We start from the raw sequence: 54,672 nt of genomic DNA on the forward strand, positions 1-54,672 counted from the left end.
CCGCCCGGGGGCCGTACTCCCGCCAGGCGAGGAAGGCCAGGACGGCGACCAGGACCAGCGCGGCGAGCGCGTAGCGGCGCGTCCGCGGGCGTCCGGTCCGCGTCGGCGAGGCGCCGGGCGAGGGAGGCCGCGGTGGGGTTGCGGAACACGTCCCGCAGGGTGAGGTCCCGGCCCAGCTCGGCGCGGATCCGGTTGAGCAGCCTGATGGCGAGGAGGGAGTGGCCGCCGGACTTGAAGAAGTTGTCGTTCCGGCCGAGGTCCCGCCCGCCGAGGACGTCGCGGAAGAGGGCGAGCAGCTCCTCCTCCCGGCCGTCCGGGGCCGCCGCGCCCGGCGCCTCCCCCTCGGACGGGAGGGCGGCGGGGTGTGCGCCGGGGGCGGGCAGCCGGTCCACGGCGACGACCCGGACGGGGGCCAGGTACTCGGGCAGCCGCTCGGCGGCCCACTCCCGCAGTGCGGCCTCCCCGGGACCGCCGGGCAGGCGGGTGACGTACGCGTGGAGCCGGTCGTCGCGGACGGCGACGGTCGCCCCGGTCACGCCGGGGTGGCCGGTGAGGACGTCCTCGACGCGGCCGGGCTCCACCGGGTAGCCGCCCGCGGTGAGGACGGCGACGGGCCGCAGGGTGCCGTCGGCGGCGGGGAAGGCCCGCCGGCCGGTGGGCCGCGCGCCGCCGCCGGGGGCCGGTCCGTACACCTCTCCGGGGACCCGTACGGGTGCGGGGCGCCCCTTCTCGTCCCGTACGGTCTCCGGTCCCGTGGGGGCGGCCGGGCCGTACTGCGGTGCGGACAGCGGGAGTCCGGGGTCGGCGGCGAACGCGTCCAGGGTCTCGGCGAGGCGCCGGGCCAGGAGGCGGGCGGTGTCCTCGTCGTAGAGGGCGGTGGCGTATTCGAGGGCGCCGCGCAGTCCGGCGGGGGCGCCGTCCGCGTCGGTGAGTTCGGTGAGCGCGAAGGTCAGGTCCGACTTGGCGCCGACGGCGCGGAACGCGACCGGCTCGCCGTCCAGGACGTTCGGGGTGCGGGCGGCGGCCGCGGTGGTCGCGGCGTGGACCTGGAGCATCACCTGCACGAGCGGGGCGTGGGCGGCGGAGCGGTGCGGGCTGAGGTGCTCCACGAGCCGGTCGAAGGGGAGGTCCTGGTTGCCGTAGGCGGCGAGCCCCGTCTCGCGGACGCGGTGCACCAGGTCGGTGAAGGCGGGGTCGCCGGAGGTGTCGGTGCGCAGCACCAGCGTGTTGACGAAGAAGCCGACGAGGGGGTGCAGGGCGTCGTCCGCGCGGCCGGCGACGGTGGTGCCGATCGCGATGTCCGTACCGGCACCGTGCCGGGTGAGGAGGGCGGCGAGGGCGGCCTGCACGACCATGAAGAGGGTGGCGCCGCTGCTCCGGGCGCGGCGCAGCAGGGCCCGGTGGGTGGCGGCGCTCACGTCGAAGGCGGTGAGGGCGCCGGCCCCGTCGCTCTCCGCCGGGCGCGGCCGGTCGGTGGGCAGCGCGAGCAGCGGCGGCAGCCCGTCGAGCGCGGTGCGCCAGTGGGCCAGCTGCTCCTCCGACAGGCCGTGCTCGCCGTCGAGGAGGTCGTGCTGCCAGAGGGTGTAGTCGGTGTACTGGACGGGCAGCGGCTCCCAGTCGGGCGCGCGGCCCTCCGTGCGGGCCCGGTAGGCGGTGTCGAGGTCGGCGAGGAGGCACGGGGTGGACCAGCCGTCGCCCGCGATGTGGTGCAGGAGCAGCACGAGGACCTGGCCGCCGTCGGCGCCGGTGACGAGCCGGGCCCGGAAGGGGATCTCGGCGGCCAGGTCGAAGACGTGCCCGGCGGCCTCGTCGACGGCCGCCCGCAGCGCCTCGGGGCCGTCGGCCCGGACCTGTTCGAGGACGGGCACGGCGTCGTCGAGAACCTGCTGGTGGGGCTCGCCGTCGGCGGAGCGGTAGACGGTGCGCAGCACCTCGTGGCGGGCGGCGACGTCCGCGAGGGCGGTGGCGAACACGGCCGGGTCGAGGGGGCGGTGGAGCCGGGTCACCACGGGGATGTTGTAGGTGGCGGACGGGCCTTCGAGCCGGTTCAGGAACCACAGGCGGCGCTGGGCGTAAGAGAGCGGGATCCGCTCGGGCCGCCGCTCCTGCGGCACCGGCCGCAGGGCCGGACGGTCGGGGCCCGCGCCCTGGTCGCCGAGCCGCCGCAGGAGCTGCCGGGGCGTCGGGGCGAGGAACACGTCACGGATCGCGGCCCGGAGCCCGAGGGCCGCGCGGATCCGGTTGGCGAGCTTGCCCGCGAGCAGCGAGTGCCCGCCGAGCTTGAAGAAGTTCTCCTCCGGCAACACCTCCTCCCGCCCCAGGATCTCCGCGAACAGCCCCCGCAGGATCTCCTCGCGCGGGTCCGTGACGGCACGGGCCCCGTCCCGCACCCCCTTTCCGGCGGCGGCACCGGCACCGGCACGGCTCCGCTCGGCGGCGGCGAGGGCTTCGTGGCGCCGGTCAAGCTCCCGGCGCTCCTCGTCGGTGACCAGGCGGACGGTGTCGAGGGGCGTGTCGGCGGGCCGCTCGGCGAGGGCCGTGAGGGCGCGCCGGAACAGGTCGAGCAGGAGGAGCACGGTCTCCCGGTCGTAGAGGTCGGTCGCGTACTGGAGTCCGAGCAGCACGCCGCCCGGTTCGCCGTCGGGGCCGAGCGTCTCGGCGCAGTGGAAGCCCAGGTCGAACTTGGCGGCGGCCAGGTCGGCGCCGTCCAGGGTGCCGGGGATGCCGCCGAGCGCGCGGGCCGTGTCCTGCGCCTCCCCGGCGGTCTGCGCGCTGACCACGACCTGGAAGAAGGGGTGCCGACCGAGGGACCGCTCGGGGTTCAGGTCCTCCACGAGCAGGTCGAACGGCAGATCGTCGTGCGCGAACGCCGCCAGGTCGGCCTCCCGCACCCGGTCCACCAGCTCACCGAGGGTCGGGTCCCCCGACAGGTCGGTCCGCAGCGCCAGCGTGTTCACGAAGAACCCGACCAGATCGTGCAGCGCCTCCTCCGGCCGCCCCGCGACCGGCGTCCCCACCACCAGATCGGACCCGGCACCCGCCGCCCGCAGGGCCAGGGACAGGGCGGAGCGCACCACCATGAAGAACGTCGCCCGCTGCGCACGGGCGAGACCGCCGAGCGCCTTGTGCACGCCGGCGCCGACCTCCGTGGTCACCACTTCGCCCCGCCGCTGTCCCGGCTCGGTCGACCGGGGCCGGTCGGCGGGCAGCCGCGTCTCCACCGGAGCACCGTCGAGCGCCGTACGCCAGAAGGCCAACTGGCCTCCCAACACCTCGTGTTCGGCACCGAGGAGGTCGTGCTGCCAGAGGGTGTAGTCGGTGTACTGGACGGGCAGCGGCTCCCAGTCGGGCGCGCGGCCCTCCGTACGGGCCCGATAGGCGAGGTCCAGATCCGCGAGCAGGCAGTCCACCGACCACCCGTCCGTGGCGATGTGGTGGACCAGCAGCACCAGGACCGCCGTCCCGTCCTCCACCCCGAACAGCCGCACGCGGAGAGGCAGTTCACTCGTCACGTCGATCGACGTCCGGGCGAACTCCGTCGCCCGCGCCTTCGCCTCGCCGACGGGGGTGCGCTCCTCGACCTCCACCCGTACGTCGGGGGTGTCGACGACCCGCTGGTACGGCTCGCCGTCCCGCGCCGGATACACCGTCCGCAGCACCTCGTGCCGCTCCACCACGTCCCGTACGGCCGCCTCGAGCACCACCGGATCGGGCATCGCCCCGAGCCGGAGCACCACGGGCGCGTTGTACGCCGACGACGGGCCTTCGAGCCGGTTCAGGAACCACAGCCGGCGCTGGGCGTAGGAGAGCGGGATCCGCTCGGGCCGCCGCTCCTGCGGCACCGGCCGCAGGGCCGGACGGTCGGGGCCCGCGCCCTGCTCGCCGAGCCGCCGCAGGAGCTGCCGGGGCGTCGGGGCGAGGAACACGTCACGGATCGCGGCCCGGAGCCCGAGGGCGCCGCGCACGCGGTTGGTGAGCTTGCCGGCCAGCAGGGAGTGCCCGCCGAGCTTGAAGAAGTTCTCCCCGGGCAGCACCTCCTCCCGCCCCAGGATCTCCGCGAACAGGCCCCGCAGGATCTCCTCGCGCGGGTCCGTGGCGGTGCGCGCCCGGTCGCCGTCGCGCGGCTCCTTCCCGGCACCGGCGCGCCGCCGCCGGGCCTCGGCGAGCGCCCGGTGGCGGCGGTCGAGCCCCCGGCCCTCCTCGTCGGCGAGCAGGCGGACGGCGTCGAGGGGCGTGCTGTCCGGCCGCCCGGCGAGGGCGCTCAGCGCGCGCCGGAACAGGTCGAGCAGGAGGAGCGCGGTTTCCTCGTCGTAGAGGTCGGTCGCGTACTGGAGTCCGAGCCTCAGCCCGTCCGGTCCGCCGTCCGGACCGAACCGCTCCAGGCAGTCGAAGCTCAGGTCGAACTTGGCGGTGGCCAGGTCGGCGCCGTCGAGGACGGCCGGGATGCCGCCCAGGTGGTACGGGTCGTCCTGCGCGGTCCGCGCACTGACCATGACCTGGAAGAAGGGGTGCCGACCGAGGGACCGCTCGGGGTTCAGGTCCTCCACGAGCAGGTCGAACGGCAGGTCCTCGTGCGCGAACGCCGCCAGGTCCGCGTCCCGCACCCGGTCCACCAGCTCACCGAGGGTCGGATTCCCGGACAGGTCGGTCCGCAGCGCCAGCGTGTTCACGAAGAACCCGACCAGATCGTGCAGCGCCTCCTCCGGCCGCCCGGCCACCGGCGTCCCCACCACCAGATCGGACCCGGCACCCGCCGCCCGCAGGGCCAGGGACAGGGCGGAGCGCACCACCATGAAGAACGTCGCCCGCCGGGCCCGGGCGACACCGGTCAGGCCCTTGTGGGTCCCGGCGTCCAGGTCCAGGGTCACCACCGCGCCCCGCTGCCGCCCGGGTTCGGCCGGCCGGGGCCGGTCGGCGGGCAGCCGCGTCTCCACCGGAACGCCGTCGAGCGCCCGCCGCCAGAAGGCCAGTTGCTCGTGGGCGGTGCTGTCGGGGTCGCCGGGGTCGCCGAGCATGTCCCGCTGCCAGAGGGTGTAGTCCGCGTACTGGACGGGCAGCGGCTCCCAGTCGGGAGCCCGGCCCTCCGTACGGGCCCGGTAGGCGCGGTCCAGATCCGCGAGCAGGCAGCCCACCGACCACCCGTCCGTGGCGATGTGGTGGACCAGCAGCACCAGGACCGCCGTCCCGTCCTCCACCCCGAACAGCCTTGCCTTCAAGGGAAGTTCGGCGCTCACGTCGACGGGGATCCGGGCGAACCCCGTCGCCCGCGCCTCCGCCTCTCCGCCGGTCAGGCCCCGTTCGACCTCCACCCGCACGTCGGGCGCGTCGACGATCCGCTGGTACGGCTCGCCGTCCCGCGCCGGATACACCGTCCGCAGCACCTCGTGCCGCTCCACCACGTCCCGTACGGCCGCCTCGAGCACCACCGGATCGGGCATCGCCCCGAGCCGGAGCACCACGGGCGCGTTGTACGCCGACGACGGACCTTCGAGCCGGCTCAGGAACCACAGCCGGCGCTGGGCGTAGGACAGGGGGATCACGATTGCTGCTCCTCGGGAGTGGCGGAGGCGGGTGGGTGAGCCGGTGGCGGGGCCCGGGACGTGGGCGGGGCCGGGGACGGGGACCGCGGTCAGGCATCCTTCGCGGCCGTCAGCCCCTCGATGTGGGCGGCGAGGTCGCGCAGCCGGGGGTTGGCGTAGACGGCCTTGACCGGCAGGGCCACGGAGAGTTCGGCCCGGACCCGGGAGACCAGCTTGATGGCGAGCAGGGAGTGGCCGCCGAGCTTGAAGAAGTTGTCGTCGGGGCCGATCGACGCGGCGCCCAGGACCTGGGTCCACACGCGGGCGATCAGCTCCTCCGCCGTGCCGCTCAGCCCCTCGGCGGAACCGGTGGATCCGGCGGATCCGGTGGTCCCGGCCTGGTCCTTCGGCGCTTCGACGCGGGTGGGGAGCGCGGCCCGGTCGAGCTTGCCGCTGGGCGTGGTGGCGAACCGGTCCACGGCGACGTACGCGGCCGGGACCATGTACGCGGGCAGGGCGGCGGTGAGCGCGGTGCGGAGCGCGCCGGCGTCCCCGCCCCGGTGGTAGGCGATGAGGCCGGGGGTGCCGCCCGCGTCCTCGCCGAGGATCACGGCGGCCTCGGCGACGCCGTCCACCCGGGTGAGGGCGGCCTCGATCTCCGGGAGTTCGACGCGGTGTCCGCGCAGCTTGATCTGGCCGTCGGCGCGGCCGAGGTAGACGAGCCGGCCGTCGGGGAGCCGCCGGCAGCGGTCGCCGGTGCGGTACATGCGCCCGCCGGGGGCGCCGGACGGGTCGGCGACGAAGCGCTCCGCCGTCAGGCCGGGGCGGTTCCGGTAGCCGCGGGCGACGCGCGGACCGGCCAGGTACAGCTCGCCGGTCTCGCCGTCCCCCACCGGGGCGAGGTCCGCGTCGAGGAGCCGGGCCCGGAGGCCGGGCAGGGCGGTGCCGATGTGCGGCTCGCCCGGCCGGTCGATCCACCCGGCGGTGGCGTCGACGGTGCACTCGGTGGGCCCGTACACGTTGAGGGCGCGCAGGAGGCCCGAGGCGTGGGCGGCGGCCAGGCGGTCCCAGAGCGCCGGGCCGATGGCCTCGCCGCCGACGAGCAGGGTCAGCGGGCGCGGGCCGCCGTCCGGGGTGAGCAGGTCGAGGAGCGGGTCCGCGTGCGACGGGGTGATGTCCAGGTCGGTGAGGGCCTGCCCGTCGACGAGGGCGGCGAGGAGCGCCGGGTCGCGGCGGGTCTCCTCGTCGATCATGACGAGGGTGTCGCCCCGGCAGAGCCGTACCCACTGCTGTACGGACGCGTCGAACGACGGGGAGGCGTTCCAGCCGACCCGGCGGCCCTCGCCGGTGGCGGCGCCCGCGCCTTCGAGCTCCCGCAGCAGCAGGGAGACGGCGCCGCGGTCGATCTCCACGCCCTTGGGGCGGCCGGTGGAGCCGGAGGTGTAGATGACGTAGGCGAGGGTGCCGGCGGTGACCGGGACGGGCGCGTACGGGACGGGGGCGGCGTCGTGGGCGGCCGTGTCCGTCAGCTCGGCGAGGGTCACGGCGCGGGTGCCGGGGGCGGGGGAACCGGCCGGTCCGTCCGTCACCACCAGGTCGGCGCCGGAGTCCTCGACCAGGTAGCGGCGGCGCTCGACGGGCAGGGCGGGGTCGACCGGCAGGTAGGCGGCGCCGGCGGTGAGGGTGCCGATGATCGCGGTGACGAGGCCGGCGCCGCGCGGCAGGCAGAGCGCGACGACGCTCTCCGGGCCGGTGCCGAGGGCGGCGAGCCGGGCGGCGAACGCGGCGGCCCCGGCGCGCAGTTCGTCGAAGGTGAGGGTGCGGTCGCCCGCGACGACGGCGGTGCGGCCGCCGGGGGCGGTGGCGAGCCGGGCGAGCAGGTCGGCCGCGCCGGTGCCGGCGGCGGCGCACGTGCCGCAGGGGCAGGGGCCCGCGGTGCGGTGCTCCCCCGGGAGGGGGGCGGAGAGGGCGGCGGGACGCTCGGGGAGGACGGCGGTCATGGCGGGGCTCACCTTCCGTACGGGGCGGTGGAGGGGGCGGTGGTCGGGGAGCAGGCGGACAGCGGCACCGGCTCGCCCATGGCGACGAGGATCTTGCGGTCCCCGGTGTACGACTCCCGGCCGTGGGCGCAGAGGATGTTGTCGACGAGCATCAGGTCGCCGGACTGCCAGGTCTCCCGCACGGTGACGGCCTGGTAGGCGTCGTTGACGGCGTCCACCTCGGCGTCGGTGAGGGTGGTGCCGTCGCCCAGGAGGGTCTGGAAGGGCAGGCCGTCCTCGCCGAACGTGTCGGTGAGGACCTCGCGGACGTCCTCGTCGAGGCTGCGGGCGTTCCAGAACGCGAAGTGGTTGAACCAGACGCGCTCGCCGGTCACCGGGTGGGTGATGATCGCGGAGCGGCGCTGGCGGGTGCGCAGGGTGTCCTCGTCGAGCCACTCGTAGCCGATGGCGTGGGCGTCGCAGTACTCCTCGGCGCCCGCCGGCTCGTCCGACGAGAACGCCTTGCGCCAGGGCATGCCCGCGAGGTCGGAGTAGTTGCGGACGAGGAGCCAGCCGGCCTCGGCGAACCGGTCGACGAGGTCCTGCGGGAGGGCGGCGAGGGCCTTCCGCATGTCGCCGACGGTGGTCGCGCCGCCCGTCTCGGGGGCGGTGACGCAGCCGAAGAGCAGCACGCCGGGGAAGTCGAGGGTGTAGCTGTTCTCGTTGTGCAGGCGGATCGGCTGGGCGGCGGGCAGGTCGGTGGAGGAGAAGACGCCCTCGCCGAAGTCGGTGCGCGGGGTGGCCTTCTCCTTGTAGCCGGCGCGCTCGGCGATCAGCGCGTCCCGGGCCTCGGCGAAGGTGGCCGCGTCCGTGACGGGCAGGCCGCGCAGCAGGACCGCGCCGGAGCGGTGCAGTTCGGCCTGGATGTCGGCGCGCCGGTCGGACAGCCACGCGGTGGCCTCCGCCATGGTGCCGAAGGCGGGCACGTGGAGGACGGCCGGCTTGCCCGGCTCCCGGACTACGGTGATGCCGGTCGCGGCCGGGCTGGGGGCGAACGTGGTCATGGCGGGTTCCTCGTCTTCCGTGGGAAGGGGGTTCGGGTGGTGCGGACGGGCGGCGCGGGTCAGGCGGCCGTGGTCGCGGAGGAGTGCGGGACGACGTAGGTCAGGCGGCCGTGGTCGCGGAGGCGTGCAGGGCGCCGAGGACCGGGTTCAGCCGGGCGAAGAAGCCGGGCAGGTCCTGCTGGAAGTAGAAGTGGTCGCCGGGCAGCACCTCGGGCTCGACCGGGTGACCGGCCACGAGGGACCAGCCGTCGAGCATGTCGGCCGGGACGATCGGGTCGGCGTCGCCGCCGAACACCGCGACCGGGCAGTCGAGCCGCACGCTCGGGGCGGTGCACCGGTAGACGTCGTCGATGGCGAAGTCGGCGCGGATGGACGGCAGGACGATCTCGCGGAGCTCCGGGTCGTCGAGGATGCCGTCGTCGGTGCCGCCGCGCTCCTTGATGGCGGCGACGAGCTGGTCGTCGTCGAGCCGCTCGGGGTGCACCGGGCACTGGTTGGGCAGGACGGGCGCCCGGCAGGCGGAGGCGATCAGACCGTACGGGGTGCGGCCGCCGGCCTGGAGGGCCCGGGTCACCTCGAAGGCGACCAGGCTGCCCATGCTGTGGCCGAGGACCACCAGGGGGCCGGTGTCGGAGGGGAGGGCGTCGACCACGGGGAGCGCCAGGTCGTCGACGGACTCGGGCAGGTCCTCGCTGTAGCGGGCGCCCCGGCCCGGGTACTGGCCGATCAGCAGCCGGACGTCGGCCGGCAGGTGCTCGCGCCACGCGCTGTACGCGTGGGCGTTGCCTCCCGCGTGCGGCAGGACGAGGAGCGACAGGCGGTGCGGGGCGTCTCCGGGGAGGTCCCAGACGACGTCTTCGGGGGCGGGGGCGGAGGCGGGGTCCGGGAAGGAGGTCATGAGCTGATCCGTTCTGTCTCGGTACGGCGGCGGAGGGCGGGTCGGGCCTTCTTCGCCGGGGCGGTGTCGGCCCTGAGCGCTTCGACGTGCGCGGCGAGCCGGGCGGGGGTCGGGTGCTGGAAGACGTCGCGGACGGTGAGCCGCACGTCCAGGGCACCGGCGATGTGGTTGGTGAGGCGGGCCCCCAGGAGGGAGTGGCCGCCGTGGTGGAAGAAGTCGTCGTCGACGGTGAGGGCGGCGGGCGCGTCGAGCACGCGGACGAAGAGGGCGAGCAGGGTCTCTTCGAGCGGGGTGCGCGGGGCACGGCCGGAGGCGGCGACGACGGCCGGCTCGGGAAGAGCCCGCTTGTCGATCTTGCCGTTGGGCGTGAGCGGCAGCCGCTCCAGGAAGGTGAGATGGGTCGGGACGAGGTGCTCGGGAAGCCGTTCGGCGACGTGCTGCCGGATCTCCTCGGGATGGATGTCGGGGTGGGTGCCGGGATGGATGTCGGGGCTGCCGTCGGGACGGGTGTCGCCGTCGGTGACGACGTAGGCGGCGAGCCGGTCGCGGTGGACGGTGACGACGGCCTGGGTGACCCGGGGATGCGTCAGAAGCGCGGCCTCGGTCTCACCCGGCTCGACCCGGAAACCGCGGATCTTGATCTGGTCGTCCACCCGACCCTCGTAGACGAGACGACCCTCACGGTCGAAACGGGCCAGGTCACCGGTCCGGTAGAGACGGCCGGGCCCGAACGGATTCGACACGAAACGGGTGGCCGTCAGGTCAGGACGGCCCAGGTACCCGTGGGCCAGGCCCTCGCCGGCGAGGTAGAGCTCGCCGGTGACACCGGGCGGGCACAGGTTCAGATGGGCGTCGAGGACGTAACTCCCCTTGTTGACGAGCGGAGTTCCGATCGGGACGAGGGAGTGCGGTTCGTCGCCGTGCGCGATGGGGTGGGTGGTCGTGAAGCCCATCGACTCGGCCGGCCCGTAACCGTTGACGATCTCGATGCCGGGCCTGAGCCGCTGGAGCTTGTGCACGTGGACCGGGGAGGCGGCCTCGCCGCCGGTGAAGGCGACCGCGACCGTGTCGAACGCCTCGGGGTGCTCGTCCACCAGGAAGTTGAACAGACTCGCCGACAGCTGGAGCATCGTCACCCCGTGCCGGCGGGACAGCTCACCGATCAGGACGGGCTCGGGCCGCTGCCCCGGCTGCAACACCGAAGTCCCGCCGTGCAGCAGCGCACCCCAGAACTCCAGACTGAACGCGTCCCACGACACCGGTGAGCACTGCAGGAACACCTCGTCCGGACCGAACCGTCCGTACGACTGACCGCTCACCGTCGACACCAGATTCCGGTGCGACGACAAGATCCCCTTCGGCCGGCCCGTCGAACCCGACGTGAACATCAGGCAGGCGGAGTCGTCGGGGCCGACCGGCAGACCGAGGTTGTCGGCTCCGAGGGGCAGGAACTCGGCCGGGGCCTCCGTGTGGGTCGTCCAGGGCCCGTCGACACGGGTGGCCAGGGACGGGCAGGTGAGGAGGTGCCGGATGCCGGCGTCGGTGGCGGCCGAGCGCAGCCGCTCGTCGGGGAAGTCCGGATCCAGGAGCGTGTAACCGGCCCCCGTCTTGACCACGGCGATCACCGCGGCCGCGAAGTCCGCACCCCGCTCAAGCAGCACACCCGCCATGTCACCGCGCTTCAGCCCGCACGCCTTGAGGTGACGGGCCCACCCATTGGCCAGCGCGTTCAGCTCCGCGTAGGACACCTCCCGCTCGCCGTCGACCAGGGCGGTACGACCCGGATGCCGGGCCGCCTGCTCCTCGAACCGCTCGACCAGCGACGCGTCACCCACCTCGGCCGCCGTCCCGGCCCACGGACCGGTCAGCAGCTCACGCTCCGCACCGGACAGCACGTCAAGACCCGAGAGCCGGACACCCGGCTCGCCCAGCACCTGGGCCAGAACCCGGCCCAGAACCGACGTCATGCGCCGTACCGTCACCTCGTCGAACAGCTCCCCGGCGAAGAGGACCGCGCCGTGCAGGCGCCGGCTGTCGTCGGAGCGGAGCAGGAACTCCAGGTCGAACTTGACCGATCCGTTCGCGACTCCCGAGACCTCGGAGGTCCGGACACCGGCCAGGTCCAGCCGCGGGGCGGTGCCCGCCTCAAGTCCCAGGCAGATCTGGAAGAGCGGGTGGCGCGAGAGCGTACGGGTGGGATTGACCGCCTCCAGGACCAGATCGAACGGCGTCTCCTGATGCGCGAACGCATCCAGATCGGCGGCCCGAACCCGCCCCAGCAGCTCCCGGAACGTCGGATCACCCGCACTGTCGGTCCGCAGGACCAGCGTGTTCACGAAGAACCCGACCAGATCCTCCAACGCCCGGCCCGCACGCCCCGCCACCGGCGAACCGATCGCCAAGTCCGAACCCGCACCCAGCCGGGTCAGCGCAGCGACCAGAGCCGCGTGCACCACCATGAACGGCGTGCACCCCTCGCTCCGGGCGAAAGCCGTCACCCGCTCGAACACGTCCGCGCCGAGGTCGACCTCGATCTGACCGCCCAGGTGAGAGGCCTTCGCCGGCCTGGGCCGGTCCAGGCTCAGCCCGTGTTCCTCCGGCAGCCCGTCCAGGGCGCCGCGCCAGAAACCGAGCTCCCGGCTCAGCAGGCTCTCCGGGTCGTCGGCCGACCCGAGCACTCGCCGCTGCCAGGCCGCGTAGTCGGCGTACTGGACGGTCAGCGGCTCCAGTACACGCCCTTCCGCTCCCCCGACCCGGGCTTCATAGGCCCGGCTCAAGTCCGTGAAGAACACGCCGCTCGACACGCCGTCCGTCGCGATGTGGTGCACCACAAGGAGCAACACCGCCGACCCGCCACCCAGGTCGAACACCACCGCCCGCACCGGAATCTCCGCGGCCAGGTCGAACACCCGACCCGCCTCCGCAGCCAACTCCACGTCGAGACGGCCGACCTGGGTACGCCGTTCCCGCACGCTCACGCGTGCCCGCTCCGGCGGCAGGATCCGCTGACGCGGCTCACCGTCCACCGTCTCGAAGACCGTCCGCAGCGGAGCATGACGCCCCACCACGTCCCCCAGCGCCGCTTCCAACGCCACCAGGTCCAGCCCACCGCCCTCCAGCCGCACCACCATCGGCACGTTGTAGGCGGCGCTGTCCCCGTCGAGCTGCGCGAGGAGCCACAGCCGCCGCTGCGCGAACGACGCCGGAGGCAGTACGCCTTCCTCACCGGCGCCCTCGCCCGCGACCAGCGGTGGAAGAACCGCTCGTACGCCTCCCTCACTCGCGACCAGCTCCGCGAGGCCCGCCACCGTCGGACGCTCGAACACGTCCCGGATCGTCAGCCGCACGCCCAGCGCGTCCGCGATGTGGTTCGTCAGCCGCGCCGCGAGCAGCGAATGACCGCCGAGGTGGAAGAAGTCGTCGTCGACGGTGAGGTCGTCGGCCGTGTCGAGGACGCGGACGAAGAGGGCGAGCAGGGTCTCTTCGAGCGGGGTGCGCGGGGCACGGCCGGAGGCGGTGACAGCGGCCGGCTCGGGAAGAGCCCGCTTGTCGATCTTGCCGTTGGGCGTGAGCGGCAGCCGCTCCAGGACGATGACGTGTGCGGGTACGAGGTACTCGGGGAGCCGGTCCGCCACGTGCCGCCGGATCTCCTCCGGGTGGGTGTCGCCGTCGGTGACGACGTAGGCGGCGAGCCGGTCGCGGTGGACGGTGACGACGGCCTGGGTGACCCGGGGATGCGTCAGGAGCGCGGCCTCGGTCTCACCGGGCTCCACCCGGAAGCCCCGGATCTTGATCTGGTCGTCCACCCGGCCCTCGTAGACGAGACGACCCTCACGGTCGAAACGGGCCAGATCACCGGTCCGGTAGAGCCGACCGGGCCCGAACGGATTCGGCACGAAGCGAGTGGCCGTCAGATCCGGCCGACCGAGGTACCCGTGGGCCAGGCCCTCACCCGCGAGATAGAGCTCCCCGGTGACACCCGGCGGGCACAGGTTCAGATGAACATCGAGGACGTAACTCCCCTTGTTGACGAGCGGAGTTCCGATCGGGATCAACGCGTGGGGCCGCTCGCCCGGCTCGACGGAATGGGTCGTGGTGAAGCCCATCGACTCGGCCGGCCCGTAACCGTTGACGATCTCGATGCCGGGCCTGAGCCGCTGGAGCTTGTGCACGTGGACCGGGGAGGCGGCCTCGCCGCCGGTGAAGGCGACCGCGACCGTGTCGAACGCCTCGGGGTGCTCGTCCACCAGGAAGTTGAACAGACTCGCCGACAGCTGGAGCATCGTCACCCCGTGCCGGCGGGAGAGCTCACTGATCAGGACGGGCTCGGGCCGCTGCCCCGGCTGCAACACCGAAGTCCCGCCGTGCAGCAGCGCACCCCAGAACTCCAGACTGAACGCGTCCCACGACACCGGTGAGCACTGCAGGAACACCTCGTCCGGACCGAACCGTCCGTACGACTGACCGCTCACCGTCGACACCAGATTCCGGTGCGACGACAAGATCCCCTTCGGCCGGCCCGTCGAACCCGACGTGAACATCAGGCACGCCACGTCGTCCCCGGTCAGCTCGATGCCGAGGTTCTCCCCGCTCAGGTCTTCCAGTTCCCCGGCCGCGCAGGAGACGGTCTGCCACGGCCCCTCCAGGCGTCCCGCGAGACGGGCGTCGGTGACCAGGACACCGACGCCGGCGTCGGTGGCGGCCGAGCGAAGGCGCTCGTCGGGGAAGTCCGGGTCCAGGAGCGTGTAACCGGCCCCCGTCTTGACCACGGCGATCACCGCGGCCGCGAAGTCCGCGCCCCGCTCAAGCAGCACACCCGCCATGTCACCGCGCCCCAGGCCCCGCGCACTCAAGTGGCGGGCCCGGCGGTTGGCGGCGGCGTTCAGCTCGGCGTACGTGATCGTCCGCTCGCCGTCGACCAGGGCGGTACGACCCGGATGCCGGGCCGCCTGCTCCTCGAACCGCTCGACCAGCGACGCGTCACCCACCTCGACCGCCGTCCCGGCCCACGACCCGGTCAGCAGCTCGCGCTCCGCACCGGACAGCACGTCGAGCCCCGAGAGCCGGACACCCGGCTCGCCCAGCACCTGGACCAGGACTTCGCCGAGGACCGTCACCATGCGCCGTACCGTCACCTCGTCGAACAGCTCGGCGGCGAAGAGCACGGTGGCCCGGAGCGACTTCTCGTCGTCGGTGCGGAGGAAGAACTCCAGGTCGAACTTGGCGGATCCGTTGGAGACCGTTTCGACCGGGCCGGTCCGCACGCCCCGCAGCGCGAACGCCGGGCCCCCGTCGGTCTCGAGGCTCAGGCAGACCTGGAAGAGGGGGTGGCGCGAGAGCGTACGGGTGGGATTGAGCGCCTCCAGGACCAGGTCGAACGGTGTCTCCTGGTGGGCGAACGCGTCCAGATCAACGCTACGCACCCGGTCCAGCAGCTCCCGGAACGTCGGATCACCCGCACTGTCGGTCCGCAGGACGAGCGTGTTCACGAAGAACCCGACCAGATCCTCCAGAGCCTTGTCCCCGCGCCCGGCCACCGGCGAACCGATCGCCAAGTCCGAACCCGCACCCAGCCGGGACAGGGCCGCGACCAGAGCCGCGTGCACCACCATGAACGGCGTGCACCCCTCCGCCCGGGCGAAAGCGGTCACCCGCTCGAACACGTCCGTACCGAGGTCGACCTCGACCTGCCCACCCCGATGCGACGCCCGCGCCGGCCTCGGCCGGTCCAGGCTCAGGCCGTGCTCCTCCGGCAGCCCGTCCAGCGCGCCGCGCCAGAAACCGAGCTCCCGCCCCAGCACGCTCCCCGAGTCGTCCGCCTCGCCCAACACCCGCTGCTGCCACGCCGCGTAGTCGGCGTACTGGACGGTCAGCGGCTCCAGCACACGAGGGCCCTCCGCTCCCCCGACCCGGGCCTCGTACGCCCGCTCCAGGTCCGTGAAGAACACGCCGCTCGACACGCCGTCCGTCGCTATGTGGTGCACCACAAGGAGGAGGACGGCCGACCCGTCGCCCAGGTCGAACACCACCGCCCGCACCGGAATCTCCGCGGCCAGGTCGAACACCCGACCTGTCTCGGCAGCCAACTCACTATCGAGCAGGCCCGCTTCGGTCCGGCGCGACTGCACGCTCACGCGTGCCCGCTCCGGCGGGAGGATCCGCTGACGCGGCTCACCGTCCACCGTCTCGAAGACCGTCCGCAGCGGAGCATGACGCCCCACCACGTCCCCCAGCGCCGCTTCCAACGCCACCAGGTCCAGCCCACCACCCTCCAGCCGCACCACCATCGGCACGTTGTAGGCGGCGCTGTCCCCGTCGAGCTGCGCGAGGAGCCAGAGGCGCCGTTGCGCGTACGAGGCCGGAGGCGGTCCGTCCCACTCCCCCGCGACCAGCGGCGGAAGGACCGTCCGTACGTCCTCCTCGCCCGCGAGCAGCCCCGTGAGCAGCTCCGCGAGGCCCGCCACCGTCGGACGTTCGAACACGTCCCGGATCGTCAGCCGCACGCCCAGCGCGTCCGCGATGTGGTTCGTCAGCCGCGCCGCGAGCAGCGAATGGCCGCCGAGGGCGAAGAAGCCGTCGTCGATGCCGATCGGGTCCGTCGTCTCCAGCGTGGTGGCGAAGAGGGCGACGAGGGTCTCCTCCGTCCGGGTGCGCGGGGCGCGCCGGGTGGTGAGGAGGGCCGTCGGTGCCGGCAGGGCCCGCTTGTCGATCTTGCCGTTGGGGGTGACGGGCAGTCGGTCGAGGAGGGTCAGGTGGGTGGGGACGAGGTGGTCGGGGAGGCGGTCCGCCACGTGCCGCCGGATCTCCTCGGGGTGGAGGTCCGGGTGGGTGGCGCCGTCGGTGACGACGTACGCGGCGAGGCGCTTCTCGTGGACGGTGACGACGGCCCGGGTGACCCCGGGGTGGGTCAGGAGCGCGGCCTCGGTCTCTCCCGGTTCGATGCGGAAGCCCCGGATCTTGATCTGGTCGTCCGCCCGGCCCTCGTAGACGAGGCGGCCCTCGCCGTCGAAGCGGGCCAGGTCGCCGGTCCGGTAGAGGCGGCCGGGGCCGAACGGGTTCGGCACGAAGCGGGTGGCGGTCAGGTCCGGTCGTCCCAGGTAGCCGTGGGCCAGGCCCTCGCCAGCGACGTACAGCTCTCCGGTGGTTCCGGGCGGGCACAGGTTCAGACGGGGGTCGAGGACGTAACTCGCCTTGTCGGCGAGGGGGGTTCCGATCGGGATGACGGTGTGGGGGCGTTCGCCCGGTGCGACGGTGTGGGTGGTGGCGAAGATCATCACCTCGGCGGGGCCGTACCCGTTGAGGACGGTGATGCCGGGCCTGAGGCGCTGGAGCTTGTGGACGTGGGCCGGGGAGGCGGCCTCGCCGACGGTGAAGGCGGTGGTGACGGTGTCGAAGGCCTCCGGGTGCTCGTCGGTGAGGTAGTTGAAGAGGGTGGCGGACAGCAGGAGCGTGGTGACGCCGTGCCGGCGGGCCAGTTCGGTGACGAGGGCCGGTTCGGGTTTCTGTCCCGGCTGGAGGACGACGGTGCCGCCGTGGAGGAGGCCGCCCCAGAGCTCCAGGCTGAACGCGTCCCAGGAGACCGGCGAGCACTGGAGGTAGACCTGGTCCGGGCCGGCGGGGAGGTAGGGCTGGCCGATCAGGGTGGACACCAGGTTGCGGTGCGAGGACAGGATGGCCTTGGGCCGGCCGGTCGATCCCGAGGTGAACATCAGGCAGGCCGGGTCGTCGGGGGCGACGGGGAGGCCGGGGTTGCCGGGTCCGTAGGAGAGGAGTTCGCCGGGGGCCTCGGTGTGGGTCGCCCAGGGGCCGTCGAGGCGTCCGGCGAGGGACGGGCGGGTGAGGAGGTGGCGGATGCCGGCGTCGTCGGCCGCCGCGCGGAGGCGCTCGTCGGGGAAGTCGGGGTCGAGCAGGACGTGGGCGGCGCCGGTCTTCAGTACGGCGAGGAGGGCGGTGGTGAAGCGGATGCCGCGTTCCAGGAGGACGCCCGCCAGGTCGCCGCGTCCCAGGCCGCGTGCGTTCAGGTGGCGGGCCCAGCGGTTGGCGGCGGCGTTGAGCTCGGCGTACGTGATCGTCCGCTCGCCGTCGATCAGCGCGGTCGCGTCGGGGTGGCGGGCCGCCTGCTCCTCGAAGCGTTCCACGAGGGTCGTGGGGGCGGTGCCCGTCACCGGTCCGGCCCACGGGCCGGTGAGCAGGGCGCGCTCGGCCTCCGAGAGGACGTCGAGGTCGGCGATCCGGCGTTCGGCCGGACGGTCGGCGGCGAGGACGGTGGTGAGGAAGACGGCAAAGCGGTCCTGGTGGGCGGCGGCGGCCGCCGTGTCGACGCCGTCGACCGGGGTGTCGAAGTCGATCCGCAGTCCGTGCTCGGCGCCGAGGTCGAGGACGGCGACGGCCAGATCGTCCACCGGGCCGTTGCTGACGTTGTGGTTGAGGGTCGGCCGGCCGCACACGGTGAGCTCCGCGTGGAAGCCCATGATGTTGAGGACGGGCGCGGCGAGGCGGCGGGAGCCGTCGACGGCCCCGGCCTCCCGGCACAGCTCCTCGTACCGGGTGAGCTGGTGGCGCAGTCCGTGCTTGACCTCGGCGGCAGCCGAGCGGACCAGGGCGCCGAGGGGTTCCTCGGGCCGCACCCGGAGCCGGAGCGGCACCACGTTGGACGTCATGCCGGGGGTGCTGCGGGCCTGCCGGGTCGTGCGGCCCGTCACGGGCAGGGCGACGACCAGCTCCTCGCGCCCGGTGACGCGGTGCAGGTAGACCGAGAAGAGGGCCACGAGCAGCACGGACCAGGAGACCCGCTCGCCGCGGGCGACCGACCGCAGCCGGTCGGCGTCCGCCGCGGACACCCGCACGCTGCGGCGCGCGAAGGGCAGGCCGCCGTGTGCGGGGGTGGCCCTGCCGGTGCCCCGGACGAGTCCGGCGGGCGCGTCCGGGGCGCCGGCGAGGTGCTCCCGCCAGGCGGCCAGGTCGGCGGCGGCCCGGTCGGAGCCCCGGTACTCGGCGTCCTCGGCGAGCAGATCGGCGAGGCTCCCGAACGGGGAGGGCCCCCAGGGTTCGCCCGCGACCGCCCGCTCGTAGAGCTCGATCAGGCGGGCGAGGGCCATCGACACGCCCACTCCGTCGACGACCAGGTGGTGGAACCCGTAGAAGTAGAAGTACCGCTCCTCCCCCAGCTTGATCAGCGCGCAGCGGACCGGCGGGCGGCGGGCCAGGTCGAAGGGGGTGCCGATCAGGCCGTCGATCAGCCGCCAGGCCTCGGCCTCGGGGTCGTCGGCCGCGCTCACGTCGGTGAACGGGAGGTCGCGGGTGCCGGCGTCGGCGGCGTCGATGAGCTGCCACACCTGCTCGCCGTCGTCCTCGAAGCCTCGGATGCGGAGGAAGTCGGCCTCCTCCACGAGCCGGCGCCAGGCCGCCGCCATCAGCTCCGGGTCGACCGGGCCGAGGATCTCTCGGCACTCGGCGACGTTGTACTTCACGCCGGTCGGGTCGAGGGCGTGCGCCGTCCAGATGTCACGCTGGGCCACCGAGAGCGGCAACCGGACGGCGGCCGGAGCGGGTGCGACGGGCGTGTCGAACGGCATGGAGGGCTCCTGGGGAGGAAGGCGCGGCGGCTGGGGAGGAAGGCGCGGCGGCTGGGGGCGGGGCAGTGGCCATACAACCCGTGGGCGCGGGCCGGGAGCGGCAGTTGCTCCGGCGGTCCACGAGCGGTTCGGCAGCGCGGCGGCAGTCAGGCGGCAGCGGTTCCGGCAGGAGCGGGGGCACCGGCCGTCGGTGCGCACGCGGTCGCCGAGGCGACGGCCCGTACGACGCACAGCACGCGGAACGCGGAGCGGCCGCCATCCGTGCTGGACCGGATCACGCCGCCGACCAGCAGGTCGCGGACCATGCGCCCGCAGTGCGGCAGGGGCAGGCCGGTCAGCCGGACGACGTCCTCCAGGAGGAATTCGTCCCGGTCGGCGGCGCACAGTTCGGTGATCAGGCTCCGGTGGCCGGCGGGCAGCCCGGCCAGGGTCCGGCCGACGCTCTCCCTGAGGTGGGAGCCGGAGCGGCCGTCGGCCAGGTGGTCGAGGAGCGGGGCGGGGTCGGACTCGACGATGCCGCGCAGGGTGGGCAGGTCGCAGACGGTGAGCCAGGAGGCGGCCGCGGCGAGGGCGAGCGGGTGTCCGTCGAGGCGGTGGCAGACCCAGGCGACGTCCGTCAGGGCCCGGTCGTCGGGGACGATGTCGGGGCGGACGCGGCGGAGCCGGTCGAGGAAGAACCGGGTGGCGGGGGCGTCGGGGCGGGCGCCGCCGGACGGGGCCGGCGCCTCCAGGGGCGCGAGGAGGAAGAGGCGTTCGCCGGGGACGTTCCAGGGCGTGTCGGCGGTGACGAGCAGGCGCAGTCCGGGCAGTTCGCGCAGGAGGCGGCCGAGGCGCTGGAAGTCGAGCCGTCCGGTGTCGGCGCCGTCGAGGACGAGGAGCGCCCCGCGGTCGCCGAGCAGGCCGGTGAGCACGGCGGGGACGGCGTCGGACGGTCCGTCGCCGTGCAGGAAGCCGGCGCAGTCGGCGATCGGGGCGGCGAGCGGGTCGTCGTCGGCCGGCAGGCAGTCGGCGACCGCCCCGGGGGCGGTGTGCCACAGCACGGGGAGGCCGGCGTCGTGGAGTCTGGCCGCCGCCTCCAGGGCGAGTCTCGTCTTGCCGACGCCGCTCAGGCCCACGACGGTGACGAGCCGTTCGGCCCCGGAGCGGAGCTCCTCCGCGATGACGGCGGCCTCGGCCCGCCGTTCGATCAGCGGGTGCAGGGGTACGGGCGGTGCCGAGCGCTCCAGGGGCAGGTGCGGGACGCCGCCGCCCCGGTGGCCGCGCCGCACCGCCTCCTCCAGGGCCGTGCGGGCCCGGGGCCCGAGGCGCAGGGCGTCGGCGATCAGGCGGACCGTGTCGGTCCTCGGCCGCTGGGCCTTGCCCTTCTCCAGGTCGCGGATGGCGCGCACGCTGATGGTGGAGAGGTCGGCCAGCTCGCGCTGGGTCAGGCCGATGCGGAGCCGGTGGCCGCGTATGAGGGTGCCGAGTGCGGCGGTGGCCGCGGTGGTGCCCTCCGGGGAAAGAATGGTCGTCGCCATGAAAAGCCCCCACTGGTCGGGTCGGGGCGGGGCCCTGGCGGCGTCCCGGTCGGGCCGCCGGCCGGCGCAAGGCCTCGCCGTCTGCTGCTCTCCATCGTGGGGACGGGGCTATCCAGGGGGCATCTTCACGGCTAACCCCCAGGTGAGGGCGGTGCATTGGGTGCGGTGACGGCGGAACGGGCTCCGACGGGCGCGGGCTCCGGCCGTCTTCGAGTCCCGTGATAGGGGTCCGTGATAGTGGGGTGATAAGACAGCGGACGGTCCCGTGAATCCGGTCGTTCCTAGCGTGGTGGTCACAAGGAAGCGCCGCTCACCACCAGGGAGAATCCGATGTCGAAGACCACCGCCGCCCGCACCGCCCTCCGCACCGCCGTCGCCTCCGCGATGATCGTGCTCGTGACCGGCGTCGGCGCCCAGGCGAGCTGGGCGGACGAGCCCACGGGCACGACGACGGTGGCCCCCTACGAGAACGGGAACGGCGGCACCGCCGGCACGGGCACCACCACGGGCACGGCAGGCACCGCGGCCACCACCGACAACAACCCCTGGGACTGACCCCGTACGGCCACCGGCCCAGTACGACCACCGGCCCAGTGCGGTCACCGACCCAGTGCGGTCACCGACCCGGTACGGCCACTGACCCGGTACGGCCACCGGCCTCGTACGACCACCGACCCGGCACGGTCACCGACCGCCCCCGCGACACCGGCTCCCCACCGCGTCAGCCGGCTCCGAGCAATCGTTTCGCCTCCGCCAGTTCCCGCCCCATCCGCCGCTCCCGGAAGACCTCGACGGCCGGAGCGAGCAGTTCCCGGGAACGCCCCGGCTCCTCGACGAGCCGGGCGAGGTCCAGACGCACCAGCGCACCGCCGCTCAGGTCCATGATCTCCTCCCGCGCGGCCACGGCCCGGTCGTAGAAGTCCCTGGCCCGGTCGGGACGGCCCATCACGGCGAACGCGTGACCGAGGTCGCGCAGCAGGTGCCCCTCGCCGATCACGTCGCCGGAGTCCCGGCAGAGTTCCAGCACTTCGGTGAAGGTCAGGACCGCCAGGTCGCTCCGTCCCTGTTCGAGGAGCAGCTGTCCGACCCGGCGCAGGGTGCGCGCCCTGCCGCCGGTGTAGCCGACCCCCTCGTAGATCTCCAGCGCCTCGTCCAGCTGCGTCTGCGCCGCGTCGATCTCCCCCTGGCGCATCCGGATGTGGGCGCTCTGGGTCAGGACGATGGCCCGGCCCACCACGTCGCCGGCCCGGTCGAAGTCGGCCAGGGACCTCCGGTACAGCTCCAACGCCGAGGCGTCGTCGCCGTTGGTGCGCGCGATGAGCGCCATGTCGCGGCGGCACAGCGCCTCGCCCCGGGGCTCGTCGAGCGCCTGGAAGACGTCGAGCGCCGAGGTCAGCGCCTGGCGCGCCGTGTCGTACTGGCTGCGGCTCATGTAGAGCGAGCCGAGCGACGCGCGCACGGCGGCGGTGCCCCGCAGGTTGCCCGCCTTGCGGACCGCGGCCAGGGCCTTGAGGTGCGTCTGCTCCCACAGGTCGTAGTGGCCCCGCACCTCGAAGAGCGTGACCAGGGAGGTGGCGAGGTCCCAGCTCAGGTCGTGGAGTCCTTCGTCGGCGGCGTGCTCGACCATCCGGCACAGCGCGGTCTGCTCCGCGTCGAGCCAGGAGAGCGGGTCGGCCAGGACCTCCTCGGTGTACGAGGCGGGGGGCTCCCAGCGCGGGGCGTCGCCGTGCAGGACGGTGAAGTCGCCGCCGTACACCTTGCGGTGGGCCTGCTGGGTGAGGTGCATCCAGCCGCCCGCCATCCGGGCCAGTGCCTCCCGGCGCACCTCCGGCGGGTGGTGCGCGGCGAGTTGTTCCCGCGCGTACACCCGGATGATCTCGTGGAAGCGGTAGCGGAAGCCGCCGGTGCGCTCGACCCCGTCGACGTCCAGCATCTGCACGTCGACGAGCGGTTCCATGAGGTCCGAGGGGAAGGGGCGGCGGTCGTCGAGCAGGGCGCCCGCCAGCCAGCTCGGGAGGGTCGGCGCCTGGGCCATGCTGAGGAGCCGCAGCAGCCGACGGTCGTCCGGGCCGAGCCCTTCGTACGTGAGGGAGAGGCTGGCCCGCATCGTCATCTCGCCGTGCGTCAGTTCGTCGAGGCGGTGCCGTTCGTTGGCGAGGCGCTGCACCATGGAGGCGAGGGTCCAGTGGGGGCGCGCGGCGAGCCGGGCGGCCACGATCCGCAGGGCCAGCGGGAGGCGTCCGACCGTGCGGACCAGGGCCTGTGCCGCCTGGGCCTCTCCGGCGACCCGTTCCCGGCCGACGATCCTGGAGAGCAGTTCGAGGGCCATGTCCTCGTCGAGGACGTCCAGTTCGACCCGGTGGGCGCCGGGGAGCGCGGTGAGGCGGGCCCGGCCGGTGACGAGGACGGCGCAGCCGCGGCTGCCGGGCAGCAGCGGCAGCACCTGGCCCTCGCCGGCCGCGTCGTCGAGGACCACGAGGACCCGGCGGGAGGCGAGGCGGGTGCGGTACATCTCGGCGCGCTCGTCCAGGGTCTCCGGGATGAGCTGGCCGGGGATGCCGAGGGCCCGGAGGAAGCGGCCGAGCACCTCGGCGGGGGTGGCCGGGGCGCCGGTGGTGCCGCGCAGGTCGCAGTAGAGCTGTCCGTCGGGGAAGCCGGTCTCGGCCAGGGTGTGGGCGACGTGCACGGCAAGGGTCGACTTGCCGGTGCCCGGTTTGCCGGTGATGGCGGCGAGTCCGACGGTGGTGCGGTCCGGTCCCCCGGTCAGCGCCCGCTCCAGAGCGGCGGTCCGGGCGTCGTCCGACACGAAGTCAGCCACCGCTGCGGGGAGTTGGTGCGGAACGGTGTCCTGGCGCACGGTCTCGGGGGCAGGGGCGGGTTCCGGTGCGGAGGCGGCCGGGCCGTCGGTCTCCGGGGGCTCGGCCCCTTCGTTCGCCACGGGCGCGTCGGGGGCCGTCGCGCGCACCCGGTCGCGGTGCGCGCCCACGGGCGGGCGGGCCGGTCTCGCGTCGGCCCCGGCACCGGTGGGCGGGGGCAGTGCGCCGGCCAGGATCGCCGACTCCAGTTCGCGGAGTTCCCGGCCGGGCTCCAGGCCCAGTTCGTCGGCGAGGATCCGCCGGCCGGTCCGGAAGGCCTCCAGGGCCTCGGCCTGCCGGCCCGACCAGTACAGCGCCTGGATGAGCTGGCCGCGCAGCTTCTCCCGCAGCGGGTGTTCGTGGGTGAGCATCTGGAGTTCGCCCACGAGCCGGTCGTACTGGCCGAGTTCGAGTTCGAGCTGGATGCGGAGTTCGGTGGCGGTCAGCCGTTCCTCGTTGAGCTGGCGCGCCCGGTTGGCCAGCGGGCCGCCGTCGAGGCCGGACAGGCACTCGCCCTGCCACAGCGTCACCGCGCTCCTCAGCAGGCCCACGGCCTCCCGGGGGGAGCCCTGGTCGCGCAGCCGCCGGGCCCGTAACACGAGGCCGGTGAAGAGCGCCGCGTCCACGTTGCCCGCCTCGGTGTGCAGCACGTAGCCCGGGGGCCGGGTCGTGATCGTGGCCTCCCCGTCGGCCCCGGTCAGCAGTTTCCGCAGGCGCGACACGCAGATCTGCACCTGGGTGCGGGCGGTCTCCGGCGGGTTGTCCTCCCAGATGAGGTCCACGAGGTGGTGGGTGCCGACGACCCGGTTGGCGTCGAGGAGCAGGGCCGCGAGGATCACCTCCTGGCGGCCGGGCGGCACCCGCAGGGGCCCGTCGGGGCCGTGCACCTGGAGCGGTCCGAGGAGCCGGAAGGGGAGGCGCGACACGTCCGGGAGCCCCGGGTCTCTCTCACCTGCGCCGTCAGTCACCGATTCCCCCACGAAACAAATGAGTTGACACTTGAGACCCAAGTGAGGACAGTCTCCACATCCACCCCCGCTCTGTCCATGCCGTGAAGATCCCGGTCGGAGATAGAGGGGTGATAACCCGGAGTTGGTGACGCCCCCCAGAATCCTGCACCGAGAGTGAAAGGGGCTCAGCCGTTGAACCTCCACGACGACACCACCATCGGGCTGCCGGGCCAGGTCGACCTGGTCACCGCCGCGGGCGTCGACCACGTCCGTCTCGTCTACGACTACCTCGACGCCGGCGACCTGGACGCGTGCGCCTCCCTGCTGCACGACGGCGTGGTGTTCGAGCTGCCCGGCATGCCCCCGGTCCGGGGCCGTACGGCGGTCCTGCGCGCCCGGCTCGGCCACACCCCGCCGAGGGGCCGCCACGAGATCGACCGCCTCGTCGCCCAGAACCGCAGCGTGGTGGCCGCCGGCCGGTGCGTCGACCCGGACGCCGGCGGGCGGGAGCTGCACTTCGTCGACTTCTTCAGCATCACCGACGACGGCATGGTCCTCGCGTGCACGCGGTACTACCACGTGGCGCCCTGACCGGACCGGGGCGGGGCCGGAGGGAGCGGGCCGAAGGTCCCGGGCCGGAGGTCCCGGGTCCGGAGGCCTTGGGTACCTGCCGCCGGGTCCCCGGGCGGGTGGAAGGTGGGCACGACGGCCCGATGCCACGCGCGACGGCCCCGGAGCCCCAGGAAGGAGCGGCGAGGTGCACGGATCCCCGGACACGAACCGGACCGGACCGGCCGACGCGGCCCGTACGACCCGTACGACCGGAGCGGCCCGTACGACCGGAGCGGTCGACCGGGCCGGTACGGCCGAATCCGCTCGCCCCGCCCGCCCCGCCCGCCCCGCTCGCCGCGGCCCCCGCCGCCCGGCGGAGTTCCGTTACCTCCTCGGCCGGGCGCTGCCCTTCCTGGTGCTGGTGGCCGCCCCGCTCGCCGACGTCCTCACCGCGCCGGAGGAGCGGTTCGACCGTTTCCTCGTCGCCGCCCCCGCGCTCGCCGCGGTGACCTGGGGCGCCCGGGGCACGCTCGCGGTCGGCGCACTGGCGATGGGGGCGACCGCGCTGCTCGGCGTGGGCCGGGGCGATCGGCTCCTCCCCGCCCTCCTGGCCGGCCAGACGGTCCTGGCCGTCGTCACCCTGGCCGCGGCCCTCTCCAGCCAGGCCCGCCGGCGGCGGGAGGTGGAGCTGCGCCGGGTGAGCGAGGTCGCCGAGACCGCCCAGCGGGCGGTGCTGCGCCCGCTGCCCCGGCGCCTCGGCGGCGTCGAACTGCGGCTGCTGTACGAGGCGTCCGCGGCCGGCGCGCACGTCGGCGGCGACTTCTACAAGGCCCTGAAGGTCCGGGGCGGCGTACGGATCATGCTCGGGGACGTCCAGGGCAAGGGGCTCGCGGCCGTGGAGGCCGCCTCGCTGCTGCTCGGCTCCTTCCGCGAGGCCGCGTACACGGCCCCCGGTCTGCCCGCGATCGCGGAGCGCCTGGAGGCGAGCATGGCCCGCTACGCGGAGAGGGCGCCGGAGTCGACGGCGGCCGACCGCTTCGCGACCGTCCTGCTCGCCGAGATCCCCGACGACGAGCCGGTCGTACGGCTCCTGAGCTGCGGCCATCCGGCTCCGGTCGTCCAGCGCGGCGCGGTCGTGCGCACGGTCGAGCTGTCCTCGCCGTCCGTGCCGATCCACCTGCCGGTCCCGGTCGACGCGCCCTTCACGGTGGACGAGGTGCCGTTCGCCCCCGGCGACCGGATGCTGATGTTCACCGACGGCGTGAGCGAGACCCGGGACCGCCACGGCGCCTTCTACCCCCTGGAGCGGCGGATGCGCGGCTGGGCGGCCGAGCCGGCCGACCGGATCCCGGACCTCCTCAAGGAGGACCTGGCCCGCTTCGGCGCCCACGGCCTGGACGACGACACGACGGCCGTCCTCGTGGTCCGGAGCGAGGCCGGGGAGGAGACCCTGCCGTCGCACGAGGAGCACCTGATCGGCGTCTGAGGGCCCCGGCCCGGCGCGGGCCGCGCGGGACCGCGTAGGGTCGGCCCGCCCGGACACCGAACCCCCGAGGAACGCGCCATGGACCTGCTGCCCTTCACCGCGGAACACGCCGCCACCGTGGCGGGCTGGCCCGCCTCGCCCGAGGAGGTCCTCCTGTGGTGCGGGCGTCGGGAGTTCCCCGTGACGGAGGAGACCGTGGCCGGGTGGCAGGAGGACCCGGAGGTCCACGGGTACCTCCTCGTCGAGGCCGAGGACGGGACCGGGACCGGAGCCGGGGCCGAGGCCGTGCTCGGGTACGGCGAGGTGTGGACGGACGCCGAGGAGGACGAGGCAGAGCTGGCGCGCGTCGTCGTGGCCCCGGCGGCGCGCGGCCGGGGCGTGGGGCGGGTCCTGGTGGGGGCGCTCCTGGAGCGGGCCCGCGACGCCGGTTTCGACGACGTCTTCCTGCGGGTCCACCCGGACAACGCCGGCGCGCTGCGCTGCTACGAGGGGGCGGGCTTCGTCCGGGTGGACCCGGAGGCGGCCGCCGAGTGGAACGCCGTCCAGCCGGTGGCGTACGTGTGGCTCACCTGGCCCGCGCACGTGGCGGACATCCCCTAGGGGCCGTTCGCGGACGGGCGGGTGGCGACGAGGACGCCGATCTTGTCGATGCGGTGCTCCGGGTTGCCCAGGGCGTCCCGCCAGTGGTTGCCGGCCGCGTCGTCCTCGGGCGTGGCGCAGGTGGAGAGGGTGATCATCGCCCGGGTGGGCCGCTCGCCCGGCTTCCCGGGGACCGGGGCGCGCTGTTCGGCGAGGGAGGCGGCGGACCGGAAGGACGTCGAGCGGGTGTCGACGATCCGGTACTCGTACACGGCGTCGTCGGCCGTCACGACGACCGTGTCGCCCTCCTCGACCTCGGGGAGCAGGCGCAGGGGTCCGCCGGCCGAGAGCCGGTGCGCGGTCACGAGGTAGTTGCCGACGTCGCCCGGTCCGGCCCCGCCCCGGTCGCCGTGGGGGCTCGCCGCCACCCCGCGGTCCTGGATCCGCGTGCCGGCCCGGTCGTCGCTGGTGCCCTCGTACGGGAGGACGGGCAGGTCGGCCACCCCGATGGACGGGATGTCCAGCTCGGCGCGGCGCGGGCGGGCCTCGGGGACGGGCGAGGGGGACGGCGCGGCGGGGGCGGTCGTCGCCGTGACGGGGTCGGTACGGGGAGTGGCGGAGGGGGCCGTCGCCGGCTCACCGACCGTGGGCGGGGCGGTCGTGGCGCCCGCCGGGCCGTCCGGGAGGGGACCGCAGCCGAGGGCCACGAGGGCCGCCGCGGCGGTCGCGACGGCGAGGCGTGTGCGACGGGTTCGTGTCATGGGGGACGAGCCTTCCGGTGACGACGTGCGGCTCACCAAGGATTGTCCCGTAAAAGGCGCCCCGGGGGTACTGGATCATGCGCGGGCCCCTCCCCGGCCGCACGGGCACGGCCCGGACGCCGTAGAACGGGCGTCCGGACCGTGCGAGGATCGTGCGCGGGTCGTCGGGTCATCGGATCAGGGCAGGCGGTGGTCCTCGTTCAGCACGACACCGCGTTCGGGGCGGTACAGGTCGAAGCCCCGGGTGTCGCACTGCAGGCCGCCGACGATGCAGTGGTCGACCAGGGCCTTGAGGGTGCGCTCCTCCCACGCGTTGAAGAAGTCGTAGTGGAAGGAGTAGCCGCGACCGCTGGCCAGGCGGACCTGGCTCATGTCGCCGTTGACCGGCCACGCCATCTTGAACTCGATCATCGGCAGGGCGACCGGGTGGGAGGCCGGGCACATGTTGTCGTTGGTGCCGGGCTTGACCACCGGGTAGGCCATGTGACTCTGGTGGTTCGGGGTGTCGAGGTACTTCCCGTCCCAGCAGCTGGGGGCCTGCATGCGCAGGTTGAGCTGGACGTCGGGCCGGCTCGGACAGTTCGCCGGGATGTCGGTGTTGAAGAAGCTGTCACCGCACTCCCAGCCCTCGACGAACCCCTTGTGGGACCGGAACTCCTGGGCGGTCTGCATCGGGTTGCCGACGACGAACCGCAGCCCCTTCGGGAAGGGCCGCACGCTCCGGTAGTCGGTCACGCCCGCCTTGTAGTAGATGACCTGCGGGCCCACGGGCAGGATCTTCTGGTCGCCCTTGTAGAGCGAGGGCATCCAGTACGCGGAGGCGTCCGCGGGCGCCTTGCAGGTGGTGTTCCCTCCGTAGAGCGAGCCGGTGGTGCTGGCGGCGTTGGTGGAGGTGTTGCCCATGAACGTGTGGTCGTGGGACTTGCCGAACTGGCCCGGGTAGACGATCGGGTCGTCCGGCGCGGTGTGGGTGACGGAGCAGCCGGCCTGGAACTCGTGGTGGTAGGCCGGGGGCGGGGTGGCCGTGGACGGGACGACGCCGGTGACCTGGGGTACGGCCGGGATGTAACCGTCCCCGTCGGCGTCGTCGCCCGAGGCCTGCGTGGAGGCGGCCATCCGGTGGCCGGTGTGGTTGGCCGCAGCGGCGACGGCGGAGGGGACGCCGGGCGCCGGGTCGGAGGCCGAGGCCATGGTGCCGATGCCGAGGGCGCCGGCGATGAGGGCGGTGCTGACGAGGAGTACGGAGAGCCGCTTCGGACTCGATCTCATGGGGATCTCCTGCCCGTGGGGGTGGTTTCGCGTGAACGCGAGGACGCCACGCGACTGGTGTGATGGGTCCCGTGCGGTGGTGCCGGGGCGGCGGGGCCGAGCGGCGGGCCCCGCCACCCGTCATGGGGGTCCGGAGCCGTCAGGCGTAGACGCCGAACTCGTGGAGCGAGTAGCCCCAGCCGGTGCCGCGCGCGGTGAGCTGGAGCTTGACGTAGCGGGCGGTGGTGGCGGTCTCGATGGTGTCGATGTCGCCATTGCCCGTGGTGGTGGTGTGGACGGTGCGCCAGGTCGTGCCGTTGTCGGAGACCTGGACCTCGTAGGACTTGGCGTAGGCGGGGTCCCAGACGAGCTGGAGCCGGTTGAAGGAGCGGACCGAGCCGAGATCGACCTGGATCCACTGCGGGTCGCTCCAGTCGCTGGCCCAGCGTGTCCCAGTGTTGCCGTCGGTGGCGTTGGAGGCGGGGCAGGGGCAGTCGCCGTAGGAGGCCTGGGAGGAGGAGGCGGTGGTGGGCCTGCCCAGGGCGATGTTGGTGCCGGTGACGGGCGGGGCGACGACCTTCACGGACTTGGTCTCGATGCCGGCGTTGCCGCGTCCGTCCTCGGCCTGGACGTAGACCTTCCACACGCCGAGCTTCTCGGGCGCGGTGACGGCGAAGGTGCCGTTGCCGGTGGAGCGCCACTGCGCGTCGACGAGCCGCTTGTCGCCGTTGGCGTAGTTCCCGCTGAGGTAGATCTTGGGGGTGACCGGGTCGCCGTCGGGGTCGCGGATGTCGGCGCGGACCGTGAACTCGCGTCCCGCCGGGGCGGCGGAGGCCGGGCTGACGGTCATGTTCGTGATGACGGGCGGGGTGTTGTCGCCCGTGGTGGAGCCGGTGTAGGCCTTCTTGACGGCGTAGTACGAGAGGCGCTTGAGGCCGTCGGGGAGGAGGTTGAACCAGACGCCGCCGAAGTCGTGTTCGAGGCCGTAGTGGAAGAGGGTGGCGCCGAGGGCGACGCCCCGGTGGCCGGTGACGCAGTTCCAGGCCTTGGTGTAGCCGTCGGCCTTCTGGACGTCGGTGGGCTCGTCGGGGACGCCGTTGGCGTCGTCGGGGACCTCCCACTCGCCGGCGGGGCCGCCCTCGGTGATGAGGTACGGCTTGGTGTAACCGCCCTGCTGCCAGTCCCGCTGCACGTTGCAGACGTCGCCGTAGGAGTTCATCGAGTACAGGTCGAGGTCGGGCGCGTTGCGCTTGTAGTACGGCCAGGCTCCGGTCCAGGCGTCGGTGGAGGTCACCGGGTGGTCGGGATCGATGGCGTGGATCCTCTTGGCGACGTCGTTGACGAAGGTGGTGTACGCGTTGCGCTGGGCTTCGAGTTCGGCGCCGCCGTAACAGTTCTGCAGGCCGAGGACGGACTCGTTGCCGACGTTCCACATGAGGGTGGCCGGGTGGGACTTGTAGGTGTCGACCCACTTGGCGAACTCGGTGAGCATGGTGTTCTTGTAGGCGGTGTCGGTCACGTAGTTGACGCAGCCACCGGATCCCGGTCCGCCGCCCGGCTGGAGCCAGAAGCCGTTCATCACCTTGAGGCCGTTGGCCGCCGCCGCGTCGAGCAGGGGCTTGCTGGAGGCGTCGGTCCCCCAGGTCCGGACGGTGTTGACGCCCATGGACCTCAGGTCGGGCATGTGGCGGGGGGCGTCGGCCATCGACGGGCCCCAGGTGAGGCCCTTGACCGTGTACGGCTGTCCGCCGACGGTCAGCTGCCAGTTGCCCTGCGAGCCGGTGACCCGGACGGCGCCGCCGGGGCCGGGCTGGGTGGTGCCGCCGTTGCCGTAGACGCGGAACTCCCAGAGGGAGTAGCCGTATCCGGTGGCGCGGGCGACGCCCTTGAGGCGTACGTGGCGGCCGGTGCCGGAGAGCGTCAGGTCGTCGGTGCCGCCGTCGCCGGCGGTGACGGACCTGACGGTGCGCCAGTCGGTGCCGTTGTCGGAGAGCTGGATGTCGTAGGCCTTGCCGTAGGCGCCCTCCCAGTTCAGGACGACGCGGCTGACGTCCGCGCTCGCGCCGAGGTCGATCTGGATCCACTGGTCGTCGCTCCACTGGCTGGCCCAGCGGGTGCCGGTGAGGTCGCCGTCGACGGCGGCGGACGCGCCGTAGGCGGCGCCCTCGGTCGAGGAGGCGGTGGCGGTCTTCCCCTGGGAGAGGAGGGTTTCGGCGGCAGTGGCGGGCGCCGCGGTCAGGACGGTTGCGGAGGTGGCGAGGAGGGCTCCGAGGGAGACGAGCGAGGCCGTGGTGCGGGCCCGCCTCCGTGAGGTCGGGGCGGTGGTCATGGGGGCTCCTGGACGGGTGGTGGAGGGGGTGCCTTCCGGGCGGCGCGGCGGGGACCTGGAACGCCGCCCGGAAGGAGTGGGGGGCCGGGGCGCGCCCGGGGGGGGCGGCCCCGCCGGGCCCGCAGGGGGAGGCGACCACCGGGGGCGGCCCCGGGGGGGGGGCCCCGGGGGTGGGGGGGGGGGGGGGGGGGCGGGGGGGGGGCCGGGGGGCCCCCCCCCCCCCCCCCCGGGGGGGGGGGGGGGCGGGGCGGGGGGGGGGGGGGCGCCCCCGGGCGGGACCGTCAGGGGAAGGAGACGACGGTGGACGGCACGGTGGAGGTGCCCGCGGGGATGGTGGAGGCCCCGGTGTCGTTGATGACGTGGTTGTAGTGGCCCATGCCGCCGAGGGACACCACCAGGAGGCTGTGGAACTTCACCCCCGGCTTGACGGGTGCCTTGAAGCCGTGGTCCTGGACGATGGTCGGGTCGACGTTGTAGTTGCAGTAGCTGCCGAGGCCCCACGCCTCGTGGGTGTTCACGGAGTCGTCGACGCGGTAGGCGGCGTAGCCCTTGGTGGAGCCGTTCTGGATGGCGGCCTGGTTGGGGGCGTCGTACGCCTTCTCGTTCTGGTAGAAGATCGTGCGGCCGCGCTCGCCGTACCACTCGACGTCGTACTTGTTGAAGTGCTCGACGAACAGGCCGGTGGCGAGCACGTCGTCGCCGTTGACCCGGACGCCGTAGTCGGCGCGGTTGGTCTCCCAGCCCCAGCCCTCGCCGTGGTCGGCGCGCCAGACCCAGGTGTGGTCGATGATGGCGTCGTCGCTGTTCACGACCATGCTGGTGGTGGCCTTGCCGGCGCCGGCGCCGCCGATGCGGATGTACACGTCCTGCACGGTGGTGGGGTTGGCGGCGTGGTCGGCGGAGGAGTTCTGCGGGCCGAGTTCCAGCAGGGTCGAGGAGTTGACCGGGCCGGCGTCGATCAGGAAGCCGGCGAGGCGGACGCCGTCGACGTCGGCGACCTTCATCGCGGTGACGCCGTTGTCGGGGATGATCGTGGCGAGGCCGAGGCCGAGCACGATGGTGTTGGCGCGGTTGACGTTGATCGTCCGGTCGACGTGGTAGACGCCCGGGGTGAAGAGCAGGTGCAGGCCCTGCTCCAGCGCCTGGTTGATCGTGGCGGCGGTGGCGCCCGGCTTGACCACGTAGAACTGGCTCAGCGGGATGGACTCGCCCTGCGGGGCGCCGTTGGCCCAGCTGGTGCCGCGCGCGTTGGTCCGCTTGGCGGGCGCGAAGACCTTGTACTCGTTGCCGTCGAGGTAGAGGTAGGGCTTCTCCCGGGAGATCGGGGTGGTGTCGAGCGTGGTGTAGCGCGGCTCCGGGAAGGAGGTCGCCGGTGCGCCCTGGACGCCCGAGAAGGTCTGGTTCCAGACGCTGTTGGACCAGCCGCCGATGGAGCTCTCGCGGGTGTACCACTGCTGCTGCGAGTAGTTCCCGACCTGGCCGTCGATCTTCGAGTCGGCGATGTAGCCGCCGCTGGCCCAGCCGTAGCCGTTCGGCGCGAGGTTGAGCCCGCCCTTGACGTGCATGCGGCGGAAGGAGGACGCCTGCGAGACGGCCCAGCGGTTGGTGCCGTTGACCGGGTTGAGGGTCAGGCCCTCGGCGCCGCGCCAGAAGTTCTGGGTGGCGTTGCCGTTGAACCAGCCCGCGTCGACGGTCACGTCGCCGTTGATGGTGGTGTCGCCCGGACGCAGTCCGAGGCCGGCGATCTGGGTGTAGAAGCCGATCTGGGCGTTGAGGCCGTTGTACGTGCCGGGCTTGAAGAGGAAGGCGTGCCGGCCGGAGCCGAACTGGGCCGACTCCTGCTGCTGGAAGACCTGGTCCAGCTTGCCCTGGATGTTCGGGGTGGAGGGGTCGATGACGTGCACGTTGGGGCCGAGGTCGCCGCCGCCGGGGAGGGTGGGCCCGGTGGTGTCGGTGGTGCCGTACACCTGGAACTCCCAGAGGGAGAAGCCGTATCCGGTGGCGCGGGTCGCGCCGTTCATGCGGATGTAGCGGCCGGTGCCGGAGAGGGTGACGTCGTCGGTGCCCCCGTCGCCGGCGTTGACGGTGGTGACGGTCCGCCAGTCGGTGCCGTTCTCGGAGGCCTGGATCTGGTAGCTCTTGCCGTAGGCGGCCTCCCAGCGCAGGGTGGCGCTGCTGAGCGTGGCGCTGCGGCCGAGGTCGACCTGGAGCCACTGGGCGTCCTGCCACTGGCTGGCCCAGCGGGTGCCGAGGTCGCCGTCGACGGCGGCGGAGGCGGAGAAGGCGGCGCCTTCGGTGGAGGAGGCGGTGGCGGTCTTCCCCTGCGAGAGCAGGGTGGGGGCCGCTTGGGCCGTCGTCGCGGGGGCGAGGGCGAGCAGGCCGCCGGCCAGGGACGCGACGAGTGCGCCGACGGTGGCCCGTCGGACGGCTGGGGCGGGACGCCGGAGGACCGGCGGGGACCCGACGGAGGACATGGGTCTCCTCTGGGATACATGGGGGAAACGTGGGAGAGCGCTCTCCGAAACCTTGCCCGCAGGGCGAGTTGACGGTCAAGGCGTGTGACACGACTTTTCTTTTGGCTTTCATTAAGTCACGACACGGATGGGTTCCGGCCGGACCCGGTCCGTTCCCCCACCGGACACGCGGCACCGTTAAAGTGCGGAGGTGGGGAATCGAGTACCGACTCTGGAAGACGTCGCACGTGAGGCGGGGGTGTCGCGCGCCACGGTGTCCCGGGTCGTCAACGGGGTGCGGAACGTGGCCCCCGACATCCAGCGGAGCGTGCGCGACGCCATCGCCCGCACCGGCTACGCGCCCAACCAGGCCGCCCGCTCCCTGGTGACGCGGCGGGCCGGGGCCGTCGCCCTGGTGCTCTCCGCGACGGACGGGGCCTTCGCCGCCCGGGTCTTCTCCGACCCGTTCTTCGGACGCGTCGTGGACGGCGTTCTGCCCGTGCTGCGCGAGCGCGCGATCCAGCCGGTGCTGCTCGTCTCCGAGTCGGAGCGGGCCAGGACCCAGCTCGTCGAGTACCTGCGGCAGGGGGCCGCCGACGGGGCGCTCGTGGTGCCGCTCGACGACGAGGACCCGCTGCCGTCGATGCTCGTGGCGGCGGGCCTCCCCACGGTCCTCTTCGGCAGGCCCCGCGGCGGGGAGCGGTGCGGCTTCGTGGACCTCGACAACGATGCGGGGGCGCGGCTGGCCGCCGAGCACCTGTGGGCCGCCGGACGGCGGCGCCCGGCCACCATCGCCGCGCCGGTCACCGCCCCCGCGGCGGCGGCGCGCCTGGACGGTTTCCGCCGGGCGTTCGCCGCCCGCGGCGTGACGGACGTGCCCGTCGTACGGGGCCTCTTCTCGGTCGACAGCGGCCGGACCGCCATGGCCGAGCTGCTGGCCGAACACCCGGACGTCGACGCGGTGTTCGCCGCGAACGACCTGATGGCCCGGGGCGCCTGCGAGTACCTGCGCGAGCGGGGCGTGGACGTCCCCGGCGCGGTGGCCGTCGTGGGCTTCGACGACTCGGTGGTCGCGCGCGGGGCGCGGCCCCGGCTGACCACCGTGCGCCAGCCGGTGGAGGGCATGGCGGCGGCGATGGCCGGGCTCCTGGTCGAGGAGCTGGAGGGCGCCCGGACCGGGCCCGCCTCGAAGGTCTTCGAACCGGCCCTGGTGGTGCGCGAGTCCGCCTGACGGGTCCTGGGGCCTGTCCGGCGGATCAGGGTCGGGTGGGTCCTAGCGGGCCAGGGCGTCCAGCACGGCGAGCTGTTCCGTGACGCGGCCGGCGGACCAGGTGTCGAGCCAGGTCGCGAAGCCGCCGTCGTAGGCGCGGGGGACGGCCTCCACGCGCATGACGAGGGCGAGGTGGACCCGGTAGAGGGCGAGCCGGATCCGGGCGCCGGTGCCGAGGGCCGGGACGGGCGCGACGGAGCGGTAGCCGGCCATGAGGTCGGGGTCGTCCTCGGCCGTGCCGAGCGGGTCGAGGCCGACGAGTTCGGCCAGGGGGTCGCCGAAGAAGGCGCGTTCGCCGTCGATGAGGCCGGCCAGGCGCCACCCGTCGTCCCCGGTCCTGCCGAGGAGGACGTTGCCCTCCCAGGCGTCGAAGTGGACGAGGGCGGGGCGGCGGACCTCGGCGAGCCGGCGGCCGAACCTCAGGGGCAGGCCGGCGAGGTCCCCGGCCGGGGCGGGCAGGGTGACGCCGAAGCGGTGCGCGTCGGCGAGGACGGCGTGCAGCATGGCGGTGAAGGCGGTGGGCCAGTCGGGGGCGGAGAGGCCGGCGGCCGGGCGCGGGTAGCCGTGGGCCGGGCCGGTGACGGAGGCGATACGGGCCAGGGCCTCCCCCAGTTCGCGGCGGAGCGCGGCGCGTTCGGCCGGGGCGATCCGGTCGCGGGCGGCGTCCCAGGTGGTGCCGTCGAGGTGGGAGAGGAGCAGCCACTCGGCGGGGGTGCGGGGGCCGGCGGGCTCGTGGTGGAGGACGGCGGGGACCCGGACGCCCGCGCCGGCGGCGAGGCGGTGGAAGAGCGCCTCGGTGCCGAGGAGGCCCTGCTCGTACGTGAGGGAGGGGGTCTCCGCCGGGGGCGCGGTCTTGAGCACCAGGCTCCGCCCGTCGGCGAGTTCGAGCAGGCGGACGGAGTTGTAGAGGCCCCCGCCGAGGGCGGTGTCCCGGACGGCGGTCACCGGTCCGAGGGCGTGCCGCAGCCGCCCGGCGGCGTCGTCGGTGTCGCTGCCGGGCTCCGGTGGACGGGACACGGGCGCTCCTTGCGGGGAGGAGGGGCGGGGGAACGCGCGTCGGCCTCCGGAGGGCCGTCCCCGTGGTGTCGGGGCGGTCCTCCGGAGGCTCGGGGCGGGGCGCGGGTCAGCCGGCGGTGGCATCCCGGTGGGCGCGGATGATCTCCGCGTACCGCCGACCGCTCGTCTTCACGGTCCGCTTCTGCGTGGCGTAGTCGACGTGCACGAGCCCGAAGCGCTTGTCGTAGCCGTAGGCCCACTCGAAGTTGTCGAGCAGGGACCAGGCGTAGTACCCGGCGAGCGGGACGCCCTTGCGGACGGCGCGGGCGCAGGCCGCGAGGTGCTGCTCCAGGTAGCCGGTGCGCTCCGGGTCGTGGACGGCGCCGTCGGGACCGACGGCGTCGGGGAAGGCCGAGCCGTTCTCGGTGACGTACAGCTCGCGCACGCCGTAGTCCTCGGTGAGCCGCAGCAGGAGGGCCTCCAGGCCGCCGGCGTCGATCTGCCAGTCCATGCCGCTGCGGGGCACGTCGGGCAGGCGCACCTCGCGGGCGTGCGGGACGGGTCCCTCGGGGTCGTCGGCGACGGTGACCGGGAAGTAGTAGTTGAGGCCGTGCCAGTCGAGCGGGGCGGCGATGACGTCCGCGTCGCCCGGCCGCTCGGGGAGTTCGACCCCGTACAGCTCGCGCATGTCGGCGGGGAAGCCGCGGCCGTAGACCGGGTCGAGCCACCAGCGGTTGGTGTGGCCGTCCATGCGGGCCGCGGCGGCGAGGTCCTCGGGCCGGTCGGAGGCGGGCGCGACGGTGGAGTGGTTGGTGACCAGGCCGATCCGGGCGCCGGGGGCGGCGGCGCGCAGCGCCTGGGTGGCGAGGCCGTGGGCGAGCAGCAGGTGGTACGAGGCGTGGACGGCGGCCGTGAGGTCGGTGAGGCCCGGGGCCATCCGGCCCTCCAGGTGGCCGATCCAGCCGGAGCAGAGCGGTTCGTTGAGGGTGGCCCAGCGGGTGACGCGGTCGCCGAGGCGCTCGGCGACGGCGGTGGTGTAGGCGGCGAGGTGCTCGGCGGTCTCGCGGACGGTCCAGCCGCCGCGGTCCTGGAGGGCCTGAGGCAGGTCCCAGTGGTAGAGGGTGACGGAGGGGGTGATGCCGGCGTCGAGGAGGCCGTCGACGAGCCGGTCGTAGAAGTCGAGCCCGGCCTTGTTGACGGGTCCGTCGCCGCCGGGCACGACGCGGGGCCAGGCGACGGAGAGCCGGTAGGTGTCGGCGCCCAGCTCCTTCATCAGGGCGATGTCCTCGGGCCAGCGGTGGTAGTGGTCGCAGGCGGTGTCGCCGTGGTCGCCGTTGTCGATCGCGCCGGGGACCCGGGAGAAGGTGTCCCAGATGGAGGGGGCCCGTCCGTCCTCGGTGACGGCGCCCTCGATCTGGTAGGCGGAGGTCGCCGTGCCCCAGGCGAAGGACGGCGGGAAGGCGTCCAGGTCGAGCGCGGGGCGGGAACCGGTGGATTCGGACACGGGGAACCTCTTCGTGGTCGGTGTGGAGAGGGACGTCACTTGACCGCACCCGCGGTGAGGCCGGCGACGAGGTAGCGCTGGAGGAGCAGGAACCCGACGACGACGGGGACGCTCACCACGAGGGAGGCGGCCATCACCTGGTTCCAGTAGACGTCGTTCAGGGTGGCGTAGCCCTGGAGCCCGACGGCGAGGGTGCGCGTGGTGTCGTTGGTCATGACCGAGGCGAAGAGGACCTCGCCCCAGGCCGTCATGAAGGCGTAGATCGCGACGGCGACGATGCCGGGCGTCGCGGCCGGGATGATCACGCGGAACAGCGCCTTGATCGGCCCGCAGCCGTCGACCTTGGCCGCTTCGTCGAGTTCGCGCGGGATCGAGTCGAAGTAGCCGGTCAGCATCCAGATGGAGAACGGCAGCGAGAAGGTCAGATAGGTGAGGATCAGCCCTTCGCGGGAGCCGAACAGGGCGATGCCGGTGGCGTTGCCGAGGTTGACGTAGATGAGGAAGAGCGGCAGCAGGAAGAGGATGCCGGGGAACATCTGCGTCGACAGGACCGTCACCGTGAAGACCCGCTTGCCGCGGAAGGAGTAGCGGCTGACGGCGTACGCGGCGAAGATCGCGACGATCACCGAGAACACCGTGGCCGCGCCCGCGACGACGATCGAGTTCACGAAGTAGTCGGCGAGCGGGACGGTCTCCCAGATGTCGAAGTAGGGCCGGAGCGTGAGCCCGGAGGGGATCCACTCGAACTTCCCCGAGACGTCCTTGAGGGGCTTGAGGGAGCTGGAGACCATCACGTACACCGGCAGGACGACGAAGCCGGTGAGCAGGGTGAGGAAGATCCGCCGGGTCCAGAGGAACGAGCGGGGTGCCGCCATGGGCGACCGGACGGGCGTGCGGCGGGCCGCGTGCTCAGACATCGGAGGTCTTCCTTCCGCGGGTGGTGAGCAGGAGGTAGACGCCCGTGACGACGAGGAGGAAGAGCAGCAGCAGTACGGACATGGCCGAGCCGGTGCCGAAGTTCCACGTCTGGAAGGACGACTGGTAGATGTGGAGCGAGATCAGGTCGGCGGCTTCGGGGGCCGCCTTGCCGAAGAGCACGAACGGCGTGTTGAAGTCGTTGAACGTCCACAGGAAGAGGACGAGGACGAGGACCTGGTTGACGGAGCGCAGGGACGGCAGGGTGATGTGCCGGATCTGCTTCCACACGCCGGCGCCGTCGAGGGCGGCGGCCTCGTACATGTCCCGGGGGATGTTCTGGAGTCCCGCCATGACGGTGAGGAAGGCGAAGGGCCAGCCCTTCCAGACGGAGACGATCAGCAGGGCCCAGAAGCTGTTGTCGCCGATGAGCCAGAAGGCGGGGCTGTCGCCGATGCCGAGCTGGTCGTGCAGGACGTGGTTGATGACGCCGTTGTCCCGCTGGAACATGAACGCCCAGGTGATGACGGCCGCGTAGACCGGCAGGGCGTACGGGACGAGGAACAGGGTCCGCAGGAACGCCCGGCCCCGGAAGTTCTCCTGGAGGAAGACCGCGGCGGCCGTTCCGAGGAGCCAGCACAGGCCCACGGAGAGGACGGTGAACAGGCAGGTCGTCAGGAAGGACTTGAGGAGCGCCTGCCCGACGGGGGCGTCGAAGTCGATCGCGACGCTGTAGTTGTCGAACGCCGTCCAGGGCGCCTCGGACCAGTTCCGGATGTAGAACTGGGTGAGCTCGCGGAAGCTCATGGTGATGCCCATGAGCATCGGGACGAGGTGGACGAGGAGTTCGAGGAGCAGGGCGGGCAGGAGCAGCAGGTACGGCAGTGCGACGCGGCGGCGCCCGGAGCGGCGCGGGGTGCGCGCCTCTCCGGGTGCGGCCTTGCGCACCGTCCGCTCACTCGGAGGAGTGACGACGGTTTCGGTCATGGTGGGGCGGCCTACTTCTTGGGCATCTGCTGCTGGGCCTTTTCGAGCTTGGCCTTGACGGACTCCGTGGTGACCGGACGGCCGGCGGCGGCGTCGGCGAAGAGCTCCTTGACCGCGGTGCCGACGACGGTCTCGAACTGGGACTCCTCGGGGACCTGCGGCAGGGCGGCGGCGCTGGTGGAGAGGGTGTCGCGGATGACGGTGAGCGAGGGGTCGGCGAACGCGGCGTCCTTCTGGGCGCCCTTGACCGGCGGGACCGAGCCGTACGCCTTGTTGAGGACGATCTGCTCCTCGTCGCTCGTCATGTACTTCACGAACTTCAGGGCGCCGTCGAGGTTCTTGGTGTTCTTGAAGACGGCGAGGTTGATGCCGGCGACCATCGAGTTGGTCTGCTTGCCCTGGCCGGGCTTGCCGGACGGGACGGGGGCGGGGGCGACGCCCCACTCCTCGGGGCCCATGCCCTGCGCGGAGAAGGTCTGCGACGGGGTCTGCCACAGGACCATGCCGGTCTTGTTCTTGGCGAAGTCGCTGAGGGACTGGTTCTGGGAGTACTCGGCGTTGCCGGGGGCCACGATCTTCTGGGCGGCCATGAGGTCGACGTACTGCTTGACGGCGGCGACGGCGCCGTCGGAGGTGAAGTCGGGCTTGCCGTCGGCGGTGAAGAAGTCGGCTCCGTGCTGCTTGCCGAGGACGAAGACCTGGTGGATGTTGTTGGAGAGGTTGGAGCCCTCGACGCCGATGCCGTTCTTGCCCTTCGCACCGAGCTTCTTGCCGGCCTCGGCCACCTCGTCCCAGGTGGTCGGCGGCTTGGCTATGCCCGCTTCCTTGAAGAGCTGCTTGTTGTAGTAGAGCGCGTAGGCCATGGAGTAGAGCGGGACGGCGGCCGGGTCCTTGCCGGAGACGCCGGTGGAGCCGAGCGCGGAGTCGACGAAGCGGTCCTTGCCGCCGACGGCCTCGAAGTTCTTGGCGTCCCAGGGCAGCAGCGCCCCGGTGGACTGCAGGGAGGCGCTCCAGGTGTTGCCGATGTTGAGGACGTCGGGGCCCTGGCCGGAGGTGGTCGCGGTGAGGATCCGGTTGAGGAGGTCGGACCACGGGATCACCTCCAGCTTGACCTTGATCCCGGTCTCCTTCTCGAACTGGTCGAGCTCGGGCTGCAGGACCTTCTTGTCGACCTCCAGGCTGGCGCCCTGGTTGGAGGCCCAGTAGGTGAGGGTCTTCGGGGACGACCCGCTGTCTTCTCCCCCGCCGCAGGCGGTGGCGGTGAGGACGAGGGAGAGCGTGACGGCACCGGTGACAGCGGCTCTGATTCTGCGCATGGCTCCTGGGCCCTTTCAGGGACGAGGGAAGGGCCGGTACGGGGAGCCCCTGGACCGCTCTCCGTAACATCGGCTTAATTTAGGATGTGAGTTAAACCCCATGAGAAGGTCGCGTCAAGGCTTGTACTGCGGGTATGTTGAAACGAACGACATGAGAGACGGGGACCAGAGTGCACGCGAGAAGTGGCCGCACGGTGCGTGACCTGCGGCGCGAGAACCGCACCGCCGTTCTGCGCAGGCTGTACTTCGACGGACCGATGAGCCGGCTCACGCTGGGCCCCGCGACCGGGCTCAGCTCCGGTTCGGTCAGCAACGTGGTCGCCGAACTCGTCGCGGAGGGCCTGGTCGAGGAGGCCGGCAGCGTCGACTCGGCCGGCGGGCGCCCCCGCACCCTGCTCCGGATCTCCCCCGGCAGCGGCTTCATGATCGGCGTCGACATCGGCGAGACCCGGATCAGGATCGAGCTGTTCGACCTCGCCCTCACCGAACTCGCGCGCACCGAGCGCCCGTTGGCGAGCTCCGGGCCGCGCACCGCGCGGTACGACGTCGACCTCGTCGTGGCGCACCTGCGGGAGGGCATCGCGGAGGTGCTGCGGACCGCCGAGGTGCCCGCCGAGCTCCTGCTCGGCGTCGGCGTCGGCGTGCCCGGCATCGTGGCCCGGACCCCGGAGGACGGCGCGGTCGTGCACGGCCAGACCGTCGATTGGGACGCCGTGCCCCTGGAACGCCTGCTGCGCGAGCACGTGGAGCTGCCGGCCTCGGTGCCGTACCGGATCGACAACGGCGCCAAGACCCTCGGCCAGGCCGAGATGTGGTTCGGCGCCGGGCGCGGCGCCCGCAGCGCCGTCGTCGTGCTCTTCGGCTCCGGCGTCGGCGCCTGCGTGGTCACCGACCCCATGGGCCCCGGCCGGGCCCTCGAATGGGGCCATCTGACCGTACGGGTGAGGGGGCGCCGCTGCCGCTGCGGCTCGCAGGGCTGCCTGGAGGCGTACGCGGGCGCGGAGGCGCTCCTGGAACGCTGGCGGGAGGCGGGCGGGAGGCCTCCGGAGGGCACGGACGAGGAGACGGCCCTGACGGCGATGCTCGCCGCCGCGTACCCGGCCGGCGCCGGGACCGCCCCCGACGCCACCGCCCTCGCGGTCCTGGAGGAGACCGCGGAGTTCCTCGGCGCGGGGTTCGCCGACCTCATCAACCTCTTCCAGCCCGAGCGCATCCTCGTCGGCGGCTGGGCCGGCCTCCAGCTCGGCACCCGCTTCCTGGAGACCGTGACCGGCTACGCCCGCGCGTACGCCCTGCGGTACCCGGCCAGCCGCACCGGCATCGGCCTGGGCACCCTCGGCCCCGAGGCCGTCACGGTCGGCGCGGCCCTGCTGCCCCTGGTCGACTTCTTCGCCCAGGGCGGCCGCCGCCCCGAGACCGAGCCGGCCCCGCCCTCCCCGGCCTGGCAGACCGCCCTGCGGGACCGCGTGTCGCCCTGAACCGGCGGCGCCCTCGCCGTCCGTGCCGGATGGCCCACCCGGACAAACCGTCCGATACTGAACGCATGGCAGAGAAAACGGCGAAAGAGCACCCGCCGTCGAGCGTGACGGTCAAGGGGCGGGACGTCCGGCTGCGCACCATCGGCTTCCTGCTGCTCGCGGCCCTGGCGATCTGGTTCATCGCCGCCAATACCGGCTCCGTCACCATCCGCCTGTGGGTCCCCGAGGTCACGCTCCCCCTGTGGACCGTCCTCGCGGTCACCCTGCTCGCCGGGATCGCCCTGGGCCTGCTCATCGCCCGCCGCCGCGCCCGGCGCTGACCGCTGCGCGGTACGGCTTCTCTCGGTGGGGGCGGCGTGTACCTCCGTTGCTCACGCCTCTTCTTGCTCATCGGCTCCGGCGCTCGCGCCCACCGCCGTCCCGCCCACCGCCGTCGCACCCACCGCCGTCCCGCTCAGCGGTGGGCCAGGAGGGCGCGGGTCTCGCGGTCGACCTGCCGGGCCTCCCCGGTGGGCACGACGAGGACCGGGACCCGGGCACCGGGCTCGCTGACGATCCCGGGACGTTCGGCGACGAGCGGGCGCAGACCGCCGGTGAGGCCGAGCACGGACAGCCCGGCGCACACCTCCTCGCGCACCTCGGGCTGGTCCTCGCCGATCTCGCCGGTGAAGACCAGGGCGTCGAGCCGGTCCAGGGACGCGGCCGTCGCGGCGATGCCGCGACGGCAGTGGTGGGTGAAGACGTCCAGGGCGAGCGCGGCCCGCTCGTCCCCCGCCGCCCGGGCGCGGACGAGGTCGCGGGTGTCGTCCGAGGTGCCGGAGAGGGCGAGCAGACCGGACTCGTGGTTCAGCGCGTCCTCGACGGCGTCGGCGGTCAGGCCGTGCCGGGTCTGCAGCCACGTCAGCGCGCCGGGGTCGACGCTGCCGCTGCGGTGACTCATCACCAGGCCCTCCAGCGGGGTGAACCCCATGGTGGTGTCGACGCTGCGCCCGTCCCGCACGGCGCAGGCGGAGCAGCCGCCGCCGAGGTGCGCGATCACGAGGCGGAGCCGTTCGGGCGGGCGGCCGAGGAGCTCGGCGGCCCGGTCCAGCGCCCAGGCGTAGGACAGTCCGTGGAAGCCGTAGCGGCGCAGCCCGTACTCCTCGCGCCACGCGGCGGGCACCGCGTACTCCCGTGCGGCGGCGGGCAGTCCGCGGTGGAACACGGTGTCGAAGCAGGCGACGTGCGGAACGTCGGGCAGCAGGTCCCGGGCGGCGTCCAGGACCGTGAGGGCCGGCGGGACGTGCAGCGGCGCGAGGGCGGCCGCCCGGTCGAGCCGGGCGCGGACGTCGTCGTCGACCGGGGTGTGGTCGCGCAGCTCCGGCCCGCCGTGGACGATGCGGTGGCCGACGGCCACCGGGGCGGGCGCCTCGTCGAGGAGCCGCCGCAGGACGTCCGGGGCGTCCTCGTCCGGCGGGCTGTCGCTGCGGTGCTCGGCGAGGACCTCGCCGTCGCCGCCGAACACGGTCAGGCGCAGACTCGACGATCCCGCGTCGGCCACGAGGACCGGGCCGTCCTCCTGTGTGGACATGTCGTTCCTCTCGCTCGGTACCGGTCGTTCGGCCCGTCAGCCGAGGGTTCGGGTCCGGGTGGTGGTTGCCGCCCTGTACGCGTAACACCGGAGGAGGGACGGGAAACCTCCCTTCGGCCGTCCGTTCACACCCGGGCGAACGGCAGTTTGCCGGCGGCGGCCTGGGCCTCGGTGAAGGACCGCAGGAACGACTTGGACGCGTTGTACACGGCCTGGAAGGAGCCGGGCGTCGTGGAGGCGACGGACGAGGTGACGAGGACGCGGCCCTCGTCGCGGGCGGCCATGTCGCGGAGGACGAGCTTGGCCAGGTGCACGGTGGAGCGGACGTCGAGGTCGAGCGGCCGGCCGAGTCCGGTGGCCTCGGCGAAGAGGCGCTCGGTCTCCCCGGGGTCGCGCAGGTCGGCCCGGACCACCTCCACCCGCGCCCCGGCCGCCCGGACCCGCCGGGCCGCCTGCTGGAGCCGGGTGTCGTCCTCGGCGTTGACGACGAGGTCGTAGCCGCGTTCCGCCAACTGCTCGGCCGGTTCGAGGCCGACGCCGCCGGAGGCACCGGTGACGAGGGCGAGGGGCTCGGTGTCACTCGTGCGCGATCGCTTTCGGTCCGTGGAGGGGTGGCCGCAGGAGCCGCACAGCACCCGTTCCCGTTTTCCGGTACGTGATCGCCGACGCGAACGAGCCGTTCACTCCTACGGGCGGGCCCGCCCGACGGCCGGACGCCTCCGGGGAAGCCGTCGACGGTGACACGATGGTGGAGCGACCGTGACAGTCCCGGCGTGCGCGTGGCGCACCATGGCTCCGAGGAGGCCGACATGTCGATTCATTACCACAAGCAGATCACCCTGATCCCGAAGCTGCTCCGCCTGAACATCGGCTCGCACGGCTGGTCGCTGAGCTTCGGCCCGCGCCGGGCCCACGTCTCGTACCACGGCCGGGGCCGCCACAGCACGTCGGTGCGTCTTCCGGGCGGCTTCACCTGGCGCCGCCACTCGCGGCGCCGCTGAGAAGGGGGCCGACCCGTCGCACGACCGGGGCGGTCGTCACCGGCGCCGGTGCCACCGCCGTCCCCGACGGGGGAAGGGTGCGGGCGGACGGGCCGCCGGCTCGGGTCCCGTCAGCTCCGCCAGCAGGTGCCGGTACGCGGCGGGCTCTGCCGCGAAGTCCGTTCCGGCCGCGAGGGCGGCCCGGTCGGCGTCCTGGCCCCGGAGCAGGTCGACCGAGGTCTGTGCGAAGCGTTCGGGCAGGCCGTTCCGTTCGGCTCCGGACAGCAGCGGACGCAGCTCGGCGACCGCCCGGGCGGCGTGCAGCCGGGCCGTCGGACCGGCCCGCAGCATGCTCCGCAGTCCGGCGGCCGGAGCCGCGTCGTCCAGGAGGCCGTCCAGCCGCGCCGCGAGCTGCCGGCCGAGCACCGCCGCCTCGCGCGCCTGCGGGCCCGCCTCGCGAAGTACCCAGAGCGTTGTGACCAGCCGGGGGCCGGGGACCCCGTCGGGGATGCCGTCGGCGTTCCGGGGCAGGACGGCGTGGCGCTTCGCCTCGTGCACCGCCGCCACGGCCCGTTCGTAGTCCCCGGCCGCCCACCCGGCGGACGCGGACAGCCGGGCCGCACGACGGAGGAGCCGCGCCTCCACGCCGAGGACCCGGGGCAGGGCGCGGAGGTTCCCGCCGACCAGTCCGACGGCGACGAGCAGCACGCCCGCCACCAGGAGGCCGTCCGCGGGGCCGGGGCCCGGCTCGACGAGCTCCTCCAGGTCTCCCCGCTCGGGGCCCTCGGTGAGCATGAACCCGGAAGCCCAGCCGTAACCGCGGCTGTCGGGGTACTCGGGCGCCTTGAGGAGGTCCGACCGGCCGGGATCGCACCGGTACGACGCTTCCCGCGCCCTCTTCTGGTACGGGTCGATCCACCGGACCCGGCACGAACCGTCCGGTTTCTCGTCGAGGACCGTCAGGTCGATCTGCCGCGCCTCGGGCAGGTCCGGACCGGCGGCGTACAGCCCCACCGAGCAGGCGAAGAGCACGACGCCCAGAGTCAACACCCAACGGAAGCACGGCACGTGCCTCATTCCGTCCCCCCTCCGACCGTGTCCGGAAGAGGGTCTCGCACACGGGACGGACGCACGAGAGGGAAGTCCCGGCAGCGTGTGGACGGACATGCTGCCGGAGCCCGGCAGCATGCGACACGGCCCGGGAGGACGCCGGACAGGCCCTGGAGCGTGTGTCGAAAGTCCCGCCTGCCCTCGGGCGGACGGCACCGCTTTCGGCACACGCCCTACCGGGGCCTCCGTACGGAGAACTCGTTGCCGTCGGGGTCGAGCATCGTCACCCGGTCGTCGTCGCCCTCCTCGGTGCGTGTCGCGCCGAGGGACACCAGGCGGTCGAGTTCCGTCTCCCGGTCGGCTCCGTCGGGGAGCGCCAGCTCGAAGTACAGCCTGTTCACACCCGTCTTCGGGGCCACCGGAGGGCCGCCCCACGTGATCTTCGTACCGCCTTCCGGCGACTGGATCGCGGTCTCCTCGTCCTGGTCCCAGACCAGCGGCCACCCCAGCGCCTCGCTCCAGAAGTACCCGACCGCTTGGGTGCCGTCGCAGGCCAGTGCGCCGATCGAGCCGGTGTCGGCGAGGAACGCGTTGCCCGCCTCGATGACGCAGAACTCGTTGCCGTCCGGATCGGCGAGCACCACGTGCCCCTCCTCCGGGAGCTGGCCCACGTCGAGGTGTTCCCCGCCGAGCTCCAGCGCCCTGGCCACCGTCCGCCCCTGCTGCTCCGGGGAGTCGCTCGTCAGGTCGAAGTGCGCCCGGTTCCGACCGGTCCTGGGCTCCGCGCCCGGCAGGAAGCGGATGCGGAACCCGTGGGCGTCGGGAGGCAGGATCGCGATGCCGTCGTCCTGGCCGCCGGCCGGGTCGTCGTCCGGCTTCCAGCCCAGGACCCCGGACCAGAAACGCGCCAGCTCCGGCGGCCGTGTCGCGTGGAAACAGATCGCGAACAGTCGACTGGTCATGCTCCGTGAGTCTCCGATCCCCTGACGGCCGGTACGGCACCCCGCCGCACCCCCGGGCGCAGCCTAGGGCGACCGTGCGGCGCGCGCATCCGGGTTTCCGCCGGGCCGGGCGGAGGTCGTCCCGTGCGCGTCAGCCCCGCTGATCGGCCCGGCTGTCGCCGACACGGCCGCACCCGGCGAGGGCCCGCCGGGCAGGACGCGACCCGGACCCGTCTCCCGCAGGACACGCGGCAGACCGGGCGCCAGGCCGGACAGGAACCGGACGACAGTCGTGACGCAGGTGTGGGCGGTGCCGATGGACATGCCGAAGCCGGCGGCGGTCTGCGCGAGCGTGTCGTGCCGGCGAAGGTGGACCAGGCCGACGAGGGCGCGCTGGTGGGACGGGAGCTTGCAACGGCGGCCACCCTCACGGGTGACGATGAGCATCGATACCCACGCGACCAGGGTGTGCGGCAGGTCCAGTGCGATAGAACAGGGAACCAACGAAGATTCCGCACTGATGAGTTGAGGCGCCGAACACCTCTCCCAACGGCACAGGAACCTCGCGCGTTGCGACACGTCGGCCCGACGTCGACCCGTCACTCGATCAGTGGCCACTCTGAAAGAGCTTCATGATCCGATGGGCCATGATCGGCATCATGGTCCGCCGGCTCACCCGCGGCCGACCAGCAACCCGACCCCTCTCACGTACCGATCGATGAGACCTCGAACGCGGTCTCAGAATTGCTTGGACTCGCCGAATCACTCGGCTTGCCCAGCATGCCGAACCTGCGGAACCGCCGCACGTCCGGCAGTGCCCGGAGCCGCTACCCGCGCCGGATCTCCAGATACCGCTCGATCAGCCGCTCCGCCATCGTGTGCCCGTACTTGCGCGCCGTCTCCAGCGGGGTTCCCCCGGCCGGCGACTCCAGCCCCGGATCCGCCCCGTACGCAAGGAGAATGGCCGTGGCCGCCGCATTGAACGCTCCCCCGGACTGCAGCGCGCCGTCCCCTTCGAGGTCCACGGCATGGTCGAGCAGGGTCTCGCCGCAGCAGGCCTCGTCCGGATCGGCGCCGGCGTCGAGCAGCCGCGTCAGGGCCTCGTAGTCGGAACTCTCCACGGCCTGGTGGGCCGGCGTCCACGGGCTTTCCATGTCCTCTTCCTTCTCTGCGGGCGTTACGGGCGGCCCGACGTGTAATTGATGACGATGTTCGGGAAGTCCTCCAAGAGCTGCCCGATCACCGGCGTACACGAAGAACAGGCGGCCCGACTGGAGTGCATCGTGACGGCCCCCTTGATGTTCGACGACGGGGGGCCGAGTTTGTTCGCAATGTACGTGAGTGTCAGGTATCCGGTGTCAACGTCCCGACCGTTGTTACCCGTCGGGACGGGGTCGTACCGCTTCGGGTTGTCCGGGTCGCCCACGTGCGGCGCCATCTCCGGACGGGAGTGCTTGCCGCCTCTGCCCGCGAGGATCCGTTCCACCGCCGTGCCCTCCGAATGGAAGTCGGTGGCCACGGCCGCAAGAAGCTCACGTCGGACACGTGAAGTCGCGGATCGTCGCGTGAAATAGGCAGTCGGATACCCGCCTGAAGAACGCGGGCCCCTCAGATCAGCAGCACTCGTGAACACCCCTGAATGTGCGACGCACGTGCGTACCAGCGGGACCGGGTGCACCATGGAAGACGGGGACCGTATTCGGCACTGGGGGAACCCCATGCGCGCACCCTGCCGCCTCCCGAAGGCGCTCTCCGCTTCTGCCGTTGTGGGCCTGCTGCTCGCCGGAGTGCTGACAAGCACAGGTCTCGGCGCCACGCCTGCGAGCGCGGCGGCGCCGTACGGGCCGGATGACTGCCGGCCAGGCTACGTCTGGCGCGCGACGGACGGGGAGGACCACGTCTGCATCCAGTTCTGGGAGCGCTGGTCCGTCGACGCGCAGAACGCCCTGCACCGCGAGCGCAGTGACGCCTTCGGCCAGTGCCTGGCCGGTTTCGTCAAACGCCGTGCAGTGCCCCGGGACTTCGTCTGTGCCACAGAGGACGAGCGCGCTGCGGCCCGCAAGCAGAACGAACGGGCGCCAATGAACTGGCAGGCGACATACAGCCGAGTCCACCCCGACAGCTACGTCCCCTTCCCGTTCGCCTATGCCAATCAAAGCTATAAGTTGAGAAGCGCGTACACGGAGAAGCGCGAAGGAAAGGAGGTCCTCTTCGCCGACGTGTTCCGGGGCAGCACCGCCGATGGGACGGGGCTGCTCACCTGGCCGAGCAATGGCGGCGCCAACCAACGCTTCACGTTCCGCCGCCCCGGAAACGACATGGCCTACCAGAACGTCTTCGAAATCGTGGCCAAACACAGCAGCAAGTGCCTCGACGTCGCCGGGTGGGGAACGCACGATGGCGCGCGGATCATCCAGTGGCCCTGCCATGGCGGCAACAACCAGAAGTGGTACCTGGAGCGCCGCGCCGACAACCAGTGGCAGATTCGCTCTCTGCACAGCGGCAAATGCCTCGACGCCCACAACCCCGCCATGACCGCACCGCCGCAGAACACCTACCTCCAGCAGTGGACGTGCCTCGGCGGTAAGAACCAGGCTTGGCAAGTAATCAACTGACCTTTCGAAACAGGTCAGTTGACTCCGCGCAGGAAATGCCACGCCTGCTGGCGGCCGTTGCCGTGGCTGGATGCTTCACGAACCGCGTGGCACTGAGTTCCAAGGGAGGCGCGCGTGGCGCGGATCTCCTCGTCGGGGAGGTCCGCGAAGAGGGAGCGGTGCCGCTCCTCGGCCCGTGCGGTCACGCGGGCGAGCGCGTCCTCGCCGGCGGGCGTCGGCGTCAGTGGGGGCTCGGACCGGGACGGCCCCGCACCCGGCCCAGTCACGTCCTGGGCGACAAGGACTACAGCTCGAAGGCCATCCGTACCCGCCTCCGCCGCCGCGGCATCCCGCACACGATTCCGGAGCGGGCCGACCAGACCCGCAACCGGGCCCGGCGCGGCAGCCGGGGTGGCCGCCCGCCGGCCTTCGACCGCGAGGCCTACAAGCACCGCAACATCGTGGAACGCCACTTCCACCGCCTGAAGCAGTGGCGGGGCATCGCCACCCGCTACGACAAGACCAACCGGTCCTACGAAGCAGCCGTCATCCTCGCCTCACCCCCGATGCGGGCATGAGATGTGACGACAGAACCTAGGCCTCGGCTCCGTCACGCGGCTCCGTACGGTGGTCGAAATACGCCCAAGCGAAGATCCCGAGCAGCGCCACGACGCCCACGACCGGAAGCTGCACCGCCGTGTGCGCGTTCCGGGTGAAGAAACCGGCAAGGCCCGTTGCCAGCGCGCCGCACAGCATCACCATGCGGCTGGCGAAGCGTTGTCCCGGGTCGATGCCGTCACGTTCGGAGAACAAGCCCCTTGCCGCCGCTTTCGCCGGGTGCGCGGCGCCTCTGCGCTTCTTCGACCGGTACTCCAGTCCGTAGCCGATCAGCAGGTAGAGCGCGAAGATCGCGGTGATCCATGCCCAGTCGGACGGATCGTCCGTACCGTCGCGCGCCAGTGGGACCTCCGGTCCCGAGTTCATCCATGGCCCCCTTTCCACATGGTGGCCTGATGCCCCGTCAGCGTGATCGCGTGTGAATCGGCTTCCGCCCCGGGCACGACGTCCTGGAGGACCCGGCGGTGATCTCGCCACCGGCCGCGAGCCCGGCCCGCACGGCAGCGGCGGTACGACCACGGTCCACGCGGCACGGCGACCGGGGACCCCGCCGGATCACCGGTGCGGCCGGCGCAGCGCTTCGAGGCCCGCTACGAGCAGGGCGAGGCCGAAATCGAAGTGGGGCGCGTAGTCCGGCTCCACAAGGGTGGGCAGAGCGGCCGCGAGGTGGGGGTACCCGCCGGAGGAGACCGCCTCGCGCAGGACCTCCGGATCGGCCGGGGAACCGTCCTCCGGTCGCAGCGCGGCCTGCTCCTCCAGGGTGTGCCCGACGGTGAAGTGGACCACCGCCATCAGGGCTCTGGCCGCGTCCGCGTCGCTGAATCCGGCGTCGCACAGGACGCCCGTACAGTCCTCCGCGAAGCCCAGGGTGCCCGGACCGATGGAGTGCGTCCCGGCGAACACGCGGGCGCCGTCGCGGTGGGCCAGCAGGGCCTGCCGCAACGCCCCGGCCAGGCCGGAGAGGCGGTCGCTCCAGGCTCCACCGCTCGCGGGGGCGCGGAGGTCGGCCATCATCCGCTCGGCCATCGCGGTCAGCAGGTCGTCCTTGGTCCGGAAGTACCGGTAGAGCGCCCCGGCCTGCACGTCCATCGCGTCCGCCAGCCGCCGCATGGTCAGCGCGTCCAGACCGGAGCCGTTCAGCAGGGCCAGTGCGGTTTCGACGGTGCGTGCCCGGTCGAGGCGGGGCGGACGGCCGCGGGCCGGGCGGGAGGTGGACGGATCGCTCATGGGCGTGATTATAGTGAACAGCGTTCACGTGAACGCTGTTCACTAATGTGGAGGAAGACATGACCGCTGATGTGATCGTCGTCGGAGCGGGTCCGACCGGGCTGATGCTCGCCTGCGAGCTGGCGCTGGCGGGCGTCCGGCCGCTGGTCGTCGAGCGCCGCCCGGAACCGCAGCGCGACTCCCGGGCCCTGACGCTGCATCCGCGCAGCGTCGAGCTGATGGACCTGCGGGGGCTGGCCCCCCGTTTCCTCGCATCCGGCACCACCGTGCCGGACTGGCACTTCGCGGGACTGGGGACCAGGCTCGACTTCGCCGCCCTCGACAGCCGGCACGCCTACACGCTGTTCATCGCCCAGGCCCGCACCGAGGCCCTGCTGGCGGAACGGGCCGGCGAACTCGGCGTCGGGATCCTGCGGGGGCACGAGACCGTCGACGTGCGCCAGGACTCCGACGGTGTCGAGGTGGACGTACGCGGCCCAGGTGGACGGCGCACCCTCCGGGCGGCGTACGTGGTGGGGTGCGACGGCGGACGCAGCCTGGTGCGCGCGGCCGCGGGGATCGGCTTCCCGGGGACGGAGGAGACGTTGACCGGCGTCCTCGGCGACTTCGAGACCGTGGACCGGGACGATCCGGGGCTTCGGCGCGCACAGGCCCGCGGTGTGATGGTCGCACCGCTGGAGGACGGGGTCACCCGGCTCGTCTACCTCGACCCCGCGCGGATGCGCGTCCCTTCCCGGGAACCCGTGACGCTGGAGGAGTTCCGGACCTCCCTGACGGACATCTGCGGATCCGACTGCGGCGTCGATCGGCCTCGGTGGCTGTCCCGCTTCGGCAACGCGAGCCGTCTCGCCGAGCGTTACCGCGCGGGTCGGATCCTGCTGGCGGGCGACGCCGCCCACATCCACTTCCCCGCGGGCGGACAGGGCCTCAACACCGGGTTGCAGGACGCCGCCAACCTGGGCTGGAGGCTGGCGGCCGAGATCAGCGGCTGGGCGCCGCCCGGGCTGCTGGACGGTTACGACGCCGAGCGCCGGCCGGCCGGTGCGGCGGTCGTCGAGAACACCGAGGTCCAGACCCTGTTGGGGGAACTGGCACTCGTCCCGCAGTACGCGGGGCCCGCCGCCGCGCTGCGCCGGATGTTCGACGAGTTCCTCGGCATGGCCGAGGTCAACCGGAACCTGGCCGCGCGGGTGTCCGCCCTCGGCACCGTCTACCCCGCCCGCCTCCCGGACGCCGACCCCCTGGAGGGACGGCGGATGCCGGACATCGGCCTGACCGCCGCGGGATCGTCCGCCACGCGGGTCTACGAACTGACCGACCGCGGCCGTTTCCTGCTGCTGGACTTCGCCGGGGACGAGACGCTCCCACCCGGCGTCGAGGCCGGGTGGAGCGGACGCGTCGAGGCCGTGACGGTGACCGGGTGGAACCACCACCCCGAACTGGCCGGCGCATCAGAGGTTCTGATGCGCCCCGACGGCCACGTCGCCTGGGCGAGCCGGACCGGTGACATGACCGAGCGGCGGGCCGAGCGTGCACGGGCACTGACCGCGTGGGCAGGGACCCCCACTACGGGGAGCTGAGACGGTGCCGTGCGGGGACCACGTCCTCCTGCCCCGGGACCCGACCGCACCCCTCCCGGCCGACCTCGCTCCACTGACAGGGGGCGCGTCGAGATCCCCGGCCGCTTCCGCCCGGTCCGAACACGACTGGGCCGCCTTCGACGGAAGCCGGACGTCGGCGGTGTCCCGCACCCGGTTCCTCGGAAGGCGCTCGGGGATCCGGCCGACGTCGAGGCGCTCACCGATGCTGCCGTACGCCCGGCGCACGGTCTCGAAGTCGAATCATCCTGAACCAGGGCAACAGGGACAGCCGCCCCCTCAACCCCTCCGGGCCCTCCGAAAGGCCGGTGAGGGACTCTCATGGCGGCCGAGCGCACTCGTCCGGCTTGAACTATGGTGTCCCACCACATACGCCCCTGACCTGCCGCTTCCTACGGTGTGGCGACACCGAAACGTCCCCGCCCTTGCCTGGAAGTGGTGCACATGGCCGCCGCAACGCCCTCCCCGACCCCACCCGGATCCCTCAAGCGGATCGTCGCCGCCAGCCTCATCGGCACCACCATCGAGTGGTACGACTTCTTCCTGTACGGGTCCGCCGCGGCGCTCGTGTTCAACAAGCTGTTCTTCCCCGAGTCCGATCCGCTGGTGGGGACCCTGCTGTCCTTCCTGACGTACGCGGTCGGGTTCGCCGCGCGGCCGCTCGGGGCGCTGGTGTTCGGGCACTACGGCGACCGGCTCGGGCGGAAGAAGCTGCTGGTGCTCAGCCTGCTGCTGATGGGCGGGGCGACGTTCGCCATCGGGCTGCTGCCGACACACGCGACCGTCGGGTCCGCGGCCCCCGTGTTGCTGACCGTGCTGCGGCTCGTGCAGGGCTTCGCGCTCGGCGGGGAGTGGGGCGGGGCCGTGCTGCTCGTGTCCGAGCACGGGGACGCGAAGCGGCGCGGGTTCTGGGCCTCGTGGCCGCAGACCGGCGCACCGGCCGGACAGTTGCTCGCCACCGGTGTGCTCTCCGCGCTGACCGCGCTGCTCTCGGAGGCCGCCTTCACATCCTGGGGCTGGCGCATCCCGTTCCTGCTCTCCGGCGTCCTCGTGATCGTCGGCCTGTGGATCCGGCTCTCGGTCGACGAGTCGCCCGTCTTCAAGGCCGCGCTCGCCGCCGCCGAGGAGCGCAAGGCGACCGCCGGGCAGGTCGAGAAGATGCCGCTCGTGGCGGTGCTGCGCCACCACTGGCGGGACGTGCTCATCGCGATGGGCGCCCGCATGGCGGAGAACATCTCGTACTACGTGATCACGGCGTTCATCCTGGTGTACGCGACCACGCAGGTCGGGCTCTCCAAGCAGACCGCCCTGAACGCCGTCCTCATCGGGTCCGCCGTCCACTTCGCGGTGATCCCGCTCTGGGGGGCGCTGTCCGACCGGCTCGGGCGCCGGCCGGTGTACCTGATCGGCGCGGTGGGCGTCGGGGCCTGGATGTTCCCCTTCTTCACCCTCATCGACCGGGGCACCTTCGGCAGCCTGCTGCTCGCCGTCACGGTCGGCCTGGTCCTGCACGGGGCGATGTACGCGCCGCAGGCGGCCTTCTTCTCCGAGATGTTCGCGACCCGGATGCGCTACTCCGGAGCCTCCATCGGCGCCCAGTTCTCCTCCGTCGCCGCCGGTGCGCCCGCCCCGCTCATCGCGACCGCGCTGCTGGCCGACCACGGCACCTCGACCCCGATCTCCCTGTACGTGATCGCCGCCGCGCTGCTCACCGTCGTCGCGATCATCTGCGCCCGCGAGACCCGCGACAGCGACCTCGGCGAGGTCGCCGAGCGGACCCCCGAGGGCTCCCGCGTCCGCGCCGACGCCTGACCTCCGGGACGTACGGAAAGGCCCCGGGCCCCGCTCGCCGTGAGCGGGGCC

The 54,672-nt window shown here is 73.2% G+C and carries 35 protein-coding genes and 2 pseudogenes; 12 read left to right on the plus strand and 25 right to left on the minus strand.

Annotated elements, in window-relative coordinates:
• The 6 genes from ACWGSR_RS32325 to ACWGSR_RS32350 all read right to left on the minus strand — a co-directional run.
• A partial coding sequence (locus ACWGSR_RS32325) for a condensation domain-containing protein (RefSeq protein WP_453571949.1) occupies positions 1 to 5,540 on the minus strand: 5,540 nt, incomplete at its 3' end.
• 89 nt (positions 5,541 to 5,629) lie between these two features.
• Positions 5,630 to 7,519 carry a non-ribosomal peptide synthetase gene (locus ACWGSR_RS32330; protein ID WP_453571952.1) on the minus strand — a complete coding sequence of 630 codons (1,890 nt, stop codon included), beginning with the start codon at positions 7,517 to 7,519 and terminating at the stop codon, positions 5,630 to 5,632.
• Positions 7,520 to 7,527: 8 nt separating this feature from the next.
• Positions 7,528 to 8,562 carry a TauD/TfdA family dioxygenase gene (locus ACWGSR_RS32335; protein WP_376243560.1) on the minus strand — a complete coding sequence of 345 codons (1,035 nt, stop codon included), beginning with the start codon at positions 8,560 to 8,562 and terminating at the stop codon, positions 7,528 to 7,530.
• A gap of 100 nt (positions 8,563 to 8,662) precedes the next feature.
• A complete protein-coding gene (locus ACWGSR_RS32340; protein ID WP_376243557.1) occupies positions 8,663 to 9,460 on the minus strand; it encodes a thioesterase II family protein in 798 nt (265 codons plus the stop codon).
• Positions 9,457 to 19,035 (minus strand): amino acid adenylation domain-containing protein, encoded by a 9,579-nt coding sequence (locus tag ACWGSR_RS32345; protein WP_453571956.1) that lies wholly within the window; start codon positions 19,033 to 19,035, stop codon positions 9,457 to 9,459. The genes ACWGSR_RS32340 and ACWGSR_RS32345 overlap by 4 nt, the downstream gene beginning before the upstream one ends.
• A 146-nt stretch (positions 19,036 to 19,181) precedes the next feature.
• Positions 19,182 to 20,552: a helix-turn-helix domain-containing protein gene (locus ACWGSR_RS32350; protein ID WP_376243552.1), complete on the minus strand. Its 1,371-nt coding sequence runs from the start codon at positions 20,550 to 20,552 to the stop codon at positions 19,182 to 19,184.
• 330 nt (positions 20,553 to 20,882) lie between these two features.
• Between ACWGSR_RS32350 and ACWGSR_RS32355 the strand changes: the two genes are divergently transcribed.
• Positions 20,883 to 21,107, plus strand: a complete 225-nt coding sequence (locus ACWGSR_RS32355; protein ID WP_453571959.1) for a hypothetical protein — start codon at positions 20,883 to 20,885, stop codon at positions 21,105 to 21,107.
• 166 nt (positions 21,108 to 21,273) lie between these two features.
• Here the strand turns inward: ACWGSR_RS32355 and ACWGSR_RS32360 are convergent, their stop codons facing one another.
• Complete coding sequence (locus ACWGSR_RS32360; protein WP_453571961.1) at positions 21,274 to 24,333, minus strand: AfsR/SARP family transcriptional regulator; 3,060 nt, start codon at positions 24,331 to 24,333, stop codon at positions 21,274 to 21,276.
• A gap of 216 nt (positions 24,334 to 24,549) precedes the next feature.
• On the opposite strand from ACWGSR_RS32360, the gene ACWGSR_RS32365 reads away from it, so the two are divergent.
• The 3 genes from ACWGSR_RS32365 (at position 24,550) to ACWGSR_RS32375 (ending at position 26,995) form a co-directional block, all read left to right on the plus strand.
• The gene (locus ACWGSR_RS32365; RefSeq protein ID WP_376243544.1) at positions 24,550 to 24,948 is read left to right on the plus strand and encodes a nuclear transport factor 2 family protein; all 399 of its coding nucleotides are present in this window, start codon (positions 24,550 to 24,552) and stop codon (positions 24,946 to 24,948) included.
• Between the two features lie 166 nt (positions 24,949 to 25,114).
• The gene (locus tag ACWGSR_RS32370) at positions 25,115 to 26,395 is read left to right on the plus strand and encodes a PP2C family protein-serine/threonine phosphatase (protein ID WP_453571965.1); all 1,281 of its coding nucleotides are present in this window, start codon (positions 25,115 to 25,117) and stop codon (positions 26,393 to 26,395) included.
• Between the two features lie 78 nt (positions 26,396 to 26,473).
• Positions 26,474 to 26,995: a GNAT family N-acetyltransferase gene (locus tag ACWGSR_RS32375; protein ID WP_453571967.1), complete on the plus strand. Its 522-nt coding sequence runs from the start codon at positions 26,474 to 26,476 to the stop codon at positions 26,993 to 26,995.
• Here ACWGSR_RS32375 and ACWGSR_RS32380 read toward each other — a convergent pair.
• The 4 genes from ACWGSR_RS32380 to ACWGSR_RS32395 form a co-directional block, all read right to left on the minus strand.
• Entirely contained in the window at positions 26,992 to 27,735 is a 744-nt protein-coding gene (locus tag ACWGSR_RS32380; RefSeq protein WP_376247219.1) for a class E sortase, read from the minus strand. The two genes, ACWGSR_RS32375 and ACWGSR_RS32380, sit on opposite strands and share 4 nt — an antisense overlap.
• 177 nt (positions 27,736 to 27,912) lie before the next feature.
• Entirely contained in the window at positions 27,913 to 29,004 is a 1,092-nt protein-coding gene (locus ACWGSR_RS32385) for a DUF1996 domain-containing protein (RefSeq protein ID WP_376247216.1), read from the minus strand.
• A gap of 139 nt (positions 29,005 to 29,143) precedes the next feature.
• Entirely contained in the window at positions 29,144 to 31,312 is a 2,169-nt protein-coding gene (locus ACWGSR_RS32390; protein WP_453571971.1) for a discoidin domain-containing protein, read from the minus strand.
• 281 nt (positions 31,313 to 31,593) lie between these two features.
• The gene (locus ACWGSR_RS32395; protein ID WP_453571974.1) at positions 31,594 to 33,786 is read right to left on the minus strand and encodes a discoidin domain-containing protein; all 2,193 of its coding nucleotides are present in this window, start codon (positions 33,784 to 33,786) and stop codon (positions 31,594 to 31,596) included.
• Positions 33,787 to 33,976: 190 nt separating this feature from the next.
• On the opposite strand from ACWGSR_RS32395, the gene ACWGSR_RS32400 reads away from it, so the two are divergent.
• Positions 33,977 to 34,996 (plus strand): LacI family DNA-binding transcriptional regulator, encoded by a 1,020-nt coding sequence (locus tag ACWGSR_RS32400; RefSeq protein WP_453571978.1) that lies wholly within the window; start codon positions 33,977 to 33,979, stop codon positions 34,994 to 34,996.
• A 42-nt stretch (positions 34,997 to 35,038) separates the two neighbouring features.
• Here the strand turns inward: ACWGSR_RS32400 and ACWGSR_RS32405 are convergent, their stop codons facing one another.
• From ACWGSR_RS32405 to ACWGSR_RS32425, 5 genes are all read right to left on the minus strand, one after another.
• The gene (locus tag ACWGSR_RS32405; protein ID WP_453571981.1) at positions 35,039 to 36,052 is read right to left on the minus strand and encodes a phosphotransferase family protein; all 1,014 of its coding nucleotides are present in this window, start codon (positions 36,050 to 36,052) and stop codon (positions 35,039 to 35,041) included.
• A 106-nt stretch (positions 36,053 to 36,158) separates the two neighbouring features.
• Positions 36,159 to 37,535: a GH1 family beta-glucosidase gene (locus tag ACWGSR_RS32410; protein WP_453571984.1), complete on the minus strand. Its 1,377-nt coding sequence runs from the start codon at positions 37,533 to 37,535 to the stop codon at positions 36,159 to 36,161.
• Between the two features lie 35 nt (positions 37,536 to 37,570).
• Complete coding sequence (locus ACWGSR_RS32415; protein WP_053648696.1) at positions 37,571 to 38,410, minus strand: carbohydrate ABC transporter permease; 840 nt, start codon at positions 38,408 to 38,410, stop codon at positions 37,571 to 37,573.
• A gap of 34 nt (positions 38,411 to 38,444) precedes the next feature.
• A complete protein-coding gene (locus tag ACWGSR_RS32420; protein ID WP_366372732.1) occupies positions 38,445 to 39,437 on the minus strand; it encodes a carbohydrate ABC transporter permease in 993 nt (330 codons plus the stop codon).
• 11 nt (positions 39,438 to 39,448) lie between these two features.
• On the minus strand, positions 39,449 to 40,753 hold the full coding sequence (locus ACWGSR_RS32425; RefSeq protein WP_376244410.1) for an ABC transporter substrate-binding protein: 1,305 nt from the start codon (positions 40,751 to 40,753) through the stop codon (positions 39,449 to 39,451).
• Positions 40,754 to 40,923: 170 nt separating this feature from the next.
• On the opposite strand from ACWGSR_RS32425, the gene ACWGSR_RS32430 reads away from it, so the two are divergent.
• Positions 40,924 to 42,231, plus strand: a complete 1,308-nt coding sequence (locus ACWGSR_RS32430; RefSeq protein WP_453571988.1) for an ROK family protein — start codon at positions 40,924 to 40,926, stop codon at positions 42,229 to 42,231.
• A 65-nt stretch (positions 42,232 to 42,296) separates the two neighbouring features.
• Positions 42,297 to 42,551 carry a lipopolysaccharide assembly protein LapA domain-containing protein gene (locus tag ACWGSR_RS32435; protein ID WP_376244415.1) on the plus strand — a complete coding sequence of 85 codons (255 nt, stop codon included), beginning with the start codon at positions 42,297 to 42,299 and terminating at the stop codon, positions 42,549 to 42,551.
• A 134-nt stretch (positions 42,552 to 42,685) separates the two neighbouring features.
• Here ACWGSR_RS32435 and ACWGSR_RS32440 read toward each other — a convergent pair whose 3' ends face one another.
• On the minus strand, positions 42,686 to 43,801 hold the full coding sequence (locus ACWGSR_RS32440; RefSeq protein ID WP_453571991.1) for an acetate/propionate family kinase: 1,116 nt from the start codon (positions 43,799 to 43,801) through the stop codon (positions 42,686 to 42,688).
• A 125-nt stretch (positions 43,802 to 43,926) separates the two neighbouring features.
• Entirely contained in the window at positions 43,927 to 44,436 is a 510-nt protein-coding gene (locus tag ACWGSR_RS32445; protein WP_453571994.1) for an SDR family NAD(P)-dependent oxidoreductase, read from the minus strand.
• Positions 44,437 to 44,610: 174 nt separating this feature from the next.
• Here ACWGSR_RS32445 and ACWGSR_RS32450 point away from each other — a divergent pair, with 174 nt between their 5' ends.
• On the plus strand, positions 44,611 to 44,802 hold the full coding sequence (locus ACWGSR_RS32450; RefSeq protein WP_366372726.1) for a DUF4236 domain-containing protein: 192 nt from the start codon (positions 44,611 to 44,613) through the stop codon (positions 44,800 to 44,802).
• Positions 44,803 to 44,838: 36 nt separating this feature from the next.
• Here the strand turns inward: ACWGSR_RS32450 and ACWGSR_RS32455 are convergent, their stop codons facing one another.
• The 5 genes and pseudogenes from ACWGSR_RS32455 to ACWGSR_RS32475 form a co-directional block, all read right to left on the minus strand.
• Entirely contained in the window at positions 44,839 to 45,831 is a 993-nt protein-coding gene (locus ACWGSR_RS32455) for a hypothetical protein (RefSeq protein WP_453571997.1), read from the minus strand.
• Positions 45,832 to 46,064: 233 nt separating this feature from the next.
• Positions 46,065 to 46,793 carry a VOC family protein gene (locus ACWGSR_RS32460; RefSeq protein ID WP_453572000.1) on the minus strand — a complete coding sequence of 243 codons (729 nt, stop codon included), beginning with the start codon at positions 46,791 to 46,793 and terminating at the stop codon, positions 46,065 to 46,067.
• Positions 46,794 to 46,935: 142 nt separating this feature from the next.
• Positions 46,936 to 47,276 (minus strand): annotated as a pseudogene (locus tag ACWGSR_RS32465) (helix-turn-helix domain-containing protein); the annotation flags it as partial.
• Between the two features lie 323 nt (positions 47,277 to 47,599).
• Complete coding sequence (locus ACWGSR_RS32470; RefSeq protein ID WP_453572003.1) at positions 47,600 to 47,926, minus strand: ankyrin repeat domain-containing protein; 327 nt, start codon at positions 47,924 to 47,926, stop codon at positions 47,600 to 47,602.
• 23 nt (positions 47,927 to 47,949) lie between these two features.
• Complete coding sequence (locus ACWGSR_RS32475; RefSeq protein WP_453572006.1) at positions 47,950 to 48,291, minus strand: deaminase domain-containing protein; 342 nt, start codon at positions 48,289 to 48,291, stop codon at positions 47,950 to 47,952.
• 247 nt (positions 48,292 to 48,538) lie between these two features.
• Between ACWGSR_RS32475 and ACWGSR_RS32480 the strand changes: the two genes are divergently transcribed.
• The gene (locus ACWGSR_RS32480) at positions 48,539 to 49,387 is read left to right on the plus strand and encodes an RICIN domain-containing protein (RefSeq protein ID WP_453572008.1); all 849 of its coding nucleotides are present in this window, start codon (positions 48,539 to 48,541) and stop codon (positions 49,385 to 49,387) included.
• Positions 49,388 to 49,620: 233 nt separating this feature from the next.
• Positions 49,621 to 49,944: pseudogene (locus tag ACWGSR_RS32485) on the plus strand (transposase); the annotation flags it as partial.
• Between the two features lie 16 nt (positions 49,945 to 49,960).
• Here the strand turns inward: ACWGSR_RS32485 and ACWGSR_RS32490 are convergent.
• Entirely contained in the window at positions 49,961 to 50,350 is a 390-nt protein-coding gene (locus tag ACWGSR_RS32490; RefSeq protein WP_453572011.1) for a hypothetical protein, read from the minus strand.
• Between the two features lie 189 nt (positions 50,351 to 50,539).
• Positions 50,540 to 51,211 (minus strand): TetR/AcrR family transcriptional regulator, encoded by a 672-nt coding sequence (locus ACWGSR_RS32495; protein WP_453572013.1) that lies wholly within the window; start codon positions 51,209 to 51,211, stop codon positions 50,540 to 50,542.
• Positions 51,212 to 51,270: 59 nt separating this feature from the next.
• On the opposite strand from ACWGSR_RS32495, the gene ACWGSR_RS32500 reads away from it, so the two are divergent.
• Together ACWGSR_RS32500 and ACWGSR_RS32505 are read left to right on the plus strand one after the other, a co-directional pair.
• Entirely contained in the window at positions 51,271 to 52,791 is a 1,521-nt protein-coding gene (locus ACWGSR_RS32500) for a monooxygenase (protein WP_453572016.1), read from the plus strand.
• 462 nt (positions 52,792 to 53,253) lie between these two features.
• Positions 53,254 to 54,621, plus strand: a complete 1,368-nt coding sequence (locus tag ACWGSR_RS32505; protein WP_453572019.1) for an MFS transporter — start codon at positions 53,254 to 53,256, stop codon at positions 54,619 to 54,621.
• Positions 54,622 to 54,672: the final 51 nt, after the last annotated feature.

It is taken from the genome of Streptomyces sp. NPDC055632, from assembly GCF_053618675.1.

Coding starts and splice junctions, on each gene's coding strand:
- ACWGSR_RS32330 (WP_453571952.1), bottom strand. CDS start 7,519: ATGACCGCCGTCCTCCCCGAGCGTCCCGCCGCCCTCTCCGCCCCCCTC.
- ACWGSR_RS32335 (WP_376243560.1), bottom strand. CDS start 8,562: ATGACCACGTTCGCCCCCAGCCCGGCCGCGACCGGCATCACCGTAGTC.
- ACWGSR_RS32340 (WP_376243557.1), bottom strand. CDS start 9,460: ATGACCTCCTTCCCGGACCCCGCCTCCGCCCCCGCCCCCGAAGACGTC.
- ACWGSR_RS32345 (WP_453571956.1), bottom strand. CDS start 19,035: ATGCCGTTCGACACGCCCGTCGCACCCGCTCCGGCCGCCGTCCGGTTG.
- ACWGSR_RS32350 (WP_376243552.1), bottom strand. CDS start 20,552: ATGGCGACGACCATTCTTTCCCCGGAGGGCACCACCGCGGCCACCGCC.
- ACWGSR_RS32355 (WP_453571959.1), top strand. CDS start 20,883: ATGTCGAAGACCACCGCCGCCCGCACCGCCCTCCGCACCGCCGTCGCC.
- ACWGSR_RS32375 (WP_453571967.1), top strand. CDS start 26,474: ATGGACCTGCTGCCCTTCACCGCGGAACACGCCGCCACCGTGGCGGGC.
- ACWGSR_RS32380 (WP_376247219.1), bottom strand. CDS start 27,735: ATGACACGAACCCGTCGCACACGCCTCGCCGTCGCGACCGCCGCGGCG.
- ACWGSR_RS32385 (WP_376247216.1), bottom strand. CDS start 29,004: ATGAGATCGAGTCCGAAGCGGCTCTCCGTACTCCTCGTCAGCACCGCC.
- ACWGSR_RS32390 (WP_453571971.1), bottom strand. CDS start 31,312: ATGACCACCGCCCCGACCTCACGGAGGCGGGCCCGCACCACGGCCTCG.
- ACWGSR_RS32395 (WP_453571974.1), bottom strand. CDS start 33,786: ATGTCCTCCGTCGGGTCCCCGCCGGTCCTCCGGCGTCCCGCCCCAGCC.
- ACWGSR_RS32415 (WP_053648696.1), bottom strand. CDS start 38,410: ATGGCGGCACCCCGCTCGTTCCTCTGGACCCGGCGGATCTTCCTCACC.
- ACWGSR_RS32420 (WP_366372732.1), bottom strand. CDS start 39,437: ATGACCGAAACCGTCGTCACTCCTCCGAGTGAGCGGACGGTGCGCAAG.
- ACWGSR_RS32425 (WP_376244410.1), bottom strand. CDS start 40,753: ATGCGCAGAATCAGAGCCGCTGTCACCGGTGCCGTCACGCTCTCCCTC.
- ACWGSR_RS32435 (WP_376244415.1), top strand. CDS start 42,297: ATGGCAGAGAAAACGGCGAAAGAGCACCCGCCGTCGAGCGTGACGGTC.
- ACWGSR_RS32440 (WP_453571991.1), bottom strand. CDS start 43,801: ATGTCCACACAGGAGGACGGCCCGGTCCTCGTGGCCGACGCGGGATCG.
- ACWGSR_RS32450 (WP_366372726.1), top strand. CDS start 44,611: ATGTCGATTCATTACCACAAGCAGATCACCCTGATCCCGAAGCTGCTC.
- ACWGSR_RS32460 (WP_453572000.1), bottom strand. CDS start 46,793: ATGACCAGTCGACTGTTCGCGATCTGTTTCCACGCGACACGGCCGCCG.
- ACWGSR_RS32470 (WP_453572003.1), bottom strand. CDS start 47,926: ATGGAAAGCCCGTGGACGCCGGCCCACCAGGCCGTGGAGAGTTCCGAC.
- ACWGSR_RS32490 (WP_453572011.1), bottom strand. CDS start 50,350: ATGAACTCGGGACCGGAGGTCCCACTGGCGCGCGACGGTACGGACGAT.
- ACWGSR_RS32495 (WP_453572013.1), bottom strand. CDS start 51,211: ATGAGCGATCCGTCCACCTCCCGCCCGGCCCGCGGCCGTCCGCCCCGC.
- ACWGSR_RS32500 (WP_453572016.1), top strand. CDS start 51,271: ATGACCGCTGATGTGATCGTCGTCGGAGCGGGTCCGACCGGGCTGATG.
- ACWGSR_RS32505 (WP_453572019.1), top strand. CDS start 53,254: ATGGCCGCCGCAACGCCCTCCCCGACCCCACCCGGATCCCTCAAGCGG.